Below are 47,848 nucleotides of genomic sequence, written 5' to 3' on the forward strand. Positions count from 1 at the left end.
GTGTCGCCGCCGGGCGGGAAGCAGCGTGAGAGACGGCACCGCCATCAGCTGAGCAAGTTCGCCCCGTGCCGGTCCGTCGGGGCTGAGTGCGCAGTTCCCCGCGCCCCTGGAGGGGCGGTCCATGTCGCCGCCGGGCAGAAGGCAGCGGGAGAGACGGCACCGCCATCGGCCGAGCGGGCGTCGCCCCGTGCGGGTGCGCGGGGGCTGGGTGCGCAGTTCCCCGCGCCCCTGGAGGGGCGGTCCATGTCGCCGCCGGGCAGAAGGCAGCGGGGGAGACCTCACCGCGAAGGGCGGGGCAGGGATTCTTATCTGCCGGTCCGTCGGGGTGAGGTGGGCTCGTTCCGCCGCCCCGGGCCCCGGAAGGCCAGGGCGGCGTGGGGAACGGTGGGGTGCAGGAAGGGCGGCCTCCGGGTGGGAGGGCGCCCTTCTCGTGGGGGCCGGTGGTCAGCCGGCCGCGGCTATGCGGCCGGTCTGGCGGGTGGCCTGGAGTTCCATGTCGCGGCGCCGGCGGCGGGCCAGGACCACGCGGCGTTCGGCGGCGGTCAGGCCGCCCCAGACACCGTAGGGCTCCGGCTGGAGCAGGGCGTGTTCACGGCACTCGACCATCACGGGGCAGCGGGCGCAGACGCGCTTGGCCGCGTCCTCGCGGGAGAGCCGGGCGGCGGTGGGTTCCTTCGACGGGGCGAAGAACAGCGCGGCCTCGTCGCGGCGGCACACCGCCTCGGTGTGCCAGGGCGCGTCCTGATCCCTGTCTCGCGCGGGCCCCCGCTGGGCCGGGACGGCGGCTACCTGCAGGGACGAATGCGGCGGTTGCAGCACGGTCTACTCCTGACGACGGCTTCGCGAGCGAGACACGATGCAGCAAGGCTTACCCGATGTACGCACGCCTATGCACTGAGTCCCGAACCGCCGTGGCAGCCACGGGAATTCACCGACGAGTGCCCCGATCCCGGCGGACCCGTCCGGTCCGTTTCCGTCGGGTTCGCGGACGTCAACGGTCGGAGCGTCCGCGCAAACCCTTGTCCACCGACCGCTGCACGCGGTCCAGGATGTCCGCCACCAGCTTGCCGCGCCGGGGCCGCGCCTCGATGTTGCCCAGCACCGCCCAGCCGTCCACGTAGACCGCCGGGGCCTGCGGGTCCTCCGCGTCGAGCGAGGCCACCTCGAAGTTGCCGAACACCCCGCCGCCGGTGCCGCGCAGCGAGACGTTCTCCGGCACCCGGACCTCGACGTTGCCGAAGACCGAGTACGCCTTGATCACGACCTGCTGGTGGTCGAAGAGGGCCTCGCTGAGGTCGATCTCGACGTTGCCGAAGACCGCGTACACGTGGATGCGGCGGCCGACGCGCCAACGGCCCTTGCGGACGGCGGCGCTGAACACCGCGACGACGTTGTCGTCCGGATCGGGCGGGATCGCGCCGGCGGTGGGCCTGCTCGGCGCCGTCGACTGCGGGCGCGAGGGCCGGCCCGCCGGGAGGTCGCGGACGAACACCTCCAGCTCCCCCACGGTCTTCGCGGCGAGCACGCCCTCCACCCGCTCGGCGTGCTCGTCGGGCGTCAGCCGGCCTTCCGCGAGGGCATCGCGCAGGAGGTCGGCGATGCGGTCGCGGTCGGCGTCCGAGGCCCGCAGCTCGGCGGTCTGCGGAGTGCGGTCCTGCTGCTGGGGGTGCTTGTGAAGGTCCACCAGGGCAGCCTACCCAAACGCGATAGATCGCGACCACCCCTCGCGGCGAACTCGCCGCCCCCGCCGCCCGCACCCGCCACCCGCACCCGCCGTCCGCATCCACCTCCGCGCCCACCGTCCGCCCCCGCCTCCGCGCCCACCGTCCGCCCCCGCCTCCGCGCCCACCGCCACCCTCGCCCGGCACACACCCACCCCGGACACCCCCGGGGACCCTCCGGTTATGCGCGGACAACTGAGGACAACCTCACAGACGCGCTGTCGGCGGCACGTCCTACGCTGGTGGCGCCCGCCAAAGGAGGCGGGCGGCCGTCTGTCGAGTGAGGAATGGGCGAGATGCCTGAGTTCGAGTACGCCGATCTGCTCCCCACGGGAGAGGACACCACCCCCTACCGGCTGGTGACCTCCGAAGGTGTCTCCACCTTCGAGGCCGACGGGCGGACCTTCCTCAAGGTGGAGCCGGAGGCGCTGCGCAGGCTGGCCGAGGAGGCCGTCCAGGACATCCAGCACTTCCTGCGGCCCGACCACCTCGCCCAGCTCCGCCGCATCATCGACGACCCGGAGGCCAGCTCCAACGACAAGTTCGTCGCGCTGGACCTGCTGAAGAACGCCAACATCGCGGCGGCCGGCGTACTGCCCATGTGCCAGGACACCGGCACGGCGATCGTCATGGGCAAGCGCGGCCAGAACGTACTGACGTCCGGCCGCGACGAGGAGGCCCTGTCCCGGGGCATCTACGACGCGTACCAGAACCTGAACCTGCGCTACTCCCAGATGGCCCCGCTGACCATGTGGGAGGAGAAGAACACCGGCTCCAACCTGCCCGCCCAGATCGAGCTGTACGCGACGGACGGCGACGCCTACAAGTTCCTGTTCATGGCCAAGGGCGGCGGCAGCGCCAACAAGAGCTTCCTCTACCAGGAGACGAAGGCCGTCCTGAACGAGACCTCCATGATGAAGTTCCTGGAGGAGAAGATCCGTTCGCTCGGCACGGCCGCCTGCCCGCCGTACCACCTGGCCATCGTGGTCGGCGGGACGTCGGCCGAGTTCGCGCTGAAGACCGCCAAGTACGCCTCCGCGCACTACCTGGACAACATGCCCACCGAGGGGTCACCGCTGGGCAGCGGCTTCCGGGACAAGGAGCTGGAGGAGAAGGTCTTCGAGCTGACGCAGAAGATCGGCATCGGCGCGCAGTTCGGCGGCAAGTACTTCTGCCACGACGTGCGCGTGATCCGCCTGCCCCGGCACGGCGCGTCCCTCCCGGTCGCACTGGCCGTCTCCTGCTCCGCGGACCGTCAGGCCGTCGCGAAGATCACCGCCGAGGGCGTGTTCCTGGAGCAGCTGGAGAAGGACCCGGCGCGTTTCCTGCCGGAGACCACGGAGGAACAGCTGGCGGACGAGGGCGAGGTCGTGCGGATCGACCTCAACCAGCCGATGGACGCCATCCTCGCCGAGCTGACCAAGCACCCCGTCAAGACCCGGCTGTCCCTCACCGGCCCGCTGGTCGTGGCCCGCGACATCGCGCACGCCAAGATCAAGGAGCGGCTGGACGCGGGCGAGGAGATGCCCCAGTACCTCAAGGACCACCCCGTCTACTACGCCGGCCCGGCGAAGACCCCCGAGGGGTACGCCTCCGGTTCCTTCGGGCCGACCACGGCCGGGCGGATGGACTCCTACGTGGAGCAGTTCCAGGCGGCGGGCGGCTCCAAGGTGATGCTGGCCAAGGGCAACCGCAGCAAGCAGGTCACCGACGCGTGCGGCACGCACGGCGGTTTCTACCTCGGCTCGATCGGCGGCCCGGCGGCACGGCTGGCCCAGGACTGCATCAAGAAGGTCGAGGTCCTGGAGTACGAGGAACTGGGCATGGAGGCGGTCTGGAAGATCGAGGTGGAGGACTTCCCGGCGTTCGTCGTCGTCGACGACAAGGGCAACGACTTCTTCCAGGACCCGGCGCCCGCCCCGACGTTCACCAGCATCCCGGTACGGGGCCCCGGCCTGGCGTAACCCCGGCTCGGCACCGACCCGGCCTGGCACAGCCGCGGTCCAGGACAGTCCCGGTCGGCCGTCACCGCCGGTCCGGCGCAGTACCGATCCGCCGTCGCTGCCGGTCCGGCGCAGTACCGGCTCGGCACCGCCGCCACCGGTCTCCGGTCGCTGCCCCCGGGTGCGATTCCCCGGGGCGCGGCCGGGCCGACCGGGAGCGGCGGTGCGGACGGTCCCTCCGCCCGCCCGCACCGCCTCCCCCGCAGGCGGCCCCGCACCTCACGTCGCCCTGCCCGCACACCACGCACCTCACCCCCTCGCCCCCACACCCCGCCGGCCAACCGACCGCACCCGCACCGGTGTTGTCGCGGTACGCCGAGGTTCCGCCCCACCCGCGTCCGACGGCCCCGTCCGCCGACAGTCGCGCCCCACCCACGTCGGCCGGTCCCGACCGCCCCACCCGCGCCGCCCACTCGCACTCGCCCGCGCCGCCCACTCGCCCCCGTCCGGGCCCTCCCCCTCCCCCGCCACCGCGGCTCCCCGTGCCCCGCGCAGCGCCCGCGCACCCCCACGCACCCACCCCACCCGTACGGCCCCATTCGCCCGGGCTCCGGAACAACGGCGGTCCGCCGCACGCTGTACGGGGTATGAGCGACGACTTCCGCATCGAGCACGACTCCATGGGCGAGGTACGCGTCCCCGCCGAGGCCAAGTGGCGCGCGCAGACGCAGCGCGCCGTCGAGAACTTCCCGATCTCCGGTCAGCGGCTCGAACGGGCCCACATCGAGGCCCTCGCCCGCATCAAGGGCGCCGCGGCCAAGGTGAACGCGGAGCTGGGGGTGCTGGACCAGGACATCGCCGACGCCGTCCAGGAGGCGGCCCTGGAGGTCGCCGAGGGCCGGTGGGACGAGCACTTCCCGGTCGACGTCTTCCAGACCGGCTCGGGGACCTCGTCCAACATGAACACCAACGAGGTGATCGCCACCCTGGCCACCGAGCGGCTGGGTCGGCCGGTGCACCCCAACGACCACGTCAACGCCTCGCAGTCGTCCAACGACGTCTTCCCGTCGTCGCTGCACATCGCCGCCACCGCCGCCGTCACCCGGGACCTGATCCCCGCCCTGGAGCACCTGGCCACCTCGCTGGAGCGCAAGGCCGCCGAGTTCGCCGACGTGGTGAAGTCGGGGCGTACGCACCTGATGGACGCCACGCCCGTGACCCTCGGCCAGGAGTTCGGCGGCTACGCGGCCCAGATCCGGCTCGGCGTGGAGCGGCTGAACGCCTCGCTGCCCCGCCTGGCCGAACTCCCCCTGGGCGGCACCGCCGTGGGCACCGGCATCAACACCCCGCCCGGTTTCTCCGCCGCCGTCATCAAGGAGGTGGCCCGCGCCACCGGGCTTCCGCTGACCGAGGCGCGCGACCACTTCGAGGCGCAGGGCGCCCGGGACGGCGTCGTGGAGACCAGCGGGCAGCTTCGCACCATCGCCGTCGGCCTGACGAAGATCACCAACGACCTGCGGTGGATGGCCTCCGGCCCGCGCACGGGTCTCGCCGAGATCACCCTGCCCGACCTCCAGCCCGGTTCGTCGATCATGCCGGGCAAGGTCAACCCGGTGGTCCCGGAGGCCGTGCTGATGGTGTGTGCCCAGGTCATCGGCAACGACGTGACGGTCACCACCGCGGGCGCCTCCGGCAACTTCGAACTCAACGTGATGCTGCCGCTTATGGCCAAGAACGTGCTGGAGTCGATCCGGCTGCTGACGAACGCCTCCCGGCTGCTCGCCGACCGCACGGTCGACGGGATCGTCGCCGACCGGGAGCGGGCCCGGGAGTACGCCGAGTCGTCGCCGTCGGTGGTGACCCCGCTGAACAAGTACATCGGGTACGAGGAGGCCGCGAAGGTGGCCAAGAAGGCGCTGGCCGAGCGGCGGACCATCCGCGAGGTCGTGCTGGAGGGCGGGTACGTCGACCGGGGCGACCTCACGGCGGAGCAGCTCGACGAGGCGCTGGACGTGCTGCGCATGACCCGGCCGTGAGGTGTGCCGCACGGGGGTGAACCGTGCGGGGGACCACGGCACCACGTGCCCCGGGCACCTAATATCTGCCCATGACACAGGGCGGAACGACGGAACACACGGAAGCGGGCGGCTCGACCGGTTTCTGGGCGCCCGGGACGCACATCCTGTGGCGCTACCGGGAGAACGGCGGCGCGCGCATCCACATCGCGCGCCCCGTCACGGTCGTACGCGACGACTCGGAGCTGCTCGCCGTGTGGATGGCGCCCGGCACGGAGTGCGTGAAACCGGTGATCGCCGACGGTACGCCCGTGCACCAGGAGCCGTTGGGCAGCCGCTACACCCGGCCCCGCGCGGTGTCCCGGGGGCGCTGGTCGGGGACCGGGGTGCTGAAGCTGGCCCGGCCGGGCCAGCCCTGGTCGGTGTGGCTGTTCTGGGACCCGGGGTGGCGGTTCAAGAACTGGTACGTGAACCTGGAGGACCCGCTCGTCCGGTGGTCGGGCGGGGTGGACTCCGAGGACCACTTCCTGGACATCTCCGTGCACCCGGACCGCAGTTGGCACTGGCGGGACGAGGACGAGTTCGCGCAGGCGCAGCGGGACGGCCTGGTCGACGCCGCGCTGGCCGAGCGGGTGCGGGCGGCCGGGCGGGACGCCCTCGCGGCGATCGCCGCCTGGGAGCCGCCGTTCTCGGACGGGTGGCAGGACTGGCGCCCGGATCCGTCCTGGGCGGTACCGTCGCTGCCACAGAACTGGGACCGTACGCCCGCTCGGGTGTCCCCGTGAGACCCTTGCTGGGCCCCAGGACCGGAACCGTAGGATCGTCCTCCGCACGGAATCGGGCGGCAAACGCCGGATCATGCGCTGGGCTTGACCGATCGTCACCGAGGGGCGGCACGTCGTGAGCGAGGGGTACGGCAACACCGGTACGGGCCGGGGACGGCCGCCCGGCGGCACGGGAACGGCTGGTGAGCACACGGGGATCCCGTTCCCGGGACCGGCTTTCCGGGTATCGGCATCCCGGCGGGACGAACTGCACGCATGGCGCCCGGCGCCGGACGGATGGACTCGACACGCGTGACGGAGCAGCGGACCTCCTTCGAGCGCCTGCAGCCGGGCGCCGCCCCCGCGGATCCCCGCGGGGTGCCGGCGCCTGCCCCCGACCCGGCCCGGGTGCCGGACACGGCGGCCGCCTTACCGGCACAGGGCCGTGCCGCCGGCGATCCGACGGGCACCGCGTCCTCCGCGCCGCCGGCCGGAGCACCCGCGCCGGCGGCCCCCGGGGTGGACGGGGCGTCGGCCGGCCCGGACACCGCCGTGCCCGAGGCCGCCGCCCGGGACGCCGTCCCGGCGGGTGAGCACTCCCAGCCGGGCGCGGAGCAGGGCGCCGGACCCGACGCGCCCCGGCCGCGGCCCGTGCCCGAGGGCATCCCCGTCCAGCCGGCCGGGGTTCCGGGCCGGACGGCGGTGCAGGCGCCCGACGGCACGGAGCGGCGCACGGGGCAGGTCACCGCGCCCGGGAAGCCGACGCCGATGCGGCGGGACGGCGACCGGCTGCGGTTCGTGGGCGCCGCGACCCGGCGGATCGCCCGCGGCATAGACCTGGACGAGATCGTGATGGGGCTGTGCCGCGCCACCGTGCCGACCTTCTCCGACGCGATCCTGGTCTACCTGCGGGACCCGCTGCCGGTCGGGGACGAGCGGCCCACCGGACCGCTGGTGCTGCGGCTGCGCCGCAGCGACCGGATCCCGGCCGAACGGGACACCGAGGGCGCCGGGTTCGCGCCACTGGTGCAGCCCGAGCCGTCCGAGCTGGACTCGGTCGGCGAGGAACTGTGCACCGTGCGGCCCGGCAGCGCGCTCGCCGAGGTGCTGCGCGGGGTCCGCCCGGTGTTCACGGACGCCCCGGCGGCCCGGGCCGCGCTGCCCGAACTGCTCGGCGCGGACGGCGAGTCGGCCGTGCCCGACGGCCAGCGGGCGATCCTGGCGCCGCTGCGCGGGCGGCGGCGCGTGATCGGTGCCGCGCTGTTCCTGCGCGGCCCGGAGCGCATCCCGTTCGAGGCGGACGACCTGCTGGTGGCCGCGCAGCTCGCCACGCACAGCGCGCTCGGCATCGACAAGGCGGTGCTGTACGGGCGCGAGGCGTACATCGCGGACGAGTTGCAGCGCACCATGCTGCCTGAGCACCTGCCCCGCTGCACCGGGGTGCGGCTCGCCTCGCGCTACCTGCCGGCCGCGGAGACGGCGCGGGTCGGCGGCGACTGGTACGACGCCATCCCGCTGCCGGGCAGCCGGGTGGCGCTGGTGGTCGGTGACGTGATGGGCCACTCCATGACCTCGGCCGCGATCATGGGTCAGCTGCGGACCACCGCGCAGACCCTGGCCGGGCTCGACCTGCCGCCGCAGGAGGTGCTGCACCATCTCGACGAGCAGGCGCAGCGGCTCGGCGTGGACCGCATGGCGACCTGCCTGTACGCGGTGTACGACCCGGTCGCGCACCGCATCACCATCGCCAACGCCGGTCACCCGCCGCCCGTCCTGCTGCAGCTGGGCGGCCGGGCGGAGGTGCTGCGGGTGCCGGCGGGCGCCCCGATCGGGGTCGGCGGGGTGGACTTCGAGGCCGTGGAGCTGGACGCGCCCGCCGGGGCGACGCTGCTGCTGTACACCGACGGCCTGGTGGAGTCCCGGCTGCGGGACGTGTGGACCGGCATCGACCAGCTGCGCGACAAGCTCGCCGCGACGGCGCAGCTGACCGGGCCGGACCACCCGCCGCCGCTGGAGGCGCTGTGCGACGAGGTGCTGGACATGCTGGGCCCGGGTGACCGGGACGACGACATCGCGCTGCTCGCCGCCCGCTTCGACGGGATCGCGCCGAACGACGTGGCGTACTGGTTCCTGGAGCCGGAGGACGCGGCGCCCGGCCGGGCCCGACGGCTGGCGCGGCGCGCGCTGTCACGCTGGGGCATGGAGGAGCTCACCGATTCGGTGGAGCTGTTGGTCAGCGAGGTCGTGACGAACGCGGTGCGGTACGCCACGCGGCCGGTGACGCTGCGCCTGCTGCGGACCGACGTGCTGCGCTGCGAGGTCGGCGACGACGTGCCCCAGCTGCCCCGGCTGCGGCAGGCCCGCGCCACGGACGAGGGCGGGCGCGGGCTGTACCTGGTCAACCGGATGGCCCGGCGGTGGGGTGCGACCCGGCTGAGCACGGGCAAGGTGGTCTGGTTCGAGCTGAACCACACCGCCTGACCCGGCGCCGCACAGGCCACGCGCGGGAGGTACGGCGCCTGCGACACGAGGGGGGGGTGCCCCGGTGAACTCACCGGGGCACCCCCCTCGTCGTGCCGGGCGCCGTTCCCCCGTCGGCTACTGCTCCCGCTCCGCGTCGTCCGGGTCGTCGGGGAGCCCGATCGTCGGCGGGACGGTGCTCGGGCCGCCGACCGGCGGCTTCGTCGTCGGGTCCTGGGTCGGGGGCTGCGTGGTCGGTTCCTGGGTCGGCGACTGCGTCGTCGGCTCCCGGGTCGGCGGCTCGGTGGTGGGCGCCTCGCTCGTCGGGCTCTCGGAGGGCGACTGCGTGGCCGACGGCGTGCGGGTCGGCCGCACGGCCGCGCCCTGCCGGGTCCGCAGGTCGAACCTGCTGGTCTCCTCCATCACGCCGAAGGTGTACGCGGCCCAGATCCGGGCCGGGTACCCGCCGCCGTTGACGCGCTCGTTGCCGCCGGCGCCGTACATCTCGACCTGCTTGTGCGGCGGCTTGTCGTCCTCGCCGAACAGGCCGACCGCGGTGACCAGGTCGGGGGTGAAGCCGACGAACCAGGCCGACTTGTTGTTGTCGGAGGTGCCGGTCTTGCCGGCGACCTGCTGGCCGCCGCGCAGCGGGTTGTCGCGCACCGCGCGGCGGGCGGTGCCGTCGTCGACCACTCCGGTGAGGACCGAGGTGACGGTGTCCGCCGCCTCGCGGCCGATGACCTGCTCGCCGATCGCGTCGGGCGGGGTGACGGTGCGGCTGCGGTGCTCGGCCTTCTTGAGGACGGTCGGGGTGGTCTTCTTGCCGTGGTTGTCGAGCGTGGCGTAGACACCGGCCATCTGCAGCGGGCTGGCGCCCATGGAGCCCAGGGTCTGGGCGGGCACGGCCTCCAGGTCCTCGACCGCCATGCCCAGCTTGCCGGCGGTCTCCATCACCTTGGGCATGCCGACGTCGACGCCCATCTGCGCGAACACGGAGTTGACGGACTTGTTCATCGCCGTCTGCACGGTGATGTCGCCGTAGTCGACGTCGTCCTCGTTCTCCGGCGCGAAGCCGACCTCACGGCCGCCGTCGACGACCTGGCGCTTGCTGGTGCCGTCGTAGACGGTGTTCGCGCCGATCGGCGTGCCGTCCTGCGTGGTGGCCTCCTCCTCCAGGGCGGCGGCCAGGATCACCGGCTTGAAGGTGGACGCGGGCTGGTAGTCGGTGCGGGTGGCGTTGTTGTAGTAGTGCTTGAGGTAGTCCTCGCCGCCGTACATGGCCACGACCGCGCCGGTCTTCGGGTCGACGGAGACGGCTCCGGCCTGGATGTCCGCGTCGACCTTGCGCTTCTCGGGGTCCAGTTCGTCGGTCAGCTGCGTCTTGACGGCCTTCTCCAGGGCCTTCTGCTTCTTCTTGTCGATGGCGAGGGTGATGGTCCAGCCGCCCGCGTCGACCAGGGCGTCGGCCTGCTTGGCGTCCTCGGCGGTGCCCTCGGCGACCAGTTGCCGCTTCAGCGCGGCGTTGGCGGCCTGCACCAGGTAGCCGGTCTGCCCGGCCATGCCCGGGTCGCCCTTGGGCTTCTTCGGCTCCGGGAACGTCATCCCGGACCGCTCGGAGGCGTCGAGCCAGCCCTGCTCGACCATGTTGTCCAGGACGTAGTTCCAGCGCTGGGTGACCAGTTTGCGGCCGGTCTCGGAGGCGACCGCCCAGTCGTACTGGCTGGGCGCCTGGAGCAGCGCGGCGAGGTAGGCGCCCTGCGCGACGGTGAGTTCCTCGGCGTCGACCTGGTAGTAGGCGCGGGCGGCGGCCTGGATGCCGTAGGCGTTGCGACCGTAGTAGCTGGTGTTGATGTAGCCGGCGAGGATGTAGTCCTTGGACTTCTCGCGGTCCAGCTTCAGCGAGATGACCAGTTCCTTCAGCTTGCGCGAGACGGTCTGGTCCTGGGTCAGGTAGTAGTTCTTGACGTACTGCTGGGTGATCGTCGAGCCGCCCTGGGCGCCCTTGCCGGAGAGGGTGTTGAGCAGGCCGCGGGCGGTGCCCTTGAGGTCGACGCCGGCGTCGTTGTAGAAGGTCTTGTTCTCGGCGGCGACGAAGGTGCGCTGGACCGGCTTGGGGATCCGGGCGAGGTCGACGACCTCGCGGTTGACCTCGCCGTCGCGGGCCATGATCGAGCCGTCGCTGTACTGGTAGACGTTGCTCTGGCGCTTGGCGTCGGCGTTCCCCTCGGGGATGTCGATCATCATGTAGAGCACGATGAAGGCGCCCATGCCGAGCAGGCAGAGGGTGAAGAAGGTGCCGAGGAGCTTCTTCCAGGTGAAGAGGCGGCGTATGCCGGTGCGCCCGGCACGCGGCGCGCGACGGCTGCTGGGCGCCGCCCGGCGCCCACCGCGCTGCCGGGCGCGACGCTCATCCGCTCGTCCCATGGGGTCCCTCTGCTCCGCTTCGCTCATGTGTGTGATGCAGCCACACGGGTTCGGCCGCTCGGGTCAGCTCAGAAAGCTAACACCGGGGGCTGTGACAAAGGCTGCCGATGCGGTCGTCTGGGACGTGACAATCAGCACCCGTCCCACCGGAACCGGTGTCCGGGGGCTGTGCGGGGCGGTCCGGACCCGTTAAAGTGATATCACTTGGATAGGCGGACGCTAGCCGCACCGTGCGCACCGCGTCCCGAGGAAACGGGGGACTTCCCATGACCGCACCCGACGGCCGCACCCTGGCGGCCGGCACACCCGACACGCCCGAGATGCCCGAGCCGCGGGTCCGCGAGGTCCCCGCGCACAGCATCGGCGGCGGGCTCGCCCTGACCCTCGGCCTGGCCGGACTGCTTCTCGGCGCCGCGATGATCGTCTCGGCCGTCCCGGTCACCGCGGTCGCCGGCAAGGCGGTGCTGATCGCCGGCGGCATCCTGATCGCCCTCGCCTCCTTCCTCGCGATGTGCGGGCTGAACATGGTGGCGCCGGGCGAGGCCCGGGTGGTCCAGCTCTTCGGCCGCTACCGGGGCACGATCCGCCAGGACGGCCTGCGCTGGGTCAACCCCTTCACCTCGCGCACCAAGATCTCCACCCGGGTGCGCAACCACGAGACGGCCGTGCTCAAGGTGAACGACGCCTACGGCAACCCGATCGAGCTGGCCGCCGTGGTGGTGTGGCGCGTCGAGGACACCGCGCAGGCGACCTTCGAGGTCGACGACTACGTCGAGTTCGTCTCCACGCAGACCGAGGCCGCCGTCCGGCACATCGCCATCGAGTACCCCTACGACGCCCACGAGGAGGACGGCCTCTCGCTGCGCGGCAACGCCGAGGAGATCACCGAGAAGCTGGCCGTCGAGCTGCGCGCCCGGGTGGAGGCGGCCGGCGTGCAGATCATCGAGTCCCGCTTCACCCACCTCGCCTACGCGCCCGAGATCGCCTCGGCGATGCTCCAGCGGCAGCAGGCGGGCGCGGTGGTGGCGGCGCGCCGGCAGATCGTGGAGGGCGCGGTCGGCATGGTGGAGATGGCGCTGGCCCGGATCACCGAGCAGGACATCGTGGAGCTGGACTCGGAGCGCAAGGCGGCCATGGTGTCCAACCTGATGGTCGTGCTCTGCGGGGACCGCTCCGCCCAGCCCGTCCTCAACACCGGGACCCTCTACCAGTGACCAGCCCCTCGGACCGCCCGGCCGGGGACTCCCAGGGCGGGGACTCCCGGGGCGGGGACTCCCGGGGCGGGGGGCCCGCCCGGCGCAGGCCGCAGCAGCGCAAGCAGGTGCTGCTGCGGCTGGACCCCCTGGTGTACGAGGCGCTGGCGCGCTGGGCGAACGACGAGCTCCGCTCGGCCAACGCCCAGATCGAGTTCCTGCTGCGGCGGGCGCTCGCCGAGGCGGGCCGGCTGCCCGGCGAGGTCCGGCCCATCCCCCGCCGCGGCCGCCCGTCCGGCAGCGGCCGGGAGTCCGGACCGCCACCACCGGACCGGCCCGAACCCTGACCGGCCCGAGCCACGGCCGGCCCGAGTCCTGGTCGGCGGGAGCCACGGCCGACCCGCGCCGTGGTCGGCGCGACCCGGATCGGATCGACCCCTGAGCCGCCCGAAGCCGGCCCTGACCGGCGGGGGCCTCGGTCAGCCCGCGCCCGGCCGGGCCCCGGTCGGGCCCCGGCGTCGGCGCCGACGGCCCCCGGGCGCCGTCGGCAGCCGTCGGCGGCCGTCCGCGCCCCGCGCTGCCGCCCCGGTGACAGAACCGTGACAATCGGCCCCCACCAGGCCGGGAACACCCCCCGCCCCCACCTGCACACCGTGTGTATACACAGCGCGTATACACACTGTGTAGAGTGCGCGTCATGTCCATCGGTCACACCCTCCTGGGACTCCTGGAGTCCGGCCCGCGCCACGGTTACGACCTCAAGCGGGCCTTCGACGAGAAGTTCGGTCACGACCGGCCGCTGCACTACGGCCAGGTCTACTCGACGATGTCCCGGCTGCTGAAGAACGGGCTCGTCGAAGTCGACGGCATCGAGGCCGGCGGCGGCCCCGAGCGGAAGCGGTACGCGATCACCGAGGCCGGCATCACCGATGTCGAGCGGTGGCTCGCCACCCCCGAGAAGCCCGAGCCCTACCTGCAGTCGACCCTCTACACCAAGGTCGTCCTCGCGCTGCTCACCAGCCGCGACGCCGCCGACGTGCTGGACACCCAGCGCTCGGAGCACCTGCGCAGCATGCGCATCCTCACCGACCGCAAGCGCGGCGGCGACCTCGCCGACCAGCTGATCTGCGACCACGCGCTGTTCCACCTGGAGGCGGACCTGCGGTGGCTGGAGCTCACCGCGGCCCGCCTCGACCGGCTCCGGGAAGCGGTGGTCCGGTGACCCACACGCCTCCCGGCTCCCTGCTCGTCGCCCGTGACCTGCGCAAGTCCTACGGCCCGACGAACGCGCTCGACGGCGCCGACTTCTCCATCCACCCCGGCGAGGTCGTCGCCGTGATGGGGCCCTCCGGCTCGGGCAAGTCCACGCTGCTGCACTGCCTCGCCGGGATCGTCACCCCCGACTCCGGGTCGATCACCTACGACGGACGCGAACTGAGCACCATGAGCGACGCCCGGCGCAGCGCGCTGCGCCGCTCGGAGTTCGGCTTCGTCTTCCAGTTCGGGCAGCTGGTCCCGGAGCTCACCTGCGTGGAGAACGTCGCCCTGCCGCTGCGGCTCAACGGCACGCCCCGCAAGGCTGCCGAGCGGGCGGCGCTGGCCTGGATGGAACGCCTGGAGGTCGACGACGTCCGCGCCAAGCGGCCCGGCGAGGTGTCCGGCGGCCAGGGTCAGCGGGTGGCCGTGGCACGGGCGCTGGTCACCGACCCCCGGCTGCTGTTCGCCGACGAACCCACCGGCGCCCTGGACTCCCTCAACGGGGAGCGGGTCATGGAGCTGCTCACCGACGCCGCCCGGTCCGCCAACGCCGCCGTCGTCCTCGTCACCCACGAGGCGCGGGTCGCCGCCTACTCCGACCGCGAGATCGTGGTGCGCGACGGCCGGTCCCGGGACATGGAGCGCGTCGTATGAACACCCGTCAGTGGGCGCGGGACCTCGGCATGGGCCTGCGGTTCGCCTTCGCCGGCGGGCGGGAGGGCTGGATCCGCGCGCTGCTCACCGCCGTCGGCGTCGGACTGGGCGTGGCGCTGCTGCTGCTCACCACCGCCGTGCCCGGCGCCCTGGCGGAGCGGGACCGCCGGGAGGACGCGCGGCTCAACCACACCTACGGCGAGGAGATCGGGCGCGGCGACGACACCCTGATGACGGCGGACGTCGACACGGTCTTCGACGACCTGCACGTCCGCGGCCGGGTGCTGGAGCCGGAGGGGGACGAGGCGCCGCTGCCGCCGGGACTGTCGAGGTTCCCCGCACCGGACGAGATGATGGTCTCCCCCGCCCTGCGGGAGCTGCTCGACTCGGACGACGGCGCGCTGCTGCGCGAGCGGCTGCCGTACGAGGTCGTGGGAACCATCGGCGAGCAGGGGCTGATCGGTTCGCAGGAGCTGGCCTACTACGCCGGCGCCGAGGGCCTGGCGGACCGGGTGCACGACGGGTCGGCCGGCCGGATCAGGGCCTTCGGCAACCCCGACGCGACACCGGAGGAGCTGGACCCGGTCCTCATGCTCCTGGTGCTGGTCGTGTTCGTGGTGCTGCTGATGCCGGTCGCCGTGTTCATCGCCGCGGCCGTGCGCTTCGGCGGCGAGCGGCGCGACCGCCGGCTGGCCGCGCTGCGGCTGGTCGGTTCCGACGGCGGCATGACCCGCCGGGTCGCCGCGGGCGAGGCGCTCGGCGGGGCCCTGCTCGGCCTGCTGTTCGGCACCGTCTTCTTCCTGGCGGGACGGGAGTTCGCGGCGTCCGTCGAACTGTTCCGGATCAGCGTCTTCCCCAGCTACCTGAACCCGTCCCCGCTGCTGGCGCTGCTGGTGGCCGTGGCGGTGCCGGCCGCCGCCGTCCTGGTGACGCTGCTGACGCTGCGCGGGGTGGTCATCGAGCCGCTGGGCGTGGTCCGCACGGCGCGGCCGGCGCGGCGCCGGCTGTGGTGGCGGCTGCTGCTCCCGCTGGCGGGCCTCGGCATGCTGGCGCCGATGCTCGGACAGGGCCGGGAGAACGGGGACTTCAACGGGTACCTGGTCACCGGCGGTGTCATCTGCCTGCTCGTCGGGGTCACGGCGCTGCTGCCGTGGATCGTGGAGACGACCGTCGGCCGGCTCGGCGCGGGCAGTGTGTCCTGGCAGCTCGCGGTGCGCCGCCTGCAGCTCAGCAGCGGCGCGGCGGCCCGCATGGTCAACGGCATCGCGGTCGCGGTGGCCGGTGCGATCGCGCTGCAGATGCTGTTCGCCGGGGTCGAGGACGACTACACCCGGGAGACGGGCTTCGAGGTCTCCCAGGCCCAGATGGCGTTCCACGTGCCCGCGCACGTGGACCTCTCCGAGGCCGCGGCGAAGCTGGAGGGAACCGAGGGCGTCCGGGCGGTGTATCCGCTGTCGGACACGTACCTGGGCGACCGGCCCTGGGCCCAGGAGCCGGAACGCAGTGTCCAGGCGACCGTCGGCGACTGCGCGGCCCTGCGCCGGGTGGCGAGGCTGCCGTCGTGTGCCGACGGTGACGTCTTCGCGCTGAGGGGCGGCGAGTTCGACACCGACACCGCGCCGCTGAGCAGGCCGGGACAGAAGCTGTACGCCGAGAGGCAGGCCGCCGACGGGACGGTGACCGACATCGCCTACACCCTGCCCGACCCGCTGCAGGAGGCCGACTCCGTCGAGGACCCGACCGGCGTCCGGCGCGGCGGCTTCCTGCTGACCCCGGGCGCCCTGACGGCCGGTCTGGCGGAGACGCTCAACGGGCACGTGTACCTCTCCGTCGACGACTCGGTCCCCCACGCCCGCGAGCACGTGCGCAACGCGGTCGCCGCGCTGGACCCGCTGGCCCAGCCCACCGCGTGGTCGACGACCGAGCGCTCCGAGCGCTTCGACGCCGTCCGCACGGGCCTGTTCGTCGGCGCCACGGCCGTGCTGGTCCTGATCGGGGCGAGCCTGCTGGTGTCCCAGCTGGAGCAGTTGCGCGAACGCCGCAGGCTGCTGGCGTCCCTGGTCGCCTTCGGCACCCGGCGGCGCACGCTGAGCCTGTCGGTGCTGTGGCAGACGGCGATCCCCATCGGCCTGGGCCTGCTGGTGGCGTCGGCCGTCGGCATGACCCTGGGTGCGGTCCTGCTGCGGATGACCGCGACCCCCGTCCGGGTGGACTGGCCGAGCGTGCTGCAGATGACGGGCATCGGTGCGGGCGTCGTCGTGGTGGTGACCCTGCTGAGCCTGCCGCCGCTGCTGCGCATGATGCGGCCGGACGGGCTGCGCACCGAGTAGGGCCGGGGCCCGGCCGGGCCCCGTCCGGAGGCAGGCCGGGTCCCGCCGGTGCTCAGGCGGCCACGGTCCGCACCGGCAGGGCGTCCAGCGCCTCCCGCAGGGCCGCCGCCAGCTGCTCGTACTCGGCGGAGCGGGCCGTGCCGGTGCGCATGACGAGGGCGACGCGGCGGGTGGGCGCCGGTTCGGCGAAGCAGCCGGTGAGGAGGCGGCCGGCGCGGTTGGTCTCCACGTCGACGGCCGTGCGGGGCAGCAGGGTGACGCCGAGTCCGCCGGCCACCAGCTGCACCAGCGTGGACAGCCCGGCCGCCGTCGTGGTGGCCGGGACTCCCGCGCGTCCGGCCTCCCGGCAGATCTCCAGGGCCTGGTCGCGCAGGCAGTGTCCCTCGTCGAGGAGCAGCAGCTTCAGCTCCCGCAGCACCTCCCGGGGGATGCCCTGCCGCCCGCCCAGCGCGTGGTCGGGCGGGGTGACGAGCACGAAGTCCTCGTCGAAGAGGGGTAGTTCGGTCACCCCGGGCACCCCGAGGGGCACGGCCAGGAGCAGCAGGTCCAGGCGCCCGCAGGCGAGTCCGTCCAGCAGCCGCGCGGTCTGCTCCTCGTGCACCTGCAGGTCGAGGTCCGGGTAGCGGTCGTGGACCAGCCGCAGGACCGTCGGCAGCAGGTAGGGCGCGACCGTCGGGATCACCCCGAGCCGCAGCACCCCGGTGAAGGGTGCCCGCAGCGCCTCGGCCTCCTCGATGAACGCGCCGACGTCCTCCAGCACCGCCTTGGCGCGGGCGGCGAGACGCTCACCGGCCGGCGACAGCAGGACCTTGCGCGTCGTACGCTCGATCAGAGTGACACCCAGTGTCTCCTCCAGCGCGGACACGGCGCCGGACAGGGCCGGTTGGCTCATGCCGATCGCCGCGGCGGCGTCCCGGAAGTGCAGGTGCTCGGCGACCGCGGCGAACGCCCTGAGCTGCGCGAGGCTGGGCTGTCTGCGCCTGTTGCCGACCGTCACTGATAGCTCCCTCCGATCAACACGACCGAGTGTAGCTATTTCACTAATCAATGCACCCTGTGCCAACATCATGCTCGTCCAACCCAAGGGAAACACCGCATTACGGGTGTTTCTTCGCTGCAAGGAGAGCGCGTGCTCACTGTCGGTGACAAGTTCCCCGAGTTCGAACTGACCGCCTGCGTCTCACTGGAGAAGGGCAAGGAGTTCGAGACGATCAACCACAAGACCTACGAGGGCAAGTGGAAGATCGTGTTCGCGTGGCCCAAGGACTTCACCTTCGTGTGCCCCACCGAGATCGCGGCCTTCGGCAAGCTGAACGAGGAGTTCGCCGACCGCGACGCCCAGGTCCTCGGCTTCTCCGGTGACTCGGAGTTCGTCCACCACGCCTGGCGCAAGGACCACGACGACCTGCGCGACCTGCCGTTCCCGATGATGGCGGACTCCAAGCACGAGCTGATGCGCGACCTCGGCATCGAGGGCGAGGACGGCTTCGCCAAGCGCGCGGTGTTCATCGTGGACCAGAACAACGAGATCCAGTTCTCCATGGTGACCGCCGGTTCCGTCGGCCGGAACCCGAAGGAGGTCCTGCGGGTCCTGGACGCCCTGCAGACCGACGAGCTCTGCCCGTGCAACTGGACCAAGGGCGAGGAGACCCTGGACCCGGTCGCGCTGCTGGCCGGGGAGTGACCTGACATGTCGCTCGATTCCCTGAAGTCCCGCATACCGGACTACGCCAAGGACCTGAAGCTCAACCTGGGTTCGGTCATCGGCAACTCGGACCTGCCGGCCCAGCAGCTGTGGGGCACGGTGCTGTCGACGGCCATCGCCTCGCGTTCGCCGATCGTGCTGCGCGAGCTGGAGCCGGAGGCGAAGGCGAACCTGTCGCCGGAGGCGTACACGGCCGCCAAGGCCGCCGCCGCGGTGATGGCGATGAACAACGTCTTCTACCGCACCCGGCACCTGCTGTCGGACCACGAGTACGGCTCCCTGCGCGCCGGCCTGCGGATGAACGTCATCGGCAACCCGGGCGTCGACAAGGTCGACTTCGAGTTCTGGTCCTTCGCGGTGTCCGCGATCAACGGCTGCGGCATGTGCCTCGACTCGCACGAGCAGGTGCTGCGCAAGGCCGGCGTCGAGCGGGAGGCCGTGCAGGAGGCGTTCAAGATCGCCGCGGTGATCCAGGCGGTCGCCGCCACGCTGGACGCCGAGGCGGTCCTCGCGGAGTGACCCCGGCGCCCGACGGCGCGTGAGGCAGCGGGCCCGGCCACCCCTCGGGGTGACCGGGCCCGCTGTCGCGTTGCTTCGGGTGCGCTATCCGCCGCGGGTGTCCGGCGGGCCGGGCCGCTCGCCGGCGGTTCCGGTGCCCTCGTCGGGCGTGGGCGGGGGCGGTGGTGGCGGCGGCGGTGCGGCGCCTCCCGCGGACGCCTCCGCGGCGGTCGCGGTGACGGCCGTGGCACCGCGGGGCCGCGGGGCCAGCCGGTTCGACGCCTCCTGGGAGTAGGCGCGCAGATAGGTGGCGACGGTGTTGGTGACCGCGACCAGCGGGACGGCGACCACCGCGCCGCCGATGCCGGCCACCATGCCGCCGGTGGCCACGGCCAGCACCACGGCGAGCGGGTGGACCCGCACCGCGCGGCCGAGGATGAACGGCTGGAGGATGTGCCCCTCGATCTGCTGCACCGCCAGCACCACCACCAGGGTCATCACGGCCGTGAACACGCCCTGGGTGACGAGCGCGACGACCACCGCCAGGGCGCCCGAGACGACCGCGCCGACCAGCGGGATGAACGCGAACAGGAAGATGAAGACGGCCAGCGGCACCGCCATCGGCACGTCGAGGAAGTAGATGCCGAGGCCGATGAAGATGGCGTCGATGAGGGCCACTATCACCGTGCCGCGCACGTACGCGGTGAGGGTCCGCCAGGCGGCCGGGCCGGCGCCGGCGACACCCGGGCGGGCGACGGCCGGGACCAGCTTCAGCGTCCACTCCCAGATGCGGCGGCCGTCGTAGAGCAGGAACAGCGTGGAGAACACGGCCAGCAGGATGCCGGTGAGCGCCTCGACGACGACCGTCACGCCCTCCAGGCCCACCGAGGTGATCTGCTCGCTGTTGGCGCCGACCGCCTCGCGGAGGTTCTTGGCGATCTCGTTGATCTGCTTGTCGGTGACGTGGAAGGGGCTGTTCAGCAGCCAGTTGCGCAGTTCGTCGATGCCGCTCTGGATCTGGCTGGTCAGGGTGTCGATGTTCTCCATGACCTGCCAGGTCACGAACCAGCCGATGAGCCCCATGACGACGAAGCCGAACAGCGCCGTCAGGGAGGTGGCCGGTCCGCGCGGCACCCCGAGGCGTCGCAGCCGCGCCACCGTGGGCTGGAGCAGGGCGGTGATGAGCAGGGCGGCCACGAAGGCCAGCACCACCAGTTGGACGGCGCTGATGACCCGCATGAGGACCCAGACGGTGCCCGCGAGCACCAGCAGCCGCCAGCCGGCCTCGGCGGCCACCCGCACCCCCCAGGGCACGGCCTGTGCCGGGTCGGGGCGGGCCGGGACGGCGGGCGCGTAGTCGGGCGGTGGGGGCACGTGTCCCTCGGCCGGGGCGGCGACGGGGGCGGGTGCGCCCTCGTCCTCCCGCTCCACCTCGGCTCGGCGTTCGTCCAGTCGTCTGCCGACCGCCGTCAGTCCGGCTCCGACCCGATTGAGCCATCGAGGCACTCGCGACATGATCCGTCCTCTTCCCCCGTTTCTCCCCACCACTCCCCGTGGAGTCGTCGGTCAGACGCTACAGGGCGAAAGCCCCGCACCGTAGGACGGTGCGGGGCTTCCCCGAGGTGGAGCCGGGGCGGAGGCCCGCCGGGCCTCCGCTGCGTCCGGTGTCGTGCGTCCGGAGCGGCCGGCCTAGTACCAGTGGTTGGCCTGCCAGAACGACCAGGCGCCGCAGGGGCTGCCGTAGCGCTCGTTCATGTAGTTCAGGCCCCACTTGATCTGGGTGGCCGGGTTGGTCTGCCAGTCGGCGCCGGCGGACGCCATCTTGGAGCCCGGGAGTGCCTGCACGAGACCGTAGGCGCCCGAGGAGGGGTTGACGGCCTTGTAGTTCCAGGTGGACTCGCGGGTCACGATGTTGCTGAAGCACTGGAACTGGTCGCCGGGGATCATCTGGCGGGCCATGGCCTGGACTTCGGCGACGGTGTAGCTCGACTTGGCGGCGAAGCTGGACGCGTCACGGGTCGCGGAGCGGCTCGCGGCGGCCTTGGTCTCGGCCTCGCGCTCCTTGGCCTCCTGCGCGGCCTTGGCAGCCTTCTCGGCCTGCTCCTTCTTGGCCACGGCGGTCTTGGCGGCGGCCTTGCGGGCGGCCTCCTCCGCGTCCTTCTTGGCGGTCGTGTCCGCGGCGATGGCCATCGTCTCGGCCTGCTGCGTCACGGAGGCGGTCTGTACCTGGGCCTGCTGGCCCGCGGGGATGTCCGCGAGCAGCGTGGTGCCGGCTGCCGTCGCCTCGACGTCGTTGTTCTGCGCGGTGCTGCCCGAGGCAACGCCGACGACGCTTCCGACAGCGGTGACCGCGGTGGCCGAAGCCACTGCGAATCCCCGGACCGAGATCCGGCTCACACGGTTTCCTTCCAGCATCGCCCGCTTCGGTGACCCTCGCGGACGCGATCGTGCCCCTGGCACTGGCCTCCCCAACTGCGGGCCACGGGAGGCGCGGGCCCGGTGGGCAACCCCCCGGGAGGGGAGCGCCGCGTGGTGCTCGGGCGGCATACGACGACGCTATGCAGTTGGAAGCCGGTGCTTCGTTCGGTGTCCCGTACCGCTGGGGGTACGGATGTGTCGTATGCGGGGCCTGACAGGAACGAGACTCTGCCGTAATCCGGCCGCGACAGGCAATTCCCTGCCACGTGTGAAAGCTCACACCTCGTTCGCCCCACGCGTTTTCCGGAAAAGCCCGCGCACGCCGACGCCGCCCGGCTAGGCTCTGTGCCTTTCCGGACGGCGTCGACTCCTGCGCATGCGCCCCTTTTCAGTGAATGCCGGTCAGACCTGTCCGTCCTCGAGCATTTCGGTCACCAGTGCGGCGATCCGGGACCTTTCGGACCGGGTCAGGGTGACGTGGGCGAAGAGCGGATGCCCCTTCAGTTTCTCGACCACGGCGACCACTCCGTCGTACCGCCCCACCCGCAGGTTGTCCCGCTGGGCCACGTCATGGGTCAGCACCACCCGCGAATTGGCCCCGATCCGGGACAGAACGGTCAACAGCACGTTCCGTTCCAGCGACTGGGCCTCGTCGACGATGACGAACGCGTCGTGCAGCGAGCGGCCCCGGATGTGGGTGAGCGGCAGGACCTCCAGCATGCCGCGCGCGGTGACCTCCTCGATGACCTCCCGCGAGGTGACGGCGGACAGCGTGTCGAAGACCGCCTGCGCCCAGGGGCTCATCTTCTCGGCCTCGGTGCCGGGCAGGTAGCCGAGCTCCTGCCCGCCCACCGCGTACAGCGGCCGGAAGACCATCACCTTCTGGTGCTGACGGCGCTCCAGCACCGCCTCCAGGCCCGCGCACAGCGCCAGCGCCGACTTGCCGGTGCCGGCCCGGCCGCCCAGCGACACGATCCCGACGTCCGGATCGAGGAGCAGGTCGAGCGCGATGCGCTGCTCGGCGCTGCGGCCCTTGATGCCGAACACCTCCCGGTCCCCCCGCACCAGGCGCACGGTGCCGTCGGGCGTCACCCGGCCGAGCGCCTTGCCGCGCTCGGACTGGAGGGTCAGACCGGTGTGCACCGGCAGGTGGGACGCCTCGGGCACGTACACGTGCCCCTCCTCGAAGAGGATGTCCACCTGCTCGCCGGGCAGGGTCAGTTCGGACATTCCGGTCCAGCCGGAGGCGTCCGTGACGGCGAGTTCGGCGCGGTACTCCTCGGCGAGGAGTCCGACGGAGGACGCCTTGATCCTGAGCGGCAGGTCCTTCGACACGACCGTGACGTCGAACCCCTCGGCCTGCAGGTTGCGGGCGACCGCGAGGATGCGGGAGTCGTTGTCCCCCAGGCGGTAGCCGCTGGGCAGCACGCTGGGGTCCGAGTGGTTGAGCTCCACCCGTACGGTGCCGCCCAGGTCCCCGATGGGGATGGGGGCGTCGAGGCGACCGTGGCGCACCCGGAACTCGTCGAGCAGGCGCAGGGCCTGCCGGGCGAAGTAGCCCAGTTCGGGATGGTGCCGCTTGGCCTCCAGTTCCGTCACCACGACGACGGGGAGCACCACCTCGTGCTCGTCGAAGCGGCTCAGGGCGCCTGGGTCGGCCAGCAGGACGCTGGTGTCGAGGACATAGGTGCGCCGGTCGGGCTTGTGGCGCTTCGTGCTGGTCACCACGGAAGGACGTACCCCCTCGGATGAGGTCGGGGAGCGACGGAGCGGAGCCGGGCCGGGCGGCCGATGCCGATCGTGGCCTGCCGGGCGTACACCGCGGCCGGTCGACGACGCCCCGGCGCAGCGGGGCGCGAACCGGCCCTCGTCTGCTCTGTCCGTGCCGTGACCGCACGGTGGGGCTGATGCAAAGGGCCTCCCGGGCGGACGACCCCGGGCCGTCCGCTGAGATCCGACACCCGTGGTTCGGGTGTCGACCTGTCTGGCTTATGCCCTCGAACGTACGCCGCCATGCCACGGCGCACGACGGCGCGCGCATGAACTCTCCGTGACACCGCGTGACCCGGATGCGGGAACGGGCGGCGGGCCGGGCGCCCCGCGGACGGCCGTGGCGGGCCCTCAGCCGCCGTAACGCCGGTGGCGGGCGGCGTAGTCGCGCAGCGCCCGCAGGAAGTCGACCTTGCGGAAGGCCGGCCAGAAGACCTCGCAGAAGTAGTACTCCGAGTGAGCGGTCTGCCAGAGCATGAAGCCGGACAGGCGCTGCTCGCCGCTGGTGCGGATGACCAGATCCGGGTCGGGCTGGGCGCGGGTGTAGAGGTGACGGCCGATCATGTCCACATCGACGGCCTCGGCGAGTTCCGCCAGGGAGGTGCCCTTCTCGTGCTCCTCCAGCAGCATGGACCGTACGGCGTCGGCGATCTCCTGACGGCCGCCGTAGCCGATGGCGACGTTGACCACTATGCCGTCGACGTGCGCGGTGGCCTGCTGGGCCTCTTTGAGGGTGGTCTGCATCCCGGCGGGCAGCAGGTCGGGGGTGCCGACGTGGTGCACCCGCCAGCGGCCGTCGGCGGCGAGGCTGCGGACCACGTCCTCGATGATGCCGAGCAGGGGGACGAGTTCCTCCTCGGGCCGGTCGAAGTTGTCCGTCGACAGCAGCCAGAGCGTGACGACCTCGACGTCCGTCTCGCTGCACCAGCCGAGGAACTCCTCGATCTTGTCGGCACCCGCGCGGTGACCGTGGACGGTGCTGGACCCCGCGGCCTTGGCCCACCGGCGGTTGCCATCCATGATGACGCCGATGTGCTTGGGCACCTGAGCGGTGTCCAGGTGGCCTTCCACCCGGCGCGCGTACAGCCTGACCAGCAGGCCGCGCAGCTTGTCGCGCAGGTTCACGTGATCGTCAGCCCCTCCGTACGGATCGGACAGGCGCGGCGCCCCGCCGCGGGTCCGCGGCATGGCGACCCGGTCGTGGTCGCGGGCGGCCCCTGTCCGTATGGCGGTCCCCCAGGGGGCGAAGCCTACCCCCGTGCGGGCGGGCTGCCGTAAAGCCCGCGGTGGGACGGCCGTTGCCCGGGCACCGCGGGTTCACCGCGCCCTCACCGCGCGCCGTGCCGCCGGAACCAGTCCCCCGCCGAGCCCTGGCCGAGCAGGACCACGACGGCGACGGCGCCCGCGAGGGGCAGGATGCCGAACGGCGTGCCCCGCACGGCCCCGCCGAGCGCGAGCACGATCTGCACCGAGCCGAGCACCAGCGCGGCGACCCGGACACCGCGCCCCGCGGACCGGAACAGGAACGCCAGGACGAGCAGCACCCAGGCCGTCAGGTAGGGCGCGAAGGCCCGCCCGGCGGCCTCGGCGCCGGAGAAGGCGCCGACGAGGGAGCTGTGCACCACCCCGAGCCCGGCGAGCACGAAGATCACCACCTGGGCGGCCCGCACGGCGGCGGGCATGCCGCCGGGCGACTGCGGACCGTGCGCGTACTGCGGGGGGTACGCGTACTGCGGGGGATGCGGCCAGGGAGCGGCCTCGCCGGTGCGGCCGGGCTGCCGGGCGGGCAGAGCCGGGTACTCGTTCGACATGCGGGGGACTCTAGCCACGGACGCGGGACCCGGACACCTTCCGGGGGGTGCGGGGAGCGGGCGGGGGGTGAGGGGAGCGGGGGCGGCCGGGGGGTGAGGGGTGTGGTGGCGCGGTGCGAGGGGGCGGGAGCGGGGGGCGGTGGACTTGCGGGGACGGGGCGCGGTGTGGGGGACGGGCGCCGCGCCGGGGCCTCGGGTGACGGGCCGCCGGGGGTGCTGTCGGCCTCCGGGACGTGGGCGGAGGGCCGGCCCCGGATGCGGGCACAAAAAACGGGCCGGTCCGTGGGGGGGAGACGGACCGGCCCGAGGGGGGGTTTCCACCATAACCCTTCGTAAGTGATGCTGCGCCCATCGGCGTGCCACAACTACTCTCCGAATTCATCCGGCGACGCCCCGGTGGTCGCGGAATGAGCGATTCAGGCCGTTCGTCTGGCCGATTTCCTGTGGGAACAGTGCCTTCACCTGGGAAGTTGCTGGCGATGTGAGGTCACTGTGACGGATGTGGCGTCTTCGGCCTTCCCCGCCATCAATCTTCCGGCCGTCCCCCGGATGAGTGACCCGACCCGACACGCCGTCTTGACCCGACGGGGCGGGAGAGGCGGATGAGGCGGGTGAGCGGGAATGGGTGACGCCGGGAGGGCGGGAGAGGGCGGAGGGGAGGGAAGGGGAGGGGGCGGTTCGGCGGGGCTGGGTGCCGTCGGGGCTGAGACCGCCGGGCTGGTGCCGTCGGGGCGGTGCCGGGCGCCGTACGGGACAGGGGCGAGGGCCGGGGCAGGAGACCCGGGCGGTCGGGGGCGCGAGGGCCGGGCAGAGGCCGGGGCCGGGGGCGGTGGTCGGGCACCGCGCAGCCCCCTCCACTGCGCGGTACCACCCCGCGCAGCTTTGCTCACGCGAATGACCAGGTCCGAAGGTACGTGACAGGGGGACGAGAAGGCGAGCCCGGGTGCATAACGATGCGGACACCCGGCGGCCGACGGCGTCAGACCCTCCGGCGGGCCCCCACGGTCCGGCGGGCCTCCACGAGGTGCCGGCTGCTGTGGGTGACGAACGTCCCCTCGGCCTCGATCCGCTCGTGCAGCTCCCGCAGCCGGGGCCGGTACCGCTCCACGGTGAAGTCCGGCACCATCCAGACCACCTTGCGCAGGAAGTGCACGACGGCCGCGATGTCGTGGAACTCCATGCGCAGCCGTTCGGCCCGCAGCCCCACGACCTTCAGCCCGGCCTCCTCGGCGGCGCGCCGCTCCCGGTCGGGGTGCCGGGGACTGCTCCGTCCGTCCGGCTGCGGTCCCAGGAAGTGCTCCACCAGCTCCCGGGCACTGCCGGGACCGACGTGCTGGGCGAGGTGCGTCCCCCCGGGTTCCAGCACCCGTGCGATCTCCGTCCACGGGGGCACGACGGGATGGCGGCTGACGACGAGGTCGAAGGCGCCGTCGGCGAAGGGCAGCGGCGCGTCCTCGGCCGAGGTGACGACCGCGACGCCCCGGGTCCGCAGCAGGGCGGTGGCCCGGGCGGCGTTGGGGGGCCACCCCTCGGTGGCGACGACGAGCGGGGGCCGGGGACGCCCAGGAGGGCGCCGGGTGCCGGTCGCGCCGGGCGGGACGGAGGACGGGACGGACGGCCGACGGGAGGGCGGGACGTTGGCGAGCGCGAAGTCGAGCACCTCGCCACCGCCGGTCTGGATGTCGAGCACGGCCTCCGCCCGGCCGAGCCGTCCGGCCAGGGTCCGCGCGTAGCCCCAGGAGGGCCGGGCCTCGGTGGCCCTCCCCTCGAACCAGGAGAAGTCCCATCCCTCGGTGGGCACGGTGGCCCCCTCGGTGACCAACTCCTCGAACGAGCGGCAGTATTGGCCGGTGCCACGGCGCGGTGACGACCGGGAGGGCGTGCCCGGCGGAGGAGAAGGCGAAGGTGAAGGCGGTCGGGGTGGTTGCCCGGTCATCGTCTTCGTTCTCCCCTCACTCTTCTCGGCCGCGTGGACTGATGGGCTCCTGGGCTCCTGGGCCGGTGACGTGGGATCAGGCTCCGTCGGGTGCTTCGGGTACGTCGGCGGTGTCGGCGGTGTCGGTGGTGTCGGTGGTCCGGTCCGGCAGTTCCCGGGCCACGTCCCGTGCCGCGAACCGCATGAACCCCTCCGGGTCCGGTTCGTCCGCCGTCGGCTGCAGGATCACCGCGTCCGCACCGGCCTCGGCGAGTCGCCGCACTTCCCTCGCCACCGCACCGGCGTCCCCGGCGACGCCCAGGTCCGCGCCGGGGGCGGCGCCCTCGGCGGCCAGTTCGGCGTGCAGCCGCTCGGTGGCCCCGGGGCCGGTGGCGGTGAGCAGGTACACCACGATCCGGTGCGGCTCCCCCGCGCGTCCGGCCTCCGCGCGTCCCTCGTCGACGAGTCGGCGGGCCCGGCGCACGCCGTCGGCGGAGGTGTTCGCGGTGAGGATGGTGCCGTCGGCGGCCTCTCCGGTGAGCCGGAGGGTGCGCGGTCCGGTGCCGCCGGCGAGGACCCCGACGTCGTCGGCCTCCGGCGGCCAGTCCAGGGCCACGCCGTCGAGTCGGACGTACCGCCCCTCGGTCGTGACCCGCTCGCCGCGCAACAGGGCGCGCAGGGCGTCGAGATGCTCCCGGAGCAGCGTCAGGGGTGACGCGACCCGCGCACCGACCTGCCCCATCCAGTCCTGCACCCCGTGCCCGACGCCGAGCGTCACCCGTCCGGGGAACATGCGGTGCAGGGTGGCGGCCTCCATCGCGGTGAGCGCCACGTTCCGCAGCGGCACCGGCAGCAGCCCGACGCCGACCCGCACCCGCTCCGTCCACGCGAGGGTGGCGGCGGCACTGGTGAGGCCGCCCTCCAGGAAGCAGTCCTCCCACAGCCACAGTTCGTCGAGCCCGGCCTCGTCGGCGGCGCGGGCGACGGAGCGGAGGCGTTCGGGGGGCAGCTGGGGGCGGAGCACCGCGCCGAGTGTCGTCATGGGCTGTTCCTACCCGGACCGGGACGAACGGGCAAACGGGTTTTCGCGGGCCGCCCACCGGCACCCGTGCCGTTCGGCAGAGTGGCCCTGCGGAAGGACCGGAGTCCGCCGGGACGGTGCGGTGGGAGAGCGGGAAGAGGGCGGCAGAGGTGGGGCGTTGGCGGGACGGGCGGGGCGAGCTGGAGATCCTGGGGCGGGAGCAGGATGAGGGGAGGGTCGAGCCGGTGCGGGTGCCGCTGGAGCTGGCCTGCTCCTACCGGGCGCGTACGCGGGGGCTGTTGGGGCGGGACGCGGTCGACGGCGCGATGCTGCTGTCCCCGGCCGGGAGCGTGCACACCTTCCGGATGCGCATGCCCATCGACGTGGCCTACCTCGACCGGCGCCTGCGCGTCCTCGCCGTGCGCACCATGCCGCCGGGACGGCTGGGGCGGCCCCGACTGCGGGCCCGGCACGTCCTGGAGGCGGAGGCCGGTGCCATGGAACGGTGGGGGCTGCGGGTGGGGGCGCGGGTGACGGTCGTGGCGTTCGAGGGATCGGGGGAAGCGTGAGGGGCGCCGGGCGGTGCCGGGGAGCGTGAGGGGGCTTGGCGCGGTGCCGGGGGTGGCGAGGACGTCGGACGGTTCCCTCGACGGTGAGGGGGCGCCCGGCGGTGCCGGGGGCGTCAGTCGTCGTCCCGGGTTTCCGTCACCGGGCGGGCGCTGACCACGCCGACCAGGGTCATCGGGGCGTCCCCGTCGGACTGGTTGAGGGAGACCGCGACCCAGCGGGGCCCGGCCGGCGGGGGCACGGGCACCGGCCCCCACACGGTGAGGTCGCCGTAGCAGTCCAGGCGGGCCAGGGTCCGCAGGGGTTCGGGGAGCGGGGCGTCCGGCCGGAGCAGGGGGAGGCGCATGCTCACGGTGCGGTGCTCGCCCCAGCGGGCGTCCAGCCGGGCCACCAGGGCGCGCAGCCGGGCCTCGGCGGCCTCCTCGGCGGTGTTCCACTCCCGCCCGTACACGCCCGTGAGCCAGTCGCCCTCCCAGAGCGGGACGACCAGGAAGCCCTCGCCCCGGGTCGCCGCCCACTCCCCGGTGACCGGGTCCCCCTCCGCGACCGCCGGGCCGGACGCCGGGAGGGGTTCGGCCAGCCGTGCCTCCAGGTCGGCACGGGCCCGGTCGGGGTCGAAGGGCTCGCCGCGGCGGGACGTCACAGGACGGGCCTGTCCAGCGGGCGGGGCAGGGGTTCAAGGGCGCCGGCGTCCTTCAGGTCCCGGTAGGCGCGGACGACCTCGGCGGTGTCCCCGGGGTCCGCGACCTCCAGCAGCAGGCCGCCGCCGGACAGCCGCCGGCCCCGCGCCGCCCACGGTTCGGGGACGCGGGCGGCGCGCCCCGGGGAGAGGTAGGTCACCGGACCCACGGACGGCGTGCCGACCTTGAAGCCCGCCTCCTTCTTCAGGGCGGCGGTCACGGCCCGGTCGCCGGCGTCCCCGTGGTCCGGGTCCCACGCTTCGACGACGGCGGTCAGCAGACCGGCGTCGGGCAGCGGCACGCCGTCCGGCGCGACCAGCGTGGCCACCAGCGACTGGAGCAGGAACTCCGGTGTGCCGCCCGCCAGCCCGGCCAGCTCGATCTTCCAGCCCTCCGCGGTGTCCGCCAGCAGGCGGAGCGAGGTGCCGTCCGCCGCCGACCACCCGTCGGCCTCCTGCGCGGCGCGCACCGCCCGGAGCAGGGTCCGACGGAGATCACCGGCCGGGTCGGCGCCGGCGGTCCCGGCGTCGGCGGGGTCCGGCAGGCGGACGGTCTCGGAGGGACGGCCGTCACCGGCGGCGGGGACGGTCCGCCAGGTCGTCAACGGGGCGCCTGGAGCCAACGGGGCACCTGCGGCCGGTGGTCGGGGTGCGGCGGGGAGGAGTCGGGCGAACTGGAGCAGGGTCGTGCTCCACCGTTCGGCGAGCGCCTCCGCGGACTCCCGCCGTGGGCCCCAGAAGCCCCGCACCACGCGTCGCATACCCTGCCGTCCCCTTCTCCCGCGGACCGGACGTCCTCAGCGGACCGGACGTCCCCGCCCGGACGCTCGGACCTTCCCACCTTAGGGCGCTCGGGCGCTTCCACCTCTGGGCGCTCGCCGCGCCTGTCCCGTCAGTCGAACGCCCCCGGTTTCCGCTCGCCGGCCACGGGCCCGGGCCGCGTGTGGACGACCTCGATGTCCAGTCCCGCGTCCTCGAAGGCGTCCCGGGCCGCGTCGGCCACCTCCTCGTTGGAGAAGTGCCACTCGAGGCCCTTGCCGCGCGCCGCCTCGGTCTGCCGGCGCGCCTCCGCCAGCAGGCGCTCCCGGCCGGAGGGGGTCAGTTCGGTGCGGTCGGCGGTGAGGAAGCTGTCGTAGCCGTTCTTGGCCTCCAGGAAGGTCTGGCGCGAGGAGTCCCAGCCGTCGAACTCCACGTCCGGCACGTCCGGATCGGTGTGCGGGACGACGTACTCGTACCCGCGCTCGGTGCCGGTGACCTGTTCCTGGTAGCGCAGCCAGGACTCGTTCCGCCAGGTGGGTGCCGGATTGCGGTCCCGGCTCGCCCAGAAGCCGTCGCCGCCGTCGGCGTCGCCGTAGGTCCGGGGACTCAGGTCGGCGGCCCAGTCCGGCGGGTTGTAGTTGCGCGGGTCGGCGGTGTCGCCGTGCCGGGGCGCGGGCCACTGCTTCTTGTCGGCCAGCGCCTCCTGGGCCCGGCCGGGCTCCTCGGCGCGCTTGCGTTCGAGGTAGGCCGCCCGCGCGTGCTCCCGGGCCCGGCGGGCCTCCTCCTTCGCCTCCTCGTCGCAGCCGCCCTGGGCCAGGACGATGTGGGGGACGTCGGCGACGGCGACGGGTGCCGCGGCCAGCACGGTGGTCCCGGTGCCGGGTCCTCCGGGCAGGCCGATTCCGGTGTCGGGGCCGCCGAGCCGGACGGAGTCGGTGCCGGGACCGCCGAGCGGGCCGTTGTCGGTGCCGGGGTCGGTGCCGGGGTTCGGGGGGCGTGCGGTGGTGGGGCCGCCGTCGGCCTCGTGGCCGTACGGGGCGGGGCGGAGGGGTGCGGCGATCGTGCAGCCCGTCCTGCGGGCGGCGTCCTCGGCCTCGTCGGCGGCCTCGTCGGCGCGCCGGGCCGCGTCCTCCAGCGCGTCCAGGTCGCCTGCCTCGGCCGCGCGTCGCGCGTCCTGGGCCGCTTCGGCCGCGTCGTCGGTGAGACGGCTGAGCTTGCCGAGCGCCCCGACCTTCTCGGCGACCTTGGCTCCCCCGTAGCCGGGGATGAACACGGAGCCGACGTTCCACAGGACGGTGGTGACGGCCCGGGTGTGGTTGCCGCTGTTCCACTGGTCGGCCACGTCGTCGCCGATGAAGGCGTCGTAGAGGACGGTGCCGCCCGTGTTCAGCGAGGCCCCGCCCCAGCCGAGGATCGCCCCGAGGTAGTCGCCGTCGTCCCACTTCTGACGGGCACCGGCCGAGTCGCTCCACCAGTCGCTGCCGAGGGAACTGCCGTAGTCCATCAGGCCGTTCCACGTATCCACCGGGTTGGTGACGACGTCCCAGATGCCGGTCAGGTCCCCCCAGATGCCATCGACGAAGAGGCCCCCGCCGACCTGGCCGAGCTGGTCCCCGGCGCAGCCGAAGAACGCCCCGAAGCCGGAGAAGCAGCCCTCGTCGTCCCCGTCACCGGCCCCTTCTCCGTCCCCGCTGCTCCGGGCGGCCGGTTCCTCGTAGGGGGGCTCGTCGATCTCGTCCCGCGCGGCCACGGGGTCGGCCGGGTCCACGGGAGGGGCGGCTGGGTCGGCGGGGGCGCCTTCCGGGGTGCCGCCCTCGGAGGCGGCACCGTCGGAGGCGCCGCCGTCGGAGGCTTCGCCGGCTTCACCGCCGGGGGCGCCGCCGGTGTTCCCCCCGCTGGTCCCCTCGGCGCCGCCGCCGGGGGCACCGCTCGTGTTCCCGGTGCCCGTTCCGCCGCCTTCGCCGCCGCCCGTTGTTCCGGCGCCGGTTCCGCCGGTGCCGGACCGGCCGCCTTCGCCGCCTCCCTCGTCGCCGCCTCCCTGGGCGCCTCCTTCTCCGCCGGCTGAGCCGCCGGTGGCACTGCCGCCCTCGGTGTCGCCGGAGCCGTCTCCCTCGGTGCGGTCTCCTCCGCTGCCGTCTCCGCCGGTGCCGCCGTTCGTCGTGTCGTCGCCGGCGGTGACGTCGCCGCCCGGTCCGGTTCCGGGCGCCGGGCAGGCGGTACCGGTGACCCGGCAGATCTCCGCCTGGATGCCGGACAGGATCTGCCCGCCCAGGCCGCTGACGAGCAGCGCGGCGATGATCGCGGCGACGACCGCGACCAGGCCCGCGTACTCGACGGCCGTCTGTCCCTCGTCACGCCGTCCCCAGCGGATCATCCGGCGCAGGGAGAAGGGGGTGCGGACCGCCCGCTCGGGGTCGGCGAGGCGGTACCAGTCCCGGCTCTCCCGCCGCGTGAGGAAGTACAGGATCAGGGCGGGCAGGAGGAGTTGGCCGAACCCCTTCGACGACCCGTCGGCGATGTTCGCGACGGCGCCCAGGATCAACCAGACCTGCACCCCGGCCAGACCCGCCCGGACCCGCGGCCCGCCCTCCCAGGTGCGCCGGGCCAGCCACCAGCCGAGCACGCCGGGAGCGGCGCCGTAGGCGGTCAGGGCGAGGAGGCCCCCGTCGAGGCGGTCGTAGGCGCTCGCGGTGAGCAGGACGCCCAGACCGCCCAGCACGGTGAGGGCGAAAAGCGTGTGGACGAGGAGCAGCGCCGTGGCGAGCGGCCGGGGCAGCCCGCGACGCCCGCCATCCGCCCCGGACGGCCTCGTGGTCCCGGTCCCGGACACTCCCCCGAAGCCGCCCGCCCCCGTCACTCCCCCCGCCGACGCCATGCCCACTTCCCCTCACCTCCCCGCAGGAAGGTCGCGTTCATGTCAGGGCGAGCGTAGGGAGGGGATGACGGGGTGGCATGGGCCCGAGGACCCAAAGAGCTGCCCGAAGTGACGACGGGGGCGGAAGGTCCGGCGGCGTCACCGCCGTCGGGTGGAGAACGTGACACGGCGGGTCGGCCGCCGTGTGCATCCCGGCCCGACCGGGCGGCGCGGGCCGCCGCCGCGCCGGCCGGTGACGACGTGGCTAGGAGGCCTTGTTCTCCTCCCGTGGGAAGGAGACCTCGACCCGGCGGTTCTTCTTGCGGCCCGCCTCGGTGGAGTTGTCGGCGATGGGGTACTGCTCGCCGTAACCTCGCACCTCGTAGGTGACGTTCGAGTCGTTCAGCTCCTGGTCCAGCACGCTCTGCACGGCGTTCGCCCGCTTGCGCGACAGGACGTCGCCGTGCGCGGAGGAACCGAGGTTGTCCGTGAAGCCGAAGACACGGATCTTCGTCGCGTTCTGCGCCTTGATCTCCTGGGCGATCGTGGAGATGCGGGACTTGGCCCGGGCACCGAGCTTGGCACTGTCCTTGGGGAACAGCACCTCGGCCTGGAGCGCGAACTTCACGTCGGAGTTGGTGTCCTCGCGCCGCTCGTCACCACTCTGGTCCTCGACGACCTGCTTGATGTCGAGGACCTTGGCCGCGGCCAGGGTGGCGCCCTCCGGCAACTTCAGGTCCGGGTCACTCCCGTCCACCTTCACGGGGGCGGAGGCCGACGCCTCGGTGCCCGGAGGGACACTGGGGCCGTCGTCTGCGTGGGCGGACAGGCCGCCGTACACGCTTGTGGCGATCAGGAACGAGGTCGTCGTCAGCACGAGGCCACAACGCGAAGGTGCTGACCGGGGTCGCATACGGTTCATGACCGCCTCACCCGGAAATCTGAATGGTGCCGCTGGAGAAGGTCGGCAGTTGGAAGGTCACTTCCGAGGTGGTCGCCGGTGGCGCGGGGAACTGCATGAAGACAGCGAGAGTTTCCCCTGCCTTGAGCGAGGTGAATCCGGTGGTCGTCAGTGGTCGGCCATCCGTGTCTCGTAGTACGTAGTAGCGCTTCTTGGTTTTGCTGTCGACCAGAGTGGCACCACCCAGAGACATGCCGTGTCGGCGAATCTCCGTCTCGCTTCCACGTACTGACGCGGGCACCGTGACCCTTTGGGCTCCGTCGTTCTTCAACGTACCGCTGATGGTCACGAACCCACCGGAATCACGCTCAGCGGATGTGATCTGCAGAAGCAGACCACTGGAGCCCCTCAACTCCGCCAGGAGTTCCTGCGCCTCGCCCTCCTGTGTGCCGTGCTGTCCACCGCTCTCTTTGGAAGTCGAAGCAGAGGCCTTCGGCTTCTTGTCGTCATCGCTTCCTCCACCACACCCGGCCACACCCATGGCCAGTGCGGCCGCAGCGGTCAGCACGACCATCCCCCTGCGGGCCTTCCTGGTGATCCGCATGCTCATGCTTTCGATTCCTTCATCGCTCGTCGTTCGCTTCGTCAGTCGGCCAGGTGGACGTCGAAAAGGTCGTGAGGCTCTGGGAGCAGTTCTCCCGGATCCTCCGGGTCGAGCTCCCAGACGTCACCATCACAGTTCAGCGCGGGCAGGGTGTCACCATCGCCGGCGGCGAGGTCGAACGTGCAACGGGCGTCGAGCACCGCGTGGGCGGTCGCTGTGGCGTACTCGTCCTCCGTACCAGGAACGATGGAATCACCCACAGGCTTGTTGGTACGCACCTCGACCTTGTACTCGAGCAACCCCAGCGATTCACAGAGCAGCACGCCGGCATCGTTCTGACCCGCTAGCTGGTCAGCGCGCTGACACGGCGCGTCGGACGGTGGTGCGTCGCCGTTGAGGATCGCCTGCCATTCAGCCGGATCGACGAGGTTCTCCACCCACTCGTCCGCCAGCTGGTCCCGCCTTTCCTGAGCCGCCGCCAGGGCCGCTGCATCAGCGGCCGTCTGCGCACCATTCCGGTTCGCGGCAGCCTGACCGACCGCAAAGAACGCGAGCGCGAGAAAGAGCAGGCCCCCCACCACCGTGAGGTAGATGGGGAAAGCCTGCCCTGCGTCGCCGCCCTTGCGGGGCCGCATCAGCCGCCAATGACCTCGTTCACCTTGTCCGTGATCGCGGTGAAGATGGTGTCGCCGATCTCGGTCCCCGTGATCGCCAGCACGATCGCCACGACCACCGCGATGATGCCCAGGTACTCCACCGCGGTCTGGCCCTTGTCGTTGCGGGCCGCGCGGGACTGGAGGTACGTGACCGTGGTGTTGATCCAGTTGCTCATGCTGTTCCCCTCCGGCTGACGCGATGGCGGCCTCCTCGGCGGGGCCGCGTTCGACATGAGCAACGTACGGCGGATTTCCGGATGCGCCAGAGGGCCCCTGGGCCCAAACCCGGGCCCAAACGCGGCGTCGGTTCCTCGTCGTGGCTGCCCGCATCGCAGGTCACCCCACCCCTCGGCCGGAGCCGGGAGCCGTGCCGAGCCACTTGGCGGCGGCCTGGGAGCGGCTGGTGCTGTGCAGCTTGGCGAAGATGCGGTTGATGTGGTTCTTGACCGTCTTCTCGCTGATGAAACAGGCGGCGGCGATCTGCTGGTTGGTCATGCCGGATGCGATGAGGTCCATGATCTCCGCCTCCCTGGCGCTCAGTTGGTACTTCGACCTGTCGGGGGCGGCCGGGAGGCCGCTTGTCCACCCGGACGTCGACTGTGCCACATCCGGTTGCAGTTGCGAAAGGTTTTCCGCAGAAGTAGGCGAGAAGGGGGGCGAGACTCTGCCTAAAGTGCGGAATCCGTCGCCCTGTTGGGATCCGGCATCGCGACTGCCCGATGCGGGGGACTCGTGTGCAGTCGCACTCGCCGCACCCAGGTCGTCCGGCAGCGCGCCGGCGTTCCCCCCGCCGCCACTCTCTCGCAGCTGGGCCAGCAGGGCGCCCGCCGCCGTGGGGGTGAAGTGCGCGCGGCCGGTTCTGATGTCGCGTACGGCGGTGACCAGTTGGTCGGCGGTGAACTCGCCGTGGACGAGGTAGCCGCCCGCTCCCCGGCGCAGGGCCTCCTGGACGATCTCCGATTCCCTGCTGTACGTCAGCATCACGACCGGGGCGATGTCCACCAGGTACGGCAGGGCGGAGATGCCGTCCACGCCGGGCATGCGGACGTCCAGGAGGACGACGTCGGGGCGGTGTGCGCGGGCGGCCTCGCAGGCTGCGTGGCCGTCGGCGGCCTCCGCGACGACGGTGATGTCGTCGCGGTCGGAGAGCAGGGCGGTGAGGCCGGCGCGGACCACCGGGTTGTCGTCGGCCACCACGACCCGGAGGGCGGGGGGCGGGGGGACAGGGGGGAAGGGGCTGGGCGGCGGCTGCACGGTGCGGCCTCCTCTGCGGGGGTGGCGTGGGGTGCGGGGCGGCGCGGGCGGCGCGGTCATGGTGTCGTCGCCCCCCGGGACGTGGTCGTCAGGGCGGCCAGGGGAAGGTCCAGGCGGACTTCGGTGCCGTGGGTGCGGGTGCCCCGGCCGATGCGGATGCGGGCGCCGACGGATGCGGCCCGTTCGACCATGCCGATGAGCCCGAAGTGCCCGGAGCGGCGCAGGTGTTGCAGGTCGGTGCCGGGCGGGAGGCCGCGGCCGTCGTCGTGGACGCTGATGCGGAGCAGGTCGCCGTGGATGCCCGCCAGGACCTCGACCCGGGTGGCGCCGGCGTGACGGTGGGCGTTCTCCATGGCCTCGGCGGCGATGGTGAGGAGCTGACGGGCGACGGCCGGGGGGACGGGTGGGGCGGTGCCGTCACCGGTCGTCCGGTAGGTGGCCGTCAGTCCGGTGCGGGCCTGGAAGTCGTCGGTGCGCGCCGCGAGTTCGGCCAGCACGTCGGTGCCCTGGTCCGGGTCGGCCTCGCGCCGCAGGTCGGCGAGGAGTTCGCGGGACTCGGCGGCGGCGCGGCGGGCGGAGCGGGCCACGAGGGCGGCCTGTTGCCGTACGCGGGCGGCGTCCACGTCGGGGGCGTCCGCCGAGCGGGTGAGGCCGTCGGCGGCGAGGGCGACGCCGTGCAGGGTCTTGGCGACGGAGTCGTGCATCTCCCGGGCGAGGCGGGCCCGTTCCGCGCCGACCGCCTCGGTGACGGCGAGGCGGGCCCGCATGTCGGTGAGGGCGCGGGTCGCCGCGCCGAACCGGAGCAGCAGCTGGCGCAGGGAGGAGCCCGCGGCGCCGGCGATGACGCACAGGCCGGGCAGGAGCAGGGTCTCCGCCGGTGCCGTCGGCGCGTCCTGGAGGGTGGCGTGGACCAGCAGGAGGACGACGCCCTGGAGGGAGGCGAAGACGGCGGCGGTGCGCCAGCCGTAGATCAGGCCGGCCAGCAGCGGGGTGCAGACGCTGACGTAGGCGAGGGTGGACTCGGGTCCCGCGGAGACCAGCAGGAGGGCGCCGAGGAGGGTGTCCAGGGCGAGCAGGGTGGGGTGGCGCAGGAGGAGGGGACCGAACCGTTCCCAGTCGCGGAAGAGGGCGTAGGACGCCATGAAGGTGACGACGACGGCGAGGGCGACGAGGCGGGTGCCCCAGCCGGGGCCCGCGTTGAGGAGGGCGGCGGGGGCGGCCAGGGCGATCATCGCCAGGCGGAAGCCGAAGACCTGCCGGCACAGGGCCTGGAGGGCGTTGATCTGCAGGTCGACGGTGGGGGCAGGGCCCGCCGCCCCGGTGCCGGGGGGCGGCGCCTGCGCCGCTCGGGGAGCGGCAGGCGTCGGCCCGCCCTCGGCCACGCGGGCGGCTTCCCCGGGCACGCCCCCGCCAGAAGCCACCGTCTCTCCCCCGGGCACGCCCCCGCCAGAAGCCGCCGCCTCTCCCCCGGGCACGCCCCCGCCAGAAGCCGCCGCCTCTCCCCCGGGCACGCCCCCGCCAGAAGCCGTCCCCGGTTCTACCTCCGGTACGACCCCGCCAGGAGCCGCCGCCTCTCCCCCGGGCACGCCCGTGTCCCGCGCCGCCCCCGCCCCGGCTCCGGGCACCCGGGGTGTCGCCGAGGTGACCGGGACGTCGGGGGCGCCGGTGCGGGCGTGGTCGGGGAGGACCGTGCCGGCGGGCGGGGTGGTGATCTCGGCGGAGCGCGGGCGGCGGCGCAGGCGGGCCGCGCGTTCCCTGGTCGTCGTCATGGCACCGGCCCCTTTCCTACTCGCCCGTGAGGGAGCCGAAGTCGGTGCCGGAGCCGAGGATCAGGCCGGCGCCGAGGAGGATCATGGTGGCCGGGACCATGAACGTGGTGATCATCATGGTGGCCTTGGGGACCGCTCGGGCGGCCTTGCGGCGGGCGTTCTGGGCGTCGGTGCGGCGCATGTCCTTGGCGAGGGACACCAGGGTGTCGACGATGGGCGCGCCGAGTTCCTCGCCCTGCTGGAGGGCGGTGACGAACATGGCGACCTGTTCGGAGTCGTTGCGGCGGCGCAGTTCGGCGAAGGCCTGGCGGCGGCTCATGCCGAGGTCCATCTGGCGCAGGGTGATGCGCAGTTCGTCGGCCCACGGCCCCTCGTAGCGGGAGGAGACGCGGTCGAGGGCCTGGCGGAAGCCGAGGCCGGCGCTGACCACGACCGCGAGCACGTCCAGGAAGTCGGGCAGGGTGCGTTCGATGACGTCCTTGCGGATGCGGATCGCGGACCAGATGCCGACCTCGGTCCAGAACGCGCCGAAGGCGAGCAGCAGCAGGGCCACGAAGGGCTGGCCGCGCAGCAGGAAGACCAGGAAGCCGGTGAGTCCGAGGGCGCCGTAGACGGCGCGGCGGGCGGCGTAGCGGTCGATGGTGAGGCCGCCGGGGTTGCCGGCGAGGTCGATCTTCCGGCGGTACTTGGCGACCTGCTTGGGTCCCATGAGGCGCAGCACGGCGGGGGCGTAGCGCATGCCCATGCGGTCGACGAGGGAGTCGACGGCGCCGGTGCGGGTGGCGCCGACCTCCAGGGCGAGGACGAGGTCGCCGGGCAGTTTGGCCTCGGCGCGGTACATGCGGATGCCGGCGAAGACGCCCCAGACGCCGAGGCCCATGAGGAGGGCGAGCAGCAGTGCCATGTCGGTCAGCCTCCTTCGGCGGTCAGACGTCGATGCGGGACAGGCGGCGGATGAGGAGGAACCCGACGGCGTACAGCCCGAAGGCGACGATCACCGCCGTCTGGCCCACGGGGGAGCCGGTCATGCGTTCCAGGGCGCCGTCCTTCACGCCGTTCATCAGGAACAACGAGCCGATGCCGAGGGCGGGAACGGCGTAGGACGTCATGCTCACCTGGGAGAGCTGGGTGCGGACCTCGCGCCGGGTCTCCTTGCGTTCCTCCAGCGTCTCGGTGAGGTTGCGCAGGGCGCTCACCACTTGGCCGCCGGCGCGGTTGGACAGGACGAGGGTGGTGACGAGGACGACGAGTTCGCGGGAGGGGAGGCGGTCGGCGAGTTCGCCGAGGGCGTCGTCCAGGGAGGCGCCCATGGCGAGCTGGTTGGCGACCTTGGCCAGTTCCTCGCCGGCCGGGGCCTCCAGTTCCTCGGCGGCCATGCCGATGGCGGTGCGCAGGGCGAGGCCGGCCTGGGTGGCGTTGGCGAGGATGCGGGCGAGTTCGGGGAGCTGGTTGATGAACCGCTCGATGCGCTTCTGCCGCTGCCAGGTGAGGAACTGCCAGGCGGCCCAGACGCCGACGAGTCCGGCGAGCGGGCCGAAGAAGGGCGCCAGGGTGGCCTGGCCGACGAGCCAGAGTCCGGCGACGGTGGCGAGCATGGCGGCGGTGAACTCGCCGGGGGTGACGTCCAGTCCGGTGGCGAGCAGGCGCAGTTCCAGCGTGCGGCCGAGCCGGGTGCGGCGCAGCCGGCGGTCGAGGCCGGGGAAGTGGCGCCGGCGGCCGGGCAGGGGGATCTGTCCGGTGGCCGAGAGGCGGTCGACCAGGGCCTGCCGCTGGGCCCGGCCGGTCGCGTAGGAGTGCACGCCGACGACCGCGAGGACGCAGGTCAGCAGGGCGACGCCGGTGGTCAGCGTGATCAGGTTCTGCAGATCCATGGGGGCGGTTCCTACCTGGCTTCTCGGGTGGCGAGCTGGTCGGGCGACTGGGCGACGCCGAACGCCTGCGGCAGGGGCTGGCCGGCCATGTAGAGGCGTTCGGCGGTGCGGCGCGGGAGCGGGTAGTGGCCGTAGGTGCCGTAAATGCGGCCGTCGGACGTCATCGGCTGCGCGTTGAAGCGGGCGACGGTGGCCAGCCGGTACGGTTCGCCGCCGTGGCTCTCCAGGAGGGCGATCTCGGTGATGCGGCGGGCGCCGTCGGCGAAGCGGGTGAGCTGGACGAGGACGTCGACGGCGCTGTTGATCTGGTCGTGCAGGGCCACGAAGGGGATCTCCACGTCGGACATGGAGGCGAGGGTCTGCAGGCGGGTGAGGGCGTCCTCGGCGCTGTTGGCGTGGACGGTGGCGAGGGAGCCGTCGTGGCCGGTGGACATCGCCTGGAGCATGTCGAGGGACTCGCCGCCGCGGACCTCGCCGACGACGATGCGGTCGGGGCGCATGCGCAGCGAGTTGCGCACCAGGTCGCGGATGGTGACCCGGCCCTTGCCCTCGACGTTCGGCGGGCGGGACTCCAGGCGGATGACGTGGGGCTGCTGGAGCTGGAGTTCGGCGGAGTCCTCGATGGTGATGATGCGTTCGCCCTCGGGGATCAGGCCGGACAGGGCGTTGAGGAGGGTCGTCTTGCCGGTGCCGGTGGCGCCGGACACGATGATGTTGAACCGTGCCTGCACCAGCCCGGCGAGCAGGTACAGCATGTGCTCGTCGAGCGAGCCGAGGCCGATGAGTTCGTGCAGGGTGAAGGAGCGCGGGAAGCGGCGGATGGTGAGGACGGCGCCGGTCAGCGAGAGCGGCGGGATGATGACGTTGACGCGTTCGCCGGAGGGCAGGCGGGCGTCGACCATGGGGTTGGACTCGTCCACGCGGCGGTTGACGGTGGAGACGATGCGTTCGATCGTCTGCATCAGCTGGTCGTGGGAGGCGAAGCGCAGCGGGAGCTGCTCGACCCGGCCGCCGCGCTCGACGAAGACGGCGTCGGGGCCGTTGACCATGATCTCGGTGATGGAGGCGTCCTCCAGGAGGGGTTCGAGGATGCCCAGGCCGAGGGCTTCGTCGACGACCCGGCGGATCAGCTGGGAGCGCTCCACCGTGGACAGGACGGGGCCCTCACGGCTGATGATGTGGCCGAGGACCCGCTCCAGCCGCGCCCGGCGTTCGGCGGCGGCCAGCGAACTCATCTCCGCGAGGTCGATCTCCTCCAGGAGCTTGGCCCGGTAGGAGGCGACCAGGTGGCCGTCCTCGCCCCGGTTGCCGGTCTCCTCCGGGGAGTTGATGCGTGCCCGCAGACTCATGGGGCCGGTGCTCCGTCCTGTTCGTGGGGGTCAGGGGTCCGTTCCCGCGGGTCAGCGGTCCCTGGGCATGGTGGCGGTGCGGCGGGCGGGGCCGAAGTCCCAGCCGGGGACGATCGACGGGATCTCGACCGTGGCGGTGACGGTGACCTCGTCACCGCCGCCGCCTCCCCCGCAGTCCGTGCCATCCGCCAGCCAGGAGCTGACCGCGGCCGAGCAGGCGGTCTGGGCGTCCCGGTCGAGGGAGGCGCTGCGCGCCCCGGCGCGGGCGGCGGTGCCGGCCTGCTGGGCGGTGTAGGCGATGAGGCCGAGCTGGACGGCGGCCATCGCGACGATCAGCAGGACGGGCAGGAAGCCGAGGTACTCCAGGGCGGCCTGGCCCCGGTCGCGGTGCGCTCCGCGGCGCCGCGGCAGGTCGATGTCAGTCACCGGTGTCCTCCTCGACGGCTCCGGCGTGCCCCGTCACGTCGAAGGGGAAGGAGGCCGTGCCGGGGAAGAGGACGGGCACGTTCAGCCGCACGTCGGCGGTGACGAATCCGCCGCCCCCGCCGCAGGTCACGCTCGCCGATCCCCGCCAGGCGCCGGGCAGTTTGTCCAGCCCGGCCTCCTGGCAGGGCCCGCCGCGCTCACCGGGGGCGGCCGCGGTCGCAGCCCGTACCGCCTCGTCGGCGGCGTTGCCCGCGAGGGAGAACGTGTAGCCGACCAGGACGAGCTGCCACAGCACCACCAGCGTCACCAGGATGGTGGGCAGCATGCCGAGGAACTCGACGGTGACCTGTCCCCGGTCCGAGGTCCGGCGGCCGGTGTGGTGCCGTGCCCGCGGTGAGTGCCGCATCCTCATGCCTCCTGTCTCCCGGTCATGTCGTCCGGCCCGGTGCACCCGGCTCCCTGCGGCGGCGGAGGCCGACCGCGCCCCGGTCTCCGCGCAGCCGGCCCGCCCGGTGGGCGCCCTCGGTGGCCTTGACCAGGCCGAGTTCGCCGGCCAGTGACCACAGGGCCTGTTTGACGGCGCTCTTGGCCTCCAGTTCGTGGACGCGTCCGGCGTCCACCACGGCCTGGAGTTCCTTGAAGTGGGCGGGGACCGCGGTGGCGGCGACCGCGGTGCCGGTGATCCGCTGGATGAGCGCCGGCTGGATCTCCGTGGAGCGGGTGTGCCGGTTGACGACCACGGTGGTCTCCTCGGCCTTGCGGATCTGCAGCCGGTCCCACATGCGGACGGCCCGCTTGGCGCCGCGCACCGAGATGACGTCGGGCGTGGTGACGAGGAGCGCGGTGTCGGCCATCTCGACGGCGGCGGCGCCCGCGCCGCCGAGCTGGGCGCCGCAGTCGATGACGACGATCTCGTAGCGGGAGCGCAGGGCGCTCACGATCTGGCGGGCGGCCCGGTCGGTGACGTCCTCGCCGCGTTCGCCCTCGGCGGGGGCGAGCAGCAGGGCGACGCCGGTGTCGTGGCGGAAGACGGCGTCGGCGAGGACGCGGGGCGAGATGTCGGTGATGCCGGCGAGGTCGACGACGGAGCGGCGGAACTGGACATCGAGGTAGGAGGCGACGTCGCCGGTCTGGAGGTCCAGGTCGACCAGGGCGGTGCCGCGGCCGGACGCCTGGGCGGCGAGCGCGAGCTGGACGGCGGTCAGCGTGGTGCCGACGCCTCCCTTGGCCCCGCTGACGGTGACGACCCGGCCGCCGGCCCCGGTGAACACGTCGGTGCCCGAGCCGAGGTGGCGGCGGACGCCGGTGGACCACTGGGCGACGGCCTGCACCCGGCTGGCGAGTTCCTCGTAGCCGATCGGGAGGGCGACCAGGCCGCGGGCGCCGTAGTCCATGGCGGCCTGGAAGAGGCCGGGGCTCGCGTCGGAGGTGACGAGGATGACGCCCACGGCGGGGAAGCGCAGGGCGACCTCGCGGATCAGCTCCAGGGCGGGGACGGGGCCGATCCGCTCGTGGACGACCACCACCTCGGGCAGTTCGTCGACGGACTCGGCGGCCAGCCGCGCGAGGGTGTCGACGAGCTGGGTGGAGTCGACGACCGGGGCCACCGGTTCGGCGTCCGGGAGCTGGCTGAGCAGTGTGGTGAGGGAACGGACCGCGTCCGCGTCGCCGACTGCCGGGAGGATCCTCGTGGGCATGCGGCTCTCACTTGTCCTTCGCGAGTTCGTACGTCCGGTCCCGCTCGGGGACGGTGGTGTCGCCGCCGGGGGCGACCAGCGCGAGGCGGACCCGCTGGGCGAACGACTCGGCGTAGGTGAGGCGCTGGGCGTCGAGGGCGGACAGCGCGAAGGTGATGGGGACGGCGTCGGTGGGACGGCGCCGCCGGTCCGTCTCGTCGGGTTCCAGGGCGGTGATCCGGCCCACGTCGAGGACCTTGGCGTTGGTGACGATGATCTTCGACTGGGCGGGGGCGCCGTCGCGCTCGCCGTCGAAGGTGGCGTAGACGTTGACCGCGGAGCCCGGCGTGATCTTGCCGGCCACACCGGTCGCCGCGTCGATCATGATGGCGACCTCCTGCTGCCCGGGCTGGAGGGCGGGCTGGTTCACGATCATGTCGTTCTGCAGCAGGGAGCCCTCGCGCAGCGTGGTCACGGCGATCTTGCCGCGGATGTCGTCGAGGTCGGTGACGGCGTTCTCGGACAGCCACCGCTCGGGCATCCGGATCTTCTCGAACTGGCCCGTGCGGAGCGCGGTGTAGGGCGCGATGTCGGACTTCAGCCGGTAGGCGGTGACCTCGGGGCCGACCTTGGACTTCACGTCGTTGATGACGGAGAGCACGCCGGCGAAGGCACCGAGGGCGCACAGGACCGACAGGAGGAGGAGTATCACGCCGCGGCGCTGACGGGAGTTCATGAACCGTGCAACCTCATCGGGGGGTGAGCGGTCGGTCGGGACCGGGTGCGGTGGTCGGTCGGGGGGCGGTGGGGCCGGCCGTGCGGGGCGGGGTCCGGGGCACGGGCCGGGTCCGGAGCGCGAGCCGGCTCCGGAGCGCGGGCCGGGCGGGCGCGCGGTCCGGGCGGGGCGGGGGCGCGGGCGGGGTTCATGACCGCTTCGCGAGGGACCGCCCGGAGGCGTGGCCCCCCGGCGGGCCGTCGTGGGCGGGCGGGGTGGCCGAGCAGAACACGCAGCGGTCGCCGATGACGTCGATGCCGCACCAGTGGCAGGTGCCGCGCCGCACGGAGGTGACCAGCTGGTAGAGCACGGACAGGTCCGGCAGGAAGGTGCAGAACTCGACCAGCTTCCCGGTCCCCCACCAGCCGGGAGAGGCGGCGGGCAGCGGGGTCTCGTGCAGTCCCTGCACCTTCCAGGCGGGGGCGAGGGTGCCGGTGACCCAGTCGGAGGTGAGCTGCCCCTTGGCGGTGACCATCCAGGTGTCGAACTCCGGCCCCTCCAGGGACGCTTCCGGGCCGAGGCGGACGAGCTGGGGCTGGGGGTGGGCGAGGACGGCGAACTGGGTGCCGGGCATCCAGGACTTGGCGTGCTGCTTGAGGTTGACGGGGACCCGGTCCAGGCGGGCGACCGAGCCGAGCAGGGCCCCGGCGTGCAGGTAGTGGACGAGGAGTCGGCCGGCGGAGGCGAGCACCCCGGGGCCGAGGTCGCAGGAGGCGAGCTGGCGTAACTGGCGGGCCAGGACGGCGACGGCGAGCGGTGGCAGGTCCGGCCGGAAGAAGGCGATCCGGTCGCTCTCCAGCAGGGAGCGCAGGGTGTGCAGCCGGCGCAGGACCCGGGCGGGGGCGGCCTGCGGGCAGACGACGATGACGTGCCCGTGGTGTTCGACGAGCAGCTGGACGTCGCTCAGGAGCCGGTCGAGCGGCCGGGTGTCGAGGTCCCGGAGCACCACGGCGGGCAGCGTGCGGTCGTCGTGTGGCGGCAGCGCCAGGTCGGCACTGGTCACGGCAATGGCGGTTGGCACGCGCAGCTCCCCGTTCTCCCCCTGCCCGTCGGCCCGACGGCTGTTACTCCGGTGGACCTTGGTGACTTCACTGCGTGACTACCTCAGCACTGTAACCACGGCTTTGTGACCGGAGAACAGCGTTTGGTCAGCTGAACGGCAACTGGTGCCGCACAAGCCGCGCCAAAACGGGGCAGGCAGAGCATCTTGCCGGTCCCGGCCCGAGCGCGGAGAGGTGTGTTCCGCCGCGGCTCCGACCCGGACGCGCCCCGGATCCGGCCGGCCCCCGCCCCGAAGCGCCCCGGACCGGAAGGAACACCGGCCCCGACCGGACAGGCACCCGCTCCGAGCCCGGCAAGAACCCGACCCGGACCCCGGCAGGGACTCGCCCAGGTTCCGACCGGACCCCGGAAGGGCCTCCCCGGACCTGACCGGCCCCCGGCGGGGACTCGCCCCCGACCCGGCCTGACCGGAAACCCCCGCCCGACGCCGGAACTCGCCCCCCGCCCACCGGATTTCCCGGACCCGAGTCGCCCCGAACCCATTGACAAGCCGATTGGTCTGGACCAACTTGTAGCCCCAGGACCCACGACGGCCACCGTCACCGTCACCGCCCCTCCCCTCCATTCCTCCGTCCTCCTCGCTTCCACTCCTCCGTCCTCCCCCGCTCCCGCTTCTCCGTCACTCCTCCGTCGCTTCTCTCACCGGGACTTCCCCCGTCCTCCCCTCTGCCACTCCCCCCACCGACCCTTACTCCTCCCCGATTTCCCCCCTGACTCCCCCGACACCTTCGACTCCCCGAATCCCCCACTCCCCCACTCCCCACCGGAGGCCCCCAGTGGACCGCGCCCCACGCAGCACCGGACGCAGCAAAGGCATCACAGGCAGCAAAGGCATCCGACGCGTCTGGGCCGGAGCCGTCGTCTCCGCCCTCGCCCTCACCTTCGCGGGGGCGGGCGCGGGCCCGGCCTCGGCCGCCGACGTGAACAACGCCAGGAACGCCGGGTTCGAGTCGGGTCTGAGCAACTGGACCTGCTCGGCCAACAGCGGCACGACCGTCTCCTCCCCCGTCCACGGCGGCACGGCGGCCCTCAAGGCCACCCCGGCCGGCCAGGACAACGCCCGCTGCTCCCAGACCGTCGCCGTCAAGCCGAACTCCACGTACCAGCTGAGCGGCTGGGTGCGCGGCGGCTACGCGTACCTGGGCGTGAGCGGTACCGGCACGACGGACGTGTCCACCTGGACCCCGGACTCGTCGAGCTGGAAGCAGCTCTCGACCCGCTTCACCACCGGCTCCGGCACCACCTCGGTGACGGTCTACACCCACGGCTGGTACGGCCAGCAGCCGTACTACGCCGACGACCTGTCCGTCTTCGGCCCCGACGGGGGCGGCGGCGATGACGGCGAACCGGAGCCCACCGTCCCGGGCACCCCCGGCGGGCTGGCCGTCTCGGGCGCCACGGCGTCCTCGGTCTCCCTGGCCTGGAACACCGTGTCCGGCGCGACCGGCTACACCCTCTACCGCGACGGCACGAAGGTGACGGCGGTGTCCGGCACCTCGGCGACCGTGACCGGACTCGCCCCCTCCACGTCGTACTCCTTCCAGGTCACGGCGAGCAACGCGGCCGGCGAGTCCCCGAAGTCGGCGGCGGTCACGGCCCGCACCAAGGACCAGGACGGCGGCGGGGGCGGTGACCTGCCCCGGCACGCGGTGACCGGCTACTGGCAGAACTTCGACAACGGCGCGGCCGTGCAGCGCATCTCCGACGTCCAGGACCAGTACGACATCATCGCGGTCGCCTTCGCGGACGCCACGGGCACGCCCGGTGCCGTCGACTTCACCCTGGACTCGGCCGGCCTGAACGGCTACACCGAGGCCCAGTTCAAGGCCGACGTCCGGGCCAAGCAGGCGGCCGGGAAGAAGGTCATCATCTCGGTCGGCGGCGAGAAGGGCACCGTCTCGGTCAACGACTCCACGTCGGCGACGAACTTCGCGAACTCGGTGTACGCGGTGATGCAGGAGTACGGCTTCGACGGCGTCGACATCGACCTGGAGAACGGCCTCAACGCCACCTACATGACCCAGGCGCTGCGGGCCCTGTCGGCGAAGGCCGGCCCGTCGATGATCCTGACCATGGCGCCGCAGACCATCGACATGCAGTCGACGTCCAACGCCTACTTCCGCACGGCACTGAACGTGAAGGACATCCTCACCGTCGTCAACATGCAGTACTACAACAGCGGTTCCATGCTGGGCTGCGACGGCAAGGTCTACCACCAGGGCACGGTCGACTTCCTGACCGCGCTGGCCTGCATCCAGCTGGAGAACGGGCTCGACCCGTCGCAGGTGGGCCTCGGCCTCCCGGCCTCCACCCGGGGAGCGGGCAGCGGCTACGTCTCCCCGTCCGTGGTGAACAACGCCCTCGACTGCCTGACCCGGGGCACCAACTGCGGCACCTTCAAGCCGTCGAAGACGTACCCGAGCCTGCGCGGTGCGATGACCTGGTCCACCAACTGGGACGCGACGGCGGGCAACGCCTGGTCCAACGCGGTCGGCCCGCACGTCCACGCCCTGCCGTAACCCCGGCCGCTCGCTCCCCGAGGCGTCGGCGACCCCGCCCACCGCACGGTGGGCGGGGTCGTGCGGTCCCCGGGGGGGTGCCCCTATCTCTTTCGTCAAGGGGCGGGTCGGTTGATCGGTGATGTTTCAGGTGGCTTGGGGGGCGGTGTGAGGTTGGAAGAACGTGCCGTCGCGGAGCATGGCGAACAGGACGTCGACGCGGCGGCGGGCGAGGCACATCAGGGCCTG

At 73.0% G+C, this 47,848-nt stretch carries 41 protein-coding genes; 13 read left to right on the top strand and 28 right to left on the bottom strand.

What is annotated here, in order from left to right; translation table 11 throughout:
- Window positions 1–444: 444 nt before the first annotated feature.
- Together AC02VZ_RS24680 and AC02VZ_RS24685 are read right to left on the bottom strand one after the other, a co-directional pair.
- Window positions 445–819, bottom strand: a complete 375-nt coding sequence (locus tag AC02VZ_RS24680; RefSeq protein ID WP_362091204.1) for a WhiB family transcriptional regulator — start codon at window positions 817–819, stop codon at window positions 445–447.
- A gap of 172 nt (window positions 820–991) precedes the next feature.
- Complete coding sequence (locus tag AC02VZ_RS24685) at window positions 992–1,684, bottom strand: DUF1707 SHOCT-like domain-containing protein (protein ID WP_432057197.1); 693 nt, start codon at window positions 1,682–1,684, stop codon at window positions 992–994.
- 324 nt (window positions 1,685–2,008) lie between these two features.
- On the opposite strand from AC02VZ_RS24685, the gene AC02VZ_RS24690 reads away from it, so the two are divergent.
- From AC02VZ_RS24690 to AC02VZ_RS24705, 4 genes are all read left to right on the top strand, one after another.
- Entirely contained in the window at window positions 2,009–3,685 is a 1,677-nt protein-coding gene (locus AC02VZ_RS24690; protein ID WP_476476412.1) for a fumarate hydratase, read from the top strand.
- 626 nt (window positions 3,686–4,311) lie between these two features.
- Window positions 4,312–5,700, top strand: a complete 1,389-nt coding sequence (locus AC02VZ_RS24695) for a class II fumarate hydratase (RefSeq protein ID WP_476476413.1) — start codon at window positions 4,312–4,314, stop codon at window positions 5,698–5,700.
- A 71-nt stretch (window positions 5,701–5,771) separates the two neighbouring features.
- The gene (fomD, locus tag AC02VZ_RS24700; RefSeq protein WP_432057203.1) at window positions 5,772–6,464 is read left to right on the top strand and encodes a cytidylyl-2-hydroxypropylphosphonate hydrolase; all 693 of its coding nucleotides are present in this window, start codon (window positions 5,772–5,774) and stop codon (window positions 6,462–6,464) included.
- 276 nt (window positions 6,465–6,740) lie between these two features.
- Entirely contained in the window at window positions 6,741–8,924 is a 2,184-nt protein-coding gene (locus tag AC02VZ_RS24705) for a SpoIIE family protein phosphatase (RefSeq protein WP_476476414.1), read from the top strand.
- A gap of 117 nt (window positions 8,925–9,041) precedes the next feature.
- Here the strand turns inward: AC02VZ_RS24705 and AC02VZ_RS24710 are convergent, their stop codons facing one another.
- A complete protein-coding gene (locus AC02VZ_RS24710; protein ID WP_476476415.1) occupies window positions 9,042–11,327 on the bottom strand; it encodes a transglycosylase domain-containing protein in 2,286 nt (761 codons plus the stop codon).
- Window positions 11,328–11,593: 266 nt separating this feature from the next.
- Here AC02VZ_RS24710 and AC02VZ_RS24715 point away from each other — a divergent pair, with 266 nt between their 5' ends.
- The 5 genes from AC02VZ_RS24715 to AC02VZ_RS24735 all read left to right on the top strand — a co-directional run bounded on the left by AC02VZ_RS24715 (window position 11,594) and on the right by AC02VZ_RS24735 (window position 16,761).
- Window positions 11,594–12,541 carry an SPFH domain-containing protein gene (locus AC02VZ_RS24715; protein WP_432057206.1) on the top strand — a complete coding sequence of 316 codons (948 nt, stop codon included), beginning with the start codon at window positions 11,594–11,596 and terminating at the stop codon, window positions 12,539–12,541.
- Window positions 12,538–12,867 carry a type II toxin-antitoxin system antitoxin gene (locus AC02VZ_RS24720; RefSeq protein ID WP_476476416.1) on the top strand — a complete coding sequence of 110 codons (330 nt, stop codon included), beginning with the start codon at window positions 12,538–12,540 and terminating at the stop codon, window positions 12,865–12,867. The genes AC02VZ_RS24715 and AC02VZ_RS24720 overlap by 4 nt, the downstream gene beginning before the upstream one ends.
- 350 nt (window positions 12,868–13,217) lie before the next feature.
- Window positions 13,218–13,742, top strand: coding sequence for a PadR family transcriptional regulator (locus tag AC02VZ_RS24725; RefSeq protein WP_476476417.1), 525 nt, complete (start codon window positions 13,218–13,220; stop codon window positions 13,740–13,742).
- The gene (locus AC02VZ_RS24730) at window positions 13,739–14,431 is read left to right on the top strand and encodes an ABC transporter ATP-binding protein (protein ID WP_476476418.1); all 693 of its coding nucleotides are present in this window, start codon (window positions 13,739–13,741) and stop codon (window positions 14,429–14,431) included. The genes AC02VZ_RS24725 and AC02VZ_RS24730 overlap by 4 nt, the downstream gene beginning before the upstream one ends.
- On the top strand, window positions 14,428–16,761 hold the full coding sequence (locus AC02VZ_RS24735; protein ID WP_476476419.1) for an ABC transporter permease: 2,334 nt from the start codon (window positions 14,428–14,430) through the stop codon (window positions 16,759–16,761). Before AC02VZ_RS24730 ends, AC02VZ_RS24735 begins: the two co-directional genes overlap by 4 nt.
- 52 nt (window positions 16,762–16,813) lie before the next feature.
- Here the strand turns inward: AC02VZ_RS24735 and AC02VZ_RS24740 are convergent, their stop codons facing one another.
- Window positions 16,814–17,758: a LysR substrate-binding domain-containing protein gene (locus tag AC02VZ_RS24740; RefSeq protein WP_432057210.1), complete on the bottom strand. Its 945-nt coding sequence runs from the start codon at window positions 17,756–17,758 to the stop codon at window positions 16,814–16,816.
- A gap of 132 nt (window positions 17,759–17,890) precedes the next feature.
- Here AC02VZ_RS24740 and AC02VZ_RS24745 point away from each other — a divergent pair, with 132 nt between their 5' ends.
- A complete protein-coding gene (locus AC02VZ_RS24745) occupies window positions 17,891–18,445 on the top strand; it encodes a peroxiredoxin (RefSeq protein ID WP_432057211.1) in 555 nt (184 codons plus the stop codon).
- 6 nt (window positions 18,446–18,451) lie between these two features.
- A complete protein-coding gene (locus tag AC02VZ_RS24750; RefSeq protein WP_432057212.1) occupies window positions 18,452–18,985 on the top strand; it encodes an alkyl hydroperoxide reductase in 534 nt (177 codons plus the stop codon).
- A gap of 84 nt (window positions 18,986–19,069) precedes the next feature.
- Here AC02VZ_RS24750 and AC02VZ_RS24755 read toward each other — a convergent pair whose 3' ends face one another.
- From AC02VZ_RS24755 to AC02VZ_RS24785, 7 genes are all read right to left on the bottom strand, one after another.
- Window positions 19,070–20,479, bottom strand: coding sequence for an AI-2E family transporter (locus AC02VZ_RS24755; RefSeq protein ID WP_476476420.1), 1,410 nt, complete (start codon window positions 20,477–20,479; stop codon window positions 19,070–19,072).
- A 174-nt stretch (window positions 20,480–20,653) separates the two neighbouring features.
- Window positions 20,654–21,361, bottom strand: a complete 708-nt coding sequence (locus tag AC02VZ_RS24760; protein WP_432057214.1) for an aggregation-promoting factor C-terminal-like domain-containing protein — start codon at window positions 21,359–21,361, stop codon at window positions 20,654–20,656.
- A gap of 423 nt (window positions 21,362–21,784) precedes the next feature.
- Complete coding sequence (locus AC02VZ_RS24765) at window positions 21,785–23,110, bottom strand: PhoH family protein (RefSeq protein WP_432057215.1); 1,326 nt, start codon at window positions 23,108–23,110, stop codon at window positions 21,785–21,787.
- Window positions 23,111–23,503: 393 nt separating this feature from the next.
- Window positions 23,504–24,277 (bottom strand): isoprenyl transferase, encoded by a 774-nt coding sequence (locus AC02VZ_RS24770; RefSeq protein ID WP_476476421.1) that lies wholly within the window; start codon window positions 24,275–24,277, stop codon window positions 23,504–23,506.
- A 203-nt stretch (window positions 24,278–24,480) separates the two neighbouring features.
- On the bottom strand, window positions 24,481–24,963 hold the full coding sequence (locus AC02VZ_RS24775; protein ID WP_476476422.1) for a hypothetical protein: 483 nt from the start codon (window positions 24,961–24,963) through the stop codon (window positions 24,481–24,483).
- Between the two features lie 979 nt (window positions 24,964–25,942).
- A complete protein-coding gene (locus AC02VZ_RS24780; protein ID WP_476476423.1) occupies window positions 25,943–26,899 on the bottom strand; it encodes a methyltransferase domain-containing protein in 957 nt (318 codons plus the stop codon).
- A gap of 76 nt (window positions 26,900–26,975) precedes the next feature.
- Entirely contained in the window at window positions 26,976–27,920 is a 945-nt protein-coding gene (locus AC02VZ_RS24785; protein ID WP_476476424.1) for an LLM class flavin-dependent oxidoreductase, read from the bottom strand.
- Between the two features lie 149 nt (window positions 27,921–28,069).
- Between AC02VZ_RS24785 and AC02VZ_RS24790 the strand changes: the two genes are divergently transcribed.
- Window positions 28,070–28,468: a DUF192 domain-containing protein gene (locus tag AC02VZ_RS24790; RefSeq protein ID WP_476476425.1), complete on the top strand. Its 399-nt coding sequence runs from the start codon at window positions 28,070–28,072 to the stop codon at window positions 28,466–28,468.
- Window positions 28,469–28,581: 113 nt separating this feature from the next.
- Here the strand turns inward: AC02VZ_RS24790 and AC02VZ_RS24795 are convergent, their stop codons facing one another.
- The 17 genes from AC02VZ_RS24795 to AC02VZ_RS24875 form a co-directional block, all read right to left on the bottom strand.
- Window positions 28,582–29,109, bottom strand: a complete 528-nt coding sequence (locus AC02VZ_RS24795; protein ID WP_476476426.1) for a hypothetical protein — start codon at window positions 29,107–29,109, stop codon at window positions 28,582–28,584.
- Window positions 29,106–29,906, bottom strand: coding sequence for a hypothetical protein (locus tag AC02VZ_RS24800; RefSeq protein WP_476476427.1), 801 nt, complete (start codon window positions 29,904–29,906; stop codon window positions 29,106–29,108). The genes AC02VZ_RS24795 and AC02VZ_RS24800 overlap by 4 nt, the downstream gene beginning before the upstream one ends.
- Before the next feature lie 131 nt (window positions 29,907–30,037).
- On the bottom strand, window positions 30,038–32,779 hold the full coding sequence (locus tag AC02VZ_RS24805) for a Tox-REase-5 domain-containing protein (RefSeq protein ID WP_476476428.1): 2,742 nt from the start codon (window positions 32,777–32,779) through the stop codon (window positions 30,038–30,040).
- Between the two features lie 244 nt (window positions 32,780–33,023).
- A complete protein-coding gene (locus tag AC02VZ_RS24810; protein ID WP_476476438.1) occupies window positions 33,024–33,671 on the bottom strand; it encodes an OmpA family protein in 648 nt (215 codons plus the stop codon).
- A gap of 16 nt (window positions 33,672–33,687) precedes the next feature.
- Window positions 33,688–34,269 (bottom strand): hypothetical protein, encoded by a 582-nt coding sequence (locus AC02VZ_RS24815; protein ID WP_476476429.1) that lies wholly within the window; start codon window positions 34,267–34,269, stop codon window positions 33,688–33,690.
- Window positions 34,270–34,304: 35 nt separating this feature from the next.
- Entirely contained in the window at window positions 34,305–34,898 is a 594-nt protein-coding gene (locus AC02VZ_RS24820) for a pilus assembly protein TadG-related protein (RefSeq protein WP_476476430.1), read from the bottom strand.
- Window positions 34,898–35,095, bottom strand: coding sequence for a Flp family type IVb pilin (locus tag AC02VZ_RS24825; protein WP_476476431.1), 198 nt, complete (start codon window positions 35,093–35,095; stop codon window positions 34,898–34,900). The genes AC02VZ_RS24820 and AC02VZ_RS24825 overlap by 1 nt, the downstream gene beginning before the upstream one ends.
- Window positions 35,096–35,255: 160 nt before the next feature.
- Window positions 35,256–36,233 (bottom strand): response regulator, encoded by a 978-nt coding sequence (locus tag AC02VZ_RS24830; protein WP_432057228.1) that lies wholly within the window; start codon window positions 36,231–36,233, stop codon window positions 35,256–35,258.
- A complete protein-coding gene (locus AC02VZ_RS24835) occupies window positions 36,230–37,405 on the bottom strand; it encodes a sensor histidine kinase (protein ID WP_476476439.1) in 1,176 nt (391 codons plus the stop codon). The genes AC02VZ_RS24830 and AC02VZ_RS24835 overlap by 4 nt, the downstream gene beginning before the upstream one ends.
- A gap of 553 nt (window positions 37,406–37,958) precedes the next feature.
- Window positions 37,959–38,846: a DUF5936 domain-containing protein gene (locus tag AC02VZ_RS24840; RefSeq protein WP_476476432.1), complete on the bottom strand. Its 888-nt coding sequence runs from the start codon at window positions 38,844–38,846 to the stop codon at window positions 37,959–37,961.
- A gap of 22 nt (window positions 38,847–38,868) precedes the next feature.
- Window positions 38,869–39,813, bottom strand: coding sequence for a type II secretion system F family protein (locus tag AC02VZ_RS24845; protein WP_432057231.1), 945 nt, complete (start codon window positions 39,811–39,813; stop codon window positions 38,869–38,871).
- A gap of 11 nt (window positions 39,814–39,824) precedes the next feature.
- Complete coding sequence (locus AC02VZ_RS24850) at window positions 39,825–41,162, bottom strand: CpaF family protein (protein WP_476476433.1); 1,338 nt, start codon at window positions 41,160–41,162, stop codon at window positions 39,825–39,827.
- A gap of 51 nt (window positions 41,163–41,213) precedes the next feature.
- Window positions 41,214–41,588: a TadE/TadG family type IV pilus assembly protein gene (locus AC02VZ_RS24855; protein WP_476476434.1), complete on the bottom strand. Its 375-nt coding sequence runs from the start codon at window positions 41,586–41,588 to the stop codon at window positions 41,214–41,216.
- Window positions 41,581–41,994 (bottom strand): pilus assembly protein, encoded by a 414-nt coding sequence (locus AC02VZ_RS24860; protein WP_476476435.1) that lies wholly within the window; start codon window positions 41,992–41,994, stop codon window positions 41,581–41,583. Before AC02VZ_RS24860 ends, AC02VZ_RS24855 begins: the two co-directional genes overlap by 8 nt.
- A 22-nt stretch (window positions 41,995–42,016) precedes the next feature.
- Window positions 42,017–43,285: a CpaE/TadZ family protein gene (locus AC02VZ_RS24865; RefSeq protein ID WP_476476436.1), complete on the bottom strand. Its 1,269-nt coding sequence runs from the start codon at window positions 43,283–43,285 to the stop codon at window positions 42,017–42,019.
- A 7-nt stretch (window positions 43,286–43,292) separates the two neighbouring features.
- Entirely contained in the window at window positions 43,293–44,000 is a 708-nt protein-coding gene (gene cpaB, locus AC02VZ_RS24870; RefSeq protein WP_362091102.1) for a Flp pilus assembly protein CpaB, read from the bottom strand.
- Between the two features lie 187 nt (window positions 44,001–44,187).
- On the bottom strand, window positions 44,188–45,042 hold the full coding sequence (locus tag AC02VZ_RS24875; protein ID WP_432057262.1) for a hypothetical protein: 855 nt from the start codon (window positions 45,040–45,042) through the stop codon (window positions 44,188–44,190).
- A gap of 835 nt (window positions 45,043–45,877) precedes the next feature.
- On the opposite strand from AC02VZ_RS24875, the gene AC02VZ_RS24880 reads away from it, so the two are divergent.
- On the top strand, window positions 45,878–47,620 hold the full coding sequence (locus AC02VZ_RS24880; protein ID WP_476476437.1) for a chitinase: 1,743 nt from the start codon (window positions 45,878–45,880) through the stop codon (window positions 47,618–47,620).
- Window positions 47,621–47,848 lie beyond the last annotated feature (228 nt).

It is taken from the genome of Streptomyces sp. 3-6 (genome assembly GCF_056323165.1).

What these genes read in the sequence shown, in the direction of transcription:
- AC02VZ_RS24690 (WP_476476412.1), top strand. Translation starts at nt 2,009, where the DNA reads ATGGGCGAGATGCCTGAGTTCGAGTACGCCGATCTGCTCCCCACGGGA.
- AC02VZ_RS24695 (WP_476476413.1), top strand. Translation starts at nt 4,312, where the DNA reads ATGAGCGACGACTTCCGCATCGAGCACGACTCCATGGGCGAGGTACGC.
- fomD (WP_432057203.1), top strand. Translation starts at nt 5,772, where the DNA reads ATGACACAGGGCGGAACGACGGAACACACGGAAGCGGGCGGCTCGACC.
- AC02VZ_RS24705 (WP_476476414.1), top strand. Translation starts at nt 6,741, where the DNA reads ATGGACTCGACACGCGTGACGGAGCAGCGGACCTCCTTCGAGCGCCTG.
- AC02VZ_RS24710 (WP_476476415.1), bottom strand. Translation starts at nt 11,327, where the DNA reads ATGGGACGAGCGGATGAGCGTCGCGCCCGGCAGCGCGGTGGGCGCCGG.
- AC02VZ_RS24715 (WP_432057206.1), top strand. Translation starts at nt 11,594, where the DNA reads ATGACCGCACCCGACGGCCGCACCCTGGCGGCCGGCACACCCGACACG.
- AC02VZ_RS24725 (WP_476476417.1), top strand. Translation starts at nt 13,218, where the DNA reads ATGTCCATCGGTCACACCCTCCTGGGACTCCTGGAGTCCGGCCCGCGC.
- AC02VZ_RS24735 (WP_476476419.1), top strand. Translation starts at nt 14,428, where the DNA reads ATGAACACCCGTCAGTGGGCGCGGGACCTCGGCATGGGCCTGCGGTTC.
- AC02VZ_RS24750 (WP_432057212.1), top strand. Translation starts at nt 18,452, where the DNA reads ATGTCGCTCGATTCCCTGAAGTCCCGCATACCGGACTACGCCAAGGAC.
- AC02VZ_RS24755 (WP_476476420.1), bottom strand. Translation starts at nt 20,479, where the DNA reads ATGTCGCGAGTGCCTCGATGGCTCAATCGGGTCGGAGCCGGACTGACG.
- AC02VZ_RS24775 (WP_476476422.1), bottom strand. Translation starts at nt 24,963, where the DNA reads ATGTCGAACGAGTACCCGGCTCTGCCCGCCCGGCAGCCCGGCCGCACC.
- AC02VZ_RS24780 (WP_476476423.1), bottom strand. Translation starts at nt 26,899, where the DNA reads ATGACCGGGCAACCACCCCGACCGCCTTCACCTTCGCCTTCTCCTCCG.
- AC02VZ_RS24785 (WP_476476424.1), bottom strand. Translation starts at nt 27,920, where the DNA reads ATGACGACACTCGGCGCGGTGCTCCGCCCCCAGCTGCCCCCCGAACGC.
- AC02VZ_RS24800 (WP_476476427.1), bottom strand. Translation starts at nt 29,906, where the DNA reads ATGCGACGCGTGGTGCGGGGCTTCTGGGGCCCACGGCGGGAGTCCGCG.
- AC02VZ_RS24805 (WP_476476428.1), bottom strand. Translation starts at nt 32,779, where the DNA reads ATGGCGTCGGCGGGGGGAGTGACGGGGGCGGGCGGCTTCGGGGGAGTG.
- AC02VZ_RS24810 (WP_476476438.1), bottom strand. Translation starts at nt 33,671, where the DNA reads ATGCGACCCCGGTCAGCACCTTCGCGTTGTGGCCTCGTGCTGACGACG.
- AC02VZ_RS24815 (WP_476476429.1), bottom strand. Translation starts at nt 34,269, where the DNA reads ATGAGCATGCGGATCACCAGGAAGGCCCGCAGGGGGATGGTCGTGCTG.
- AC02VZ_RS24820 (WP_476476430.1), bottom strand. Translation starts at nt 34,898, where the DNA reads ATGCGGCCCCGCAAGGGCGGCGACGCAGGGCAGGCTTTCCCCATCTAC.
- AC02VZ_RS24825 (WP_476476431.1), bottom strand. Translation starts at nt 35,095, where the DNA reads ATGAGCAACTGGATCAACACCACGGTCACGTACCTCCAGTCCCGCGCG.
- AC02VZ_RS24830 (WP_432057228.1), bottom strand. Translation starts at nt 36,233, where the DNA reads ATGACCGCGCCGCCCGCGCCGCCCCGCACCCCACGCCACCCCCGCAGA.
- AC02VZ_RS24835 (WP_476476439.1), bottom strand. Translation starts at nt 37,405, where the DNA reads ATGATCGCCCTGGCCGCCCCCGCCGCCCTCCTCAACGCGGGCCCCGGC.
- AC02VZ_RS24840 (WP_476476432.1), bottom strand. Translation starts at nt 38,846, where the DNA reads ATGGCACTGCTGCTCGCCCTCCTCATGGGCCTCGGCGTCTGGGGCGTC.
- AC02VZ_RS24845 (WP_432057231.1), bottom strand. Translation starts at nt 39,813, where the DNA reads ATGGATCTGCAGAACCTGATCACGCTGACCACCGGCGTCGCCCTGCTG.
- AC02VZ_RS24850 (WP_476476433.1), bottom strand. Translation starts at nt 41,162, where the DNA reads ATGAGTCTGCGGGCACGCATCAACTCCCCGGAGGAGACCGGCAACCGG.
- AC02VZ_RS24860 (WP_476476435.1), bottom strand. Translation starts at nt 41,994, where the DNA reads ATGCGGCACTCACCGCGGGCACGGCACCACACCGGCCGCCGGACCTCG.
- AC02VZ_RS24865 (WP_476476436.1), bottom strand. Translation starts at nt 43,285, where the DNA reads ATGCCCACGAGGATCCTCCCGGCAGTCGGCGACGCGGACGCGGTCCGT.
- cpaB (WP_362091102.1), bottom strand. Translation starts at nt 44,000, where the DNA reads ATGAACTCCCGTCAGCGCCGCGGCGTGATACTCCTCCTCCTGTCGGTC.